Annotated in this window: 60 protein-coding genes, 3 pseudogenes and 1 riboswitch; of the genes and pseudogenes, 40 read left to right on the top strand and 23 right to left on the bottom strand. The window is 73.7% G+C overall.

All coding sequences use genetic code 11. The features are described 5' to 3' along the window. Positions 1-33: 33 nt before the first annotated feature. Positions 34-1,245 (top strand): cysteine desulfurase-like protein, encoded by a 1,212-nt coding sequence (locus BLW04_RS15330; RefSeq protein ID WP_091542966.1) that lies wholly within the window; start codon positions 34-36, stop codon positions 1,243-1,245. Here the strand turns inward: BLW04_RS15330 and BLW04_RS15325 are convergent. From BLW04_RS15325 to BLW04_RS15315, 3 genes are all read right to left on the bottom strand, one after another. Next, positions 1,220-1,684: an SRPBCC family protein gene (locus BLW04_RS15325; protein ID WP_091542964.1), complete on the bottom strand. Its 465-nt coding sequence runs from the start codon at positions 1,682-1,684 to the stop codon at positions 1,220-1,222. The two genes, BLW04_RS15330 and BLW04_RS15325, sit on opposite strands and share 26 nt — an antisense overlap. A gap of 11 nt (positions 1,685-1,695) precedes the next feature. Further along, a complete protein-coding gene (locus BLW04_RS15320; RefSeq protein WP_091542962.1) occupies positions 1,696-2,433 on the bottom strand; it encodes a mycothiol-dependent nitroreductase Rv2466c family protein in 738 nt (245 codons plus the stop codon). Between the two features lie 141 nt (positions 2,434-2,574). After that, on the bottom strand, positions 2,575-4,122 hold the full coding sequence (locus tag BLW04_RS15315) for an HNH endonuclease signature motif containing protein (protein ID WP_091542959.1): 1,548 nt from the start codon (positions 4,120-4,122) through the stop codon (positions 2,575-2,577). A 137-nt stretch (positions 4,123-4,259) separates the two neighbouring features. Here BLW04_RS15315 and BLW04_RS15310 point away from each other — a divergent pair, with 137 nt between their 5' ends. After that, a complete protein-coding gene (locus BLW04_RS15310) occupies positions 4,260-4,517 on the top strand; it encodes a hypothetical protein (RefSeq protein WP_091542957.1) in 258 nt (85 codons plus the stop codon). Here the strand turns inward: BLW04_RS15310 and BLW04_RS28530 are convergent. The 5 genes and pseudogenes from BLW04_RS28530 to BLW04_RS28515 all read right to left on the bottom strand — a co-directional run bounded on the left by BLW04_RS28530 (position 4,501) and on the right by BLW04_RS28515 (position 6,735). Next, positions 4,501-5,289 carry a class I SAM-dependent methyltransferase gene (locus BLW04_RS28530; protein ID WP_254781615.1) on the bottom strand — a complete coding sequence of 263 codons (789 nt, stop codon included), beginning with the start codon at positions 5,287-5,289 and terminating at the stop codon, positions 4,501-4,503. The genes BLW04_RS15310 and BLW04_RS28530 overlap by 17 nt on opposite strands. Before the next feature lie 35 nt (positions 5,290-5,324). After that, a pseudogene (locus BLW04_RS28525) lies at positions 5,325-5,657 on the bottom strand (ATP-dependent Clp protease proteolytic subunit); the annotation flags it as partial. Beyond that, positions 5,656-6,075, bottom strand: a pseudogene (locus tag BLW04_RS29670) (GNAT family N-acetyltransferase); the annotation flags it as partial. The pseudogenes BLW04_RS29670 and BLW04_RS28525, both read right to left, overlap by 2 nt. 37 nt (positions 6,076-6,112) lie before the next feature. Further along, positions 6,113-6,466 (bottom strand): annotated as a pseudogene (locus BLW04_RS28520) (NUDIX domain-containing protein); the annotation flags it as partial. Beyond that, positions 6,352-6,735, bottom strand: coding sequence for an ArsR/SmtB family transcription factor (locus tag BLW04_RS28515; protein ID WP_254781612.1), 384 nt, complete (start codon positions 6,733-6,735; stop codon positions 6,352-6,354). The pseudogene BLW04_RS28520 and the gene BLW04_RS28515, both read right to left, overlap by 115 nt. Positions 6,736-6,873: 138 nt before the next feature. Between BLW04_RS28515 and BLW04_RS15285 the strand changes: the two genes are divergently transcribed. Then, entirely contained in the window at positions 6,874-7,098 is a 225-nt protein-coding gene (locus BLW04_RS15285) for a hypothetical protein (protein WP_091542953.1), read from the top strand. 13 nt (positions 7,099-7,111) lie between these two features. Here BLW04_RS15285 and BLW04_RS15280 read toward each other — a convergent pair whose 3' ends face one another. Then, entirely contained in the window at positions 7,112-7,498 is a 387-nt protein-coding gene (locus BLW04_RS15280; protein WP_091542951.1) for a VOC family protein, read from the bottom strand. A 143-nt stretch (positions 7,499-7,641) separates the two neighbouring features. On the opposite strand from BLW04_RS15280, the gene BLW04_RS15275 reads away from it, so the two are divergent. Beyond that, complete coding sequence (locus BLW04_RS15275) at positions 7,642-8,184, top strand: hypothetical protein (RefSeq protein ID WP_091542948.1); 543 nt, start codon at positions 7,642-7,644, stop codon at positions 8,182-8,184. Positions 8,185-8,207: 23 nt separating this feature from the next. On the opposite strand, the gene mftR is transcribed toward BLW04_RS15275, so the two are convergent. Continuing rightward, positions 8,208-8,822 (bottom strand): mycofactocin system transcriptional regulator, encoded by a 615-nt coding sequence (gene mftR / locus BLW04_RS15270; RefSeq protein ID WP_091542945.1) that lies wholly within the window; start codon positions 8,820-8,822, stop codon positions 8,208-8,210. A 135-nt stretch (positions 8,823-8,957) separates the two neighbouring features. Between mftR and mftA the strand changes: the two genes are divergently transcribed. The 3 genes from mftA to mftC are packed head-to-tail and all read left to right on the top strand — an operon-like array spanning position 8,958 to position 10,644. Next, positions 8,958-9,077, top strand: a complete 120-nt coding sequence (gene mftA / locus BLW04_RS15265; RefSeq protein ID WP_091542943.1) for a mycofactocin precursor MftA — start codon at positions 8,958-8,960, stop codon at positions 9,075-9,077. After that, positions 9,062-9,415, top strand: a complete 354-nt coding sequence (gene mftB / locus BLW04_RS15260) for a mycofactocin biosynthesis chaperone MftB (protein WP_254781610.1) — start codon at positions 9,062-9,064, stop codon at positions 9,413-9,415. Before mftA ends, mftB begins: the two co-directional genes overlap by 16 nt. Further along, on the top strand, positions 9,412-10,644 hold the full coding sequence (mftC, locus tag BLW04_RS15255) for a mycofactocin radical SAM maturase (protein WP_091542940.1): 1,233 nt from the start codon (positions 9,412-9,414) through the stop codon (positions 10,642-10,644). The genes mftB and mftC overlap by 4 nt, the downstream gene beginning before the upstream one ends. 30 nt (positions 10,645-10,674) lie before the next feature. Here the strand turns inward: mftC and BLW04_RS15250 are convergent, their stop codons facing one another. Then, a complete protein-coding gene (locus tag BLW04_RS15250) occupies positions 10,675-11,043 on the bottom strand; it encodes a type II toxin-antitoxin system VapC family toxin (RefSeq protein ID WP_091542937.1) in 369 nt (122 codons plus the stop codon). Then, positions 11,040-11,285 carry an AbrB/MazE/SpoVT family DNA-binding domain-containing protein gene (locus tag BLW04_RS15245; protein WP_091542936.1) on the bottom strand — a complete coding sequence of 82 codons (246 nt, stop codon included), beginning with the start codon at positions 11,283-11,285 and terminating at the stop codon, positions 11,040-11,042. Before BLW04_RS15245 ends, BLW04_RS15250 begins: the two co-directional genes overlap by 4 nt. Positions 11,286-11,847: 562 nt before the next feature. Between BLW04_RS15245 and BLW04_RS28510 the strand changes: the two genes are divergently transcribed. The 15 genes from BLW04_RS28510 to BLW04_RS15170 all read left to right on the top strand — a co-directional run bounded on the left by BLW04_RS28510 (position 11,848) and on the right by BLW04_RS15170 (position 27,169). Further along, positions 11,848-12,333 (top strand): diguanylate cyclase domain-containing protein, encoded by a 486-nt coding sequence (locus tag BLW04_RS28510; protein WP_254781608.1) that lies wholly within the window; start codon positions 11,848-11,850, stop codon positions 12,331-12,333. Then, on the top strand, positions 12,285-12,449 hold the full coding sequence (locus BLW04_RS28505) for a hypothetical protein (protein ID WP_254781606.1): 165 nt from the start codon (positions 12,285-12,287) through the stop codon (positions 12,447-12,449). Before BLW04_RS28510 ends, BLW04_RS28505 begins: the two co-directional genes overlap by 49 nt. Next, a complete protein-coding gene (gene mftE / locus BLW04_RS15235; RefSeq protein ID WP_254781604.1) occupies positions 12,446-13,144 on the top strand; it encodes a mycofactocin biosynthesis peptidyl-dipeptidase MftE in 699 nt (232 codons plus the stop codon). Before BLW04_RS28505 ends, mftE begins: the two co-directional genes overlap by 4 nt. A 150-nt stretch (positions 13,145-13,294) precedes the next feature. Then, positions 13,295-13,555 (top strand): hypothetical protein, encoded by a 261-nt coding sequence (locus BLW04_RS15230; RefSeq protein WP_091542932.1) that lies wholly within the window; start codon positions 13,295-13,297, stop codon positions 13,553-13,555. Positions 13,556-13,968: 413 nt separating this feature from the next. After that, a complete protein-coding gene (locus BLW04_RS15225; RefSeq protein ID WP_091542930.1) occupies positions 13,969-14,220 on the top strand; it encodes a type B 50S ribosomal protein L31 in 252 nt (83 codons plus the stop codon). Positions 14,221-14,327: 107 nt separating this feature from the next. Continuing rightward, entirely contained in the window at positions 14,328-14,657 is a 330-nt protein-coding gene (locus tag BLW04_RS15220; RefSeq protein ID WP_091542927.1) for a putative quinol monooxygenase, read from the top strand. Between the two features lie 26 nt (positions 14,658-14,683). Next, positions 14,684-15,439: an SDR family oxidoreductase gene (locus tag BLW04_RS15215; RefSeq protein ID WP_091542925.1), complete on the top strand. Its 756-nt coding sequence runs from the start codon at positions 14,684-14,686 to the stop codon at positions 15,437-15,439. 424 nt (positions 15,440-15,863) lie between these two features. Beyond that, entirely contained in the window at positions 15,864-17,348 is a 1,485-nt protein-coding gene (locus BLW04_RS15205; protein WP_091542922.1) for a purine-cytosine permease family protein, read from the top strand. Next, complete coding sequence (locus BLW04_RS15200) at positions 17,345-17,881, top strand: cysteine hydrolase family protein (protein WP_091542920.1); 537 nt, start codon at positions 17,345-17,347, stop codon at positions 17,879-17,881. Before BLW04_RS15205 ends, BLW04_RS15200 begins: the two co-directional genes overlap by 4 nt. Beyond that, positions 17,878-19,305 (top strand): mycofactocin biosynthesis glycosyltransferase MftF, encoded by a 1,428-nt coding sequence (gene mftF, locus BLW04_RS15195; protein WP_091542919.1) that lies wholly within the window; start codon positions 17,878-17,880, stop codon positions 19,303-19,305. The genes BLW04_RS15200 and mftF overlap by 4 nt, the downstream gene beginning before the upstream one ends. A 359-nt stretch (positions 19,306-19,664) precedes the next feature. Next, on the top strand, positions 19,665-19,865 hold the full coding sequence (locus BLW04_RS15190; RefSeq protein WP_091542917.1) for a hypothetical protein: 201 nt from the start codon (positions 19,665-19,667) through the stop codon (positions 19,863-19,865). Continuing rightward, positions 19,862-22,963, top strand: a complete 3,102-nt coding sequence (locus tag BLW04_RS15185) for an FAD-binding and (Fe-S)-binding domain-containing protein (protein ID WP_091542915.1) — start codon at positions 19,862-19,864, stop codon at positions 22,961-22,963. Before BLW04_RS15190 ends, BLW04_RS15185 begins: the two co-directional genes overlap by 4 nt. A gap of 119 nt (positions 22,964-23,082) precedes the next feature. Continuing rightward, a complete protein-coding gene (locus tag BLW04_RS15180) occupies positions 23,083-24,363 on the top strand; it encodes a multidrug effflux MFS transporter (RefSeq protein ID WP_254781602.1) in 1,281 nt (426 codons plus the stop codon). Positions 24,364-24,388: 25 nt separating this feature from the next. Further along, positions 24,389-25,792, top strand: coding sequence for a CoA transferase (locus tag BLW04_RS29325; RefSeq protein WP_217631058.1), 1,404 nt, complete (start codon positions 24,389-24,391; stop codon positions 25,790-25,792). 60 nt (positions 25,793-25,852) lie between these two features. Beyond that, positions 25,853-27,169, top strand: coding sequence for a sigma-54-dependent transcriptional regulator family protein (locus BLW04_RS15170; protein WP_091542911.1), 1,317 nt, complete (start codon positions 25,853-25,855; stop codon positions 27,167-27,169). On the opposite strand, the gene BLW04_RS15165 is transcribed toward BLW04_RS15170, so the two are convergent. Further along, complete coding sequence (locus tag BLW04_RS15165; RefSeq protein ID WP_091542908.1) at positions 27,156-27,815, bottom strand: hypothetical protein; 660 nt, start codon at positions 27,813-27,815, stop codon at positions 27,156-27,158. The genes BLW04_RS15170 and BLW04_RS15165 overlap by 14 nt on opposite strands. Before the next feature lie 552 nt (positions 27,816-28,367). Between BLW04_RS15165 and BLW04_RS25965 the strand changes: the two genes are divergently transcribed. Then, positions 28,368-28,754: a GNAT family N-acetyltransferase gene (locus BLW04_RS25965; protein ID WP_139306858.1), complete on the top strand. Its 387-nt coding sequence runs from the start codon at positions 28,368-28,370 to the stop codon at positions 28,752-28,754. A gap of 90 nt (positions 28,755-28,844) precedes the next feature. Here BLW04_RS25965 and BLW04_RS15155 read toward each other — a convergent pair whose 3' ends face one another. Next, on the bottom strand, positions 28,845-29,108 hold the full coding sequence (locus BLW04_RS15155; protein ID WP_091542903.1) for a hypothetical protein: 264 nt from the start codon (positions 29,106-29,108) through the stop codon (positions 28,845-28,847). A 273-nt stretch (positions 29,109-29,381) separates the two neighbouring features. On the opposite strand from BLW04_RS15155, the gene BLW04_RS15150 reads away from it, so the two are divergent. From BLW04_RS15150 to BLW04_RS15135, 4 genes are all read left to right on the top strand, one after another. Further along, positions 29,382-29,891 carry a (2Fe-2S)-binding protein gene (locus BLW04_RS15150; RefSeq protein ID WP_091542901.1) on the top strand — a complete coding sequence of 170 codons (510 nt, stop codon included), beginning with the start codon at positions 29,382-29,384 and terminating at the stop codon, positions 29,889-29,891. Further along, positions 29,888-32,392, top strand: coding sequence for a xanthine dehydrogenase family protein molybdopterin-binding subunit (locus BLW04_RS15145; RefSeq protein WP_091542898.1), 2,505 nt, complete (start codon positions 29,888-29,890; stop codon positions 32,390-32,392). The genes BLW04_RS15150 and BLW04_RS15145 overlap by 4 nt, the downstream gene beginning before the upstream one ends. Before the next feature lie 28 nt (positions 32,393-32,420). Continuing rightward, positions 32,421-33,278, top strand: coding sequence for an FAD binding domain-containing protein (locus tag BLW04_RS15140; RefSeq protein WP_091542895.1), 858 nt, complete (start codon positions 32,421-32,423; stop codon positions 33,276-33,278). A 144-nt stretch (positions 33,279-33,422) separates the two neighbouring features. Further along, positions 33,423-34,622 (top strand): SRPBCC family protein, encoded by a 1,200-nt coding sequence (locus tag BLW04_RS15135; protein ID WP_091542893.1) that lies wholly within the window; start codon positions 33,423-33,425, stop codon positions 34,620-34,622. 7 nt (positions 34,623-34,629) lie between these two features. Here the strand turns inward: BLW04_RS15135 and BLW04_RS15130 are convergent, their stop codons facing one another. Genes BLW04_RS15130 through BLW04_RS15120 form a run of 3 tightly spaced genes read right to left on the bottom strand, consistent with a single transcriptional unit; the run spans position 34,630 to position 36,625 of the window. Continuing rightward, positions 34,630-35,268 (bottom strand): alpha/beta hydrolase family protein, encoded by a 639-nt coding sequence (locus BLW04_RS15130; protein ID WP_091542889.1) that lies wholly within the window; start codon positions 35,266-35,268, stop codon positions 34,630-34,632. Next, positions 35,265-35,945, bottom strand: coding sequence for an HAD-IA family hydrolase (locus tag BLW04_RS15125; protein WP_091542887.1), 681 nt, complete (start codon positions 35,943-35,945; stop codon positions 35,265-35,267). The genes BLW04_RS15130 and BLW04_RS15125 overlap by 4 nt, the downstream gene beginning before the upstream one ends. Next, on the bottom strand, positions 35,942-36,625 hold the full coding sequence (locus BLW04_RS15120; protein WP_091542884.1) for a DedA family protein: 684 nt from the start codon (positions 36,623-36,625) through the stop codon (positions 35,942-35,944). Before BLW04_RS15120 ends, BLW04_RS15125 begins: the two co-directional genes overlap by 4 nt. 72 nt (positions 36,626-36,697) lie before the next feature. Here BLW04_RS15120 and BLW04_RS15115 point away from each other — a divergent pair, with 72 nt between their 5' ends. After that, entirely contained in the window at positions 36,698-37,996 is a 1,299-nt protein-coding gene (locus BLW04_RS15115) for an amidohydrolase family protein (RefSeq protein WP_091542882.1), read from the top strand. Positions 37,997-38,009: 13 nt separating this feature from the next. Here the strand turns inward: BLW04_RS15115 and BLW04_RS15110 are convergent, their stop codons facing one another. Continuing rightward, positions 38,010-38,825, bottom strand: a complete 816-nt coding sequence (locus BLW04_RS15110) for an MBL fold metallo-hydrolase (protein WP_091542879.1) — start codon at positions 38,823-38,825, stop codon at positions 38,010-38,012. Between the two features lie 357 nt (positions 38,826-39,182). Between BLW04_RS15110 and BLW04_RS28495 the strand changes: the two genes are divergently transcribed. The 4 genes from BLW04_RS28495 (at position 39,183) to BLW04_RS15095 (ending at position 43,427) form a co-directional block, all read left to right on the top strand. After that, on the top strand, positions 39,183-39,974 hold the full coding sequence (locus BLW04_RS28495; protein ID WP_254781621.1) for a cation:proton antiporter domain-containing protein: 792 nt from the start codon (positions 39,183-39,185) through the stop codon (positions 39,972-39,974). 146 nt (positions 39,975-40,120) lie between these two features. Then, positions 40,121-40,444 (top strand): UBP-type zinc finger domain-containing protein, encoded by a 324-nt coding sequence (locus BLW04_RS28490; RefSeq protein WP_254781600.1) that lies wholly within the window; start codon positions 40,121-40,123, stop codon positions 40,442-40,444. 83 nt (positions 40,445-40,527) lie between these two features. After that, entirely contained in the window at positions 40,528-42,039 is a 1,512-nt protein-coding gene (locus tag BLW04_RS15100; protein ID WP_091542877.1) for a TldD/PmbA family protein, read from the top strand. Then, complete coding sequence (locus BLW04_RS15095) at positions 42,036-43,427, top strand: metallopeptidase TldD-related protein (RefSeq protein ID WP_091542874.1); 1,392 nt, start codon at positions 42,036-42,038, stop codon at positions 43,425-43,427. The genes BLW04_RS15100 and BLW04_RS15095 overlap by 4 nt, the downstream gene beginning before the upstream one ends. A 241-nt stretch (positions 43,428-43,668) precedes the next feature. Here BLW04_RS15095 and BLW04_RS26800 read toward each other — a convergent pair whose 3' ends face one another. Continuing rightward, positions 43,669-43,833 (bottom strand): hypothetical protein, encoded by a 165-nt coding sequence (locus tag BLW04_RS26800; protein WP_175484069.1) that lies wholly within the window; start codon positions 43,831-43,833, stop codon positions 43,669-43,671. A gap of 277 nt (positions 43,834-44,110) precedes the next feature. Between BLW04_RS26800 and BLW04_RS15090 the strand changes: the two genes are divergently transcribed. The 3 genes from BLW04_RS15090 (at position 44,111) to BLW04_RS15080 (ending at position 46,151) form a co-directional block, all read left to right on the top strand. Further along, a complete protein-coding gene (locus BLW04_RS15090) occupies positions 44,111-44,416 on the top strand; it encodes a hypothetical protein (protein ID WP_091542872.1) in 306 nt (101 codons plus the stop codon). An 82-nt stretch (positions 44,417-44,498) separates the two neighbouring features. Continuing rightward, on the top strand, positions 44,499-45,032 hold the full coding sequence (locus BLW04_RS15085) for a hypothetical protein (protein WP_254781598.1): 534 nt from the start codon (positions 44,499-44,501) through the stop codon (positions 45,030-45,032). A gap of 114 nt (positions 45,033-45,146) precedes the next feature. After that, positions 45,147-46,151 (top strand): C40 family peptidase, encoded by a 1,005-nt coding sequence (locus BLW04_RS15080; protein ID WP_091542870.1) that lies wholly within the window; start codon positions 45,147-45,149, stop codon positions 46,149-46,151. A gap of 9 nt (positions 46,152-46,160) precedes the next feature. Here the strand turns inward: BLW04_RS15080 and BLW04_RS15075 are convergent, their stop codons facing one another. Then, the gene (locus BLW04_RS15075) at positions 46,161-46,532 is read right to left on the bottom strand and encodes a YdeI/OmpD-associated family protein (RefSeq protein WP_254781596.1); all 372 of its coding nucleotides are present in this window, start codon (positions 46,530-46,532) and stop codon (positions 46,161-46,163) included. Positions 46,533-46,857: 325 nt separating this feature from the next. Between BLW04_RS15075 and BLW04_RS15070 the strand changes: the two genes are divergently transcribed. The 5 genes from BLW04_RS15070 (at position 46,858) to BLW04_RS15050 (ending at position 49,781) form a co-directional block, all read left to right on the top strand. Next, entirely contained in the window at positions 46,858-47,604 is a 747-nt protein-coding gene (locus BLW04_RS15070) for a histidine phosphatase family protein (protein ID WP_091542867.1), read from the top strand. Further along, a complete protein-coding gene (locus BLW04_RS15065; protein WP_091542863.1) occupies positions 47,585-48,475 on the top strand; it encodes an NAD(P)H-hydrate dehydratase in 891 nt (296 codons plus the stop codon). Before BLW04_RS15070 ends, BLW04_RS15065 begins: the two co-directional genes overlap by 20 nt. Then, entirely contained in the window at positions 48,472-48,795 is a 324-nt protein-coding gene (locus BLW04_RS15060; protein WP_091542861.1) for a hypothetical protein, read from the top strand. The genes BLW04_RS15065 and BLW04_RS15060 overlap by 4 nt, the downstream gene beginning before the upstream one ends. Positions 48,796-48,850: 55 nt before the next feature. Then, positions 48,851-49,381 (top strand): gamma carbonic anhydrase family protein, encoded by a 531-nt coding sequence (locus BLW04_RS15055; RefSeq protein WP_091542860.1) that lies wholly within the window; start codon positions 48,851-48,853, stop codon positions 49,379-49,381. Between the two features lie 67 nt (positions 49,382-49,448). After that, on the top strand, positions 49,449-49,781 hold the full coding sequence (locus tag BLW04_RS15050) for a hypothetical protein (RefSeq protein WP_091542859.1): 333 nt from the start codon (positions 49,449-49,451) through the stop codon (positions 49,779-49,781). Between the two features lie 150 nt (positions 49,782-49,931). Here BLW04_RS15050 and BLW04_RS15045 read toward each other — a convergent pair whose 3' ends face one another. From BLW04_RS15045 to BLW04_RS15035, 3 genes are all read right to left on the bottom strand, one after another. Further along, a complete protein-coding gene (locus BLW04_RS15045) occupies positions 49,932-51,095 on the bottom strand; it encodes a fatty acid desaturase family protein (RefSeq protein ID WP_254781594.1) in 1,164 nt (387 codons plus the stop codon). Between the two features lie 92 nt (positions 51,096-51,187). Continuing rightward, a complete protein-coding gene (locus BLW04_RS15040; RefSeq protein ID WP_091542997.1) occupies positions 51,188-52,264 on the bottom strand; it encodes a homoserine O-acetyltransferase MetX in 1,077 nt (358 codons plus the stop codon). A gap of 82 nt (positions 52,265-52,346) precedes the next feature. Beyond that, positions 52,347-53,639 (bottom strand): bifunctional o-acetylhomoserine/o-acetylserine sulfhydrylase, encoded by a 1,293-nt coding sequence (locus tag BLW04_RS15035; RefSeq protein WP_091542857.1) that lies wholly within the window; start codon positions 53,637-53,639, stop codon positions 52,347-52,349. A 42-nt stretch (positions 53,640-53,681) separates the two neighbouring features. Beyond that, positions 53,682-53,797: riboswitch (SAM riboswitch) on the bottom strand. Between the last annotated feature and the right edge of the window lie 335 nt (positions 53,798-54,132).

The following is a 54,132-nucleotide window of genomic DNA, read 5'->3' as shown; positions in this document are numbered from 1 at the left end:
AGCAGTACCCCTGACCGAGCCCCCGGGAGAGCCATGAGCTTCGACGTCACTGCTGTCCGCGCCCACTTCCCGGCCCTGGCCGCCGGGGCGGCGCACTTCGACGGACCGGGCGGGTCGCAGGTGCCGGACGTGGTCGCCGCTGCCGTCGCCGCCACGATGACCGCGCCGATGGCCAACCGCGGCCAGGTCACCCAGGCCGAGCGGAACGCCGACGCGGTGGTGCTCGCGGCCCGGGCGGCCGTGGCCGACCTGGTGGACGGCGATGCCGGCGGGGTCGTGTTCGGCCGCAGCGCCACGTCTCTCACCTACGACTTCGCCCGCGTGCTGTCGGCCGGGTGGGGCCCCGGTGACGAGGTGGTGGTGACCCGGCTGGAGCACGACGCCAACATCCGTCCCTGGGTTCAGGCCGCCGCGGCCCGGGGCGCAACCGTCCGGTGGGCGGAGTTCGACCCGGCGACCGGCGAGCTCGACCCGTCGACGGTGGGCGCGCTGCTGTCCGAGCGGACCCGGCTGGTGGCCGTCACCGGCGCCTCGAACCTGATCGGCACCCGACCCGACCTGCCCGCCATCACCGCGCTCGCGCACGCGGCCGGTGCCTGGACCTGGGTGGACGGCGTGCACCTCATCGCGCACGCGATGGTCGACGTCGCCGCGCTGGGGGCGGACTTCTTCGCCTGCTCGCCGTACAAGTTCCTCGGCCCGCACTGCGGCTGCGTCATCGCCTCCCCGGCGCTGCTGGAGACGCTGCACCCGGACAAGCTGCTGCCCTCGACCGACGCCGTCCCGGAGCGGTTCGAGGTGGGCACGCTGCCCTACGAGCTGCTGGCCGGCACGACCGCGGCGATCGACTTCCTCGCCAGCCTCGGCGGCGGCGGGCCGCGCCGGGCCGGGCTGGAGACGGCGATGGACGCGATCGAGGCGCACGAGGACCGGCTGCGCGAGCGGATCGAGGGCGGCGTCCGCAACCTGCCGGGGGTGACCGTGTGGTCGCGCGCGGAGCGGCGGACGCCGACCCTGCTGCTCACCTTCGCCGACCAGGACGCCGCCGACGCCTACCGTTTCCTCGCCGAGCGAGGGGTCAACGCACCCGCGGGGTCGTTCTACGCGCTGGAGGCCTCCCGCTGGCTCGGCCTGGGTGACACCGGCGGGCTGCGCATCGGGCTCGCGCCGTACAACAACGACGCGGACGTCGACCGGCTGCTGGCCGGGCTGGCGGAATTCAGCCGGACTCGGCGATCCGCTTGATCGTCGCGAGGGTCACCGGGATGCCCTCGTGCGCGGCCCTGGTGCGGTCCTCGATCTGCCGCTGGGCGTCCTCGCCGTAGCGCTCGGCGAAGAACTCCTGGCCGGCCGGGAGGAACTCCCAGGACTCGGTCAGCTCGGTGCCGCCCTCGACCGGGGCGAAGGTGAAGCCCCAGCGCACCAGCCGGCCGCCGACCAGCCAGGCGAACTCCCTCCCGCGGTCGGCGGCCACCACCTGGCTGCGGGTCTCCCAGCTCCGCCCGGGTACCTCGTTGCGGCCAGTGAACCAGGCGCCCACCTCGGCGGACTGCCCCTCGTCCCACCAGCAGGTGGTGCAGATCGGGCTCCACTCCCCGGTGCGGGGCACGTCGGACACCAGGTCGTAGAGGGCCTCAGGCGACGAGCGGACGACGATCGAACCGGAATGGGTGAGGTTGTCCATGGGGGGAGTCTCTACTTCTTGAGCCGCCGACTGCCGCCGTGCCAGTCCTCGGTGACCCCGACCTCGTCCACGTCCACGCCGAGCCCGCGCAGTTGCGGGCGCTCGCGCAGGCTCCGCTTGAGCTCGGCGAAACCCGGGAAACCGGCCAGCCCGACGACGTGGTCCCACAGCCGGACGGCGTCCTCCTCGGCGGGCAGCCGGCTGATGACCGGCCCGAAGAAGGCCACGCCGGTGGGTGGCTGGAAGTGGATGATCGGCGTGCCGACGTCCTTGCCGGTCAGCGACAGGGCTTCGTCGGTCTCGGCCTGGACGACCTGGTCCAGGGATGCGTCGTCCAGCGCGTCGACGAGGTCCGCGGGGAGGCCGGCCTCGGCCAGTGCCGGTGAGACGAACTCTGGGGTGCCCCGGCGTTCCCGCGCGCCGGGAGTCTGCTCGGTCTCCACGGGGGCGTCGAAGATGCGCTGTCCCAGGGCGGTGTAAAGGGTGCCCACTGCCTCCCGGCCGTGCTCGGCGCGGGTCCGGGCGGCCACCCGCAGCAGCCGGAGCCCGGACGTGTGGCCGGCCTCGTACTCGGGCGGGAACTGGGCGTCGTAGTCGACGTGTGCGTTGATCAGCCGCAGCGAGATGAAGCGCCAGTCGACCGCGTAGTCGCGCTGCGCCATGACGCGGTGCACCCAGCGACTGGTCAACCAGGCGAACGGGCACACCGGATCGAAGTAAAAGTTGATGTCTGCATCGGCCTCGACCATGGGTCGAGGCTAGCGGCAGGCGCATCTCGCGGATCGGCCGAGCTGTCAGCTGAGTCCTGACGGTGGGATGGCGACATGGGTGACCCGATGTCACCCGTGGGTCGTCTGGCGTCGCGGATGTTCCCGAGGGCAGACCTCGGGTCAGAACGACGGTAGGTCACCGTCGTGGGCAGGTGCTGTCACGGCGGCTGTCACGGGTGGAGCGGTGCCCGGTGGTCGGGTGGTCCTGGTGATCCCGGAGGGGGTGGTCACCGATAGCACGCCATCTGGGGTCATGGCGAAGTGCCAGCCGCGGGCGTGGGTCTTGATCCGATGGTGTCGCCGACACAGGCAGCACAGATTGGTGCAGTCGGTGTTCCCGCCCGCGCCGTGCGGAACGACGTGGTCCGGGTCGGTGCAGGCCGCGGGCCGGCGGCAACCGGGATGCCGGCAGCCCCCGTCGCGGGCCTTCACCCAGCGCCGCTGGGCGGGCGTGGGTTCGTAGCGGTCGGTGCGCGGTGGCCGGTCGACCAGTGAGCAGGTGCAGGCGGTGTCGGGGTGGTCGGTGCATCCCCGGCGGGCCAGCCGTCGCAGCTGTGCGTGGGTGACCGTGGCGCGTAGGGCGCCGGTGGCCGGGTCGACCAGACTGACGCCCACGCTGCCGCCGGCCGGAGCCTGTAGACCGCCCGGGCACAGGGCGTCCAGCTCGTGCAGCAGGTCGCGCAGGTGGGCTGCGGTGATCGGGTGCCCGCTGACCGACCCGCACTCCTCGACGTCACCGGCACCAGGACCACCCAGAGATCCGAGAGGCGCCACCACGGTGATGTGCGCGGTGACCGGCTCCCGGGAGGTGTCCCAGGGTCGGAGGATCAGGTCGGCGGCCACCAGAGTCCGCAGTTGCCCGATGGGTCGGGTGTCTCCGTCGGCCTTCCACGTGCGGGCGTAGGAGTCGACGGCGTCGCGGCAGGCGACGGCAACGTCGACGGGCAGGTCCAGAACGAACTCGGCCATCCCGTCGCGGACGTTGCGGATACGGGTGTCAGCCAGTTTCTCGGCGCGCTTGCGGCGCCGGTCGGCCGCGGCGGCGTCCAGTTCCACGAGGGCTGCGGCGGTGCGCTCCTGCAGCCGTCCAGGGGTCTCACCGTCGAGGGCCCAGCCGAGTGCTCGGGTCTCCACCGCAGCGACGATGTCGGGGTCCACCTCGGGGGCCTGCCACCCAAGCGCTTTGGCGATGGCCCGCGCCCGGGTGACGTCGATCCGCCCGTCGGCCAGGGCTTCCCAGGTGGTGGGCAGCTGTTCGGTGAGGACCAGGGCGGTGTCGGCCAGGGTGTGTGCCCGGGTCGGTGAACAGCCCAACACCACAGCCAGCTCGTCGACGAAGAACTCCGTCACCCCGGCGAATGTCCGCGCCGGCACCCATCCCTCGGCCTTCCCGCCCGGGTCGTCAGGGGTCAGATCCCACAGGTCGGGGCGCTGGTCGGCCAGTTGCTTCACCACGGCCAACTGGTAGGCATCCAACTGGGCCTTCATCTGCTCCACCAACGACAGCTCAGCCGCGCAGCGGGCACCGTCGAAGGTCGAGGGCTGAACCAGCTCGGTCAACCGCACCGGCCGCCGGGTGACACCGGCCGGCCGCGGCGGCCACTCCGGCGCAGCGGGCAGCGACGGCCCGACGCTCAGCGCCAGACTCCACTCGCCCGTGACCTCCATGCCACGAAGCTAGGGCAGGGGTCCGACAGTTTCGGGAGCGCGAACGGCCACCTGGCGGCACATTCGTGCTGTCACCCCTGCCCTGCGGAGTTGGCGTGTCCGTGCGCCGAGGACCGGGTCGCCCCTGCTGTCGCCGGGTGGCTCGCCTGGTGCTCCTCAACGAGGCGGCACGACGCTTCGTGCGCCGTTCGGCGGAGCCGGTGCGCCCCGAGCACCGCGACGCCCAGGAGCTGCTGGACCGCACGGGCGGGATGGCCGAGCTGGCCGGCATGCACGCCCGGCTGGCGGAGGTGGTGGCCGGTCGCCCGCGCACGCACGTCGTCCGGGACGGAGACCCCGAGCAGGCCTACCGCGACCTCCTCACCGTGATCGCCGGGGTCAAGCCGCCTTCGTAGGCCGACGGGCGATCACGGCGGTGGTCGTGACCGCCTCCACCAGCGGTCCGGCATGCTGGTCGAGAGCCGTTCCCACAGCGTCGGCGGGCCCGCCGGGTGTCCGGACCTGCAGTGCCCCGGCCGGCAGAGCGCTGCCCAGGTGCCCGATGACCCAGTCGGCGTCGACGTCGTGCTCGGCGCGCCACGTGGCGACCTGCACGTCCAGCCCGAGCTCCTCCAGTGTCCCGACGCGGAGCTGCAGGGCGGCACTGTCGCTGCCGCACGTGGCGCTGACCGGTCCGAAGAACCGCTCGAGCACCTGGCGGACGCTCTGTTGCCACGCAGCAGGGCCCAGCCACATCGGTGGTCCCTGGGTGATCACCGCGATCCTGCCCCCGGGGCGCAGCAGGTCGGCACAGCCGGCCAGGGCTGCCGGCTCGTCCATCCAGTGCAGGGCGTTGCCGATCAGCACCGCGCCCACGCCGACCCGGTCGGTCAGTCGCCGTCGGAGCTCGGGGAGGTCGCGGTCGGTGCCCAGCACGCACAGGATTCCCGGCACGTCGCCAGCGCGAAGTCCGGCCAGCATGCCTGGCTCAGGGTCTAGGGCGAGGACGCCGGCGCAGTGCTCTCGCACCGGGACGGCGAGCTGTCCGGTGCCGCAGCCCAGGTCCACCACGACGTCGTCCGCCCGCAACCCCAGGTGCTCGACCAGTGCCCGGGTCTGGTCCGCGGGCAGGTCACGCCGGTACCGCGCGTAGAGCAGGGCGGTCTCACCCGCGAAGTCAGCAGCCACCGGACCATCCTGACCGCCTGCCATGGCTGGTCGGCTCATCCGCCGGTCACCGGGTTGTCGTCGGCCCCGGGCAGTGCGGCAGCGTGGGTGATCACGCGGTCGATGAAGCCGTACTCGCGCGCTTCCTCGGCGGTGAAGAAGCGGTCGCGGTCGGAGTCGCGCTCGATCTGCTCGACGGTCTGGCCGCGACCGGACGTCAGTACGCTGAACCGGTGGCCGGGACGGCTCGAGATCCGGCACGACGAGGCAGGGACGCCGCTCGTCAAGCCCGTCATGGCGACGCCGGAGCTGCGCGTCTTCGACGACGCCGAGGCCGCCGCTGCTGCCCGACGGGCGGATCCGCACCGGGATGTCGGTGAACCCACACTTCGCGTACACCCGTTGAGCTCGCGGGTCGAAGTCGAAAACCTCGAGGCTGAGCCGGTGCAGTCCGACGGTCGAGAACGCGTAGTCGACCACCAGCTCGGTGATCTCCGTGCCGTACCCACCACCGAACACCGGTGGGCCGGCCAGGGCGATCCGGTAGCTGGCGGCCTGGTTGTGGGTGTCCAGCTCGTTGAGCACCGCTTCGCCGAGGTAGGCGCCGTCGCTGATCCGGATGGCGGCCCGGTCGGCGCGGTCGCGCTGCTGCGGCTTGTGTGCCAGGTAGCTGACGATCGGTTCCCGGGTGAAGCTGGCGTGGGTCCCGGTCAGCCGGAGGGCCTCGGGATCCTGGAGGGCCAGCCAGTACTCGGCCAGCACAGCCGACGTGAGCGGCTCGAGTCGGACTCGGGCTCCCGACAGCACGGGCTGGTCCCGGAACACGTCGTCGGCGATCGCGCGGTCACTCAACCAAGTCGGTCAGTGCCACGCCATCGGGTTCCGGTGCGGCCCAGGGCGACAGCAGCCCGGCGAGGAGAGCCGCGTAGCTGGGGTGGGCCAGCTCCAGGGCCGGAAGGTCATGCTGGCTCACCCAGCGCAACTCGTCGTGCTCCTCGGCGCACCGGTTCACCGGCGTGCCCGTCCAGCGGCGCACCACCCAGATGCCCAGGTGCAGGTCGGCAGCCGCGTCGCGGATGCGGATCAGTGGCTCCGGGTCAACGGTGACCACCTGCACGCCCAGCTCTTCCTTGATCTCCCGCCGCAGAGCGGCCACCTCGGTCTCGCCGCTCTCGACGTGGCCGCCGGGGAAGTCCCAGACGTTCGGGAACCAGTGCCGGGTGGGTGCAGCGCGCCCAGGCCCTCTGGACTGAGCCGGTAGACCCGGTGGGTACCGGCTGCGCGATCGGTGACCAGACCGGCGTCCTTCAGCACCTTGAGGTGCTGCGAGACCGCTGGACGGCTGATCGGCAGTTCGTCGGCGAGTTCCCCGACGGCTCGCGGTCGCTCGGCCAGGCACGCGACGATGGCGCGCCGGGTGGGATCCCCCAGCGCCTCCCAGCCGTCCCGTGCTTGGTAAGCGGCCACGAACGGAGAGCTACTGCTTACGGTGGAGGCAGGTCAAGACGCAGGGGTTCCACGTCGGTCACGACAGGTGCACCACGGCCCGCAACTCCGCCCGGGCGTCGAGGCGTCGATCCGGGACCGCCGGGTACCGCACGCCCCATGCAGATCGACAAGGACCAGATCCTCCAGCTCCTGCGCTCGCAGGGGGACGACGCCAAGGCGCAGCAGGCCGACAAGGAGCTGCCCGGGAAGGTGGACACCGAGGAGCACGCCGGGCTGCTATCGAAACTCGGCCTCGAGCCGATGGACCTGATCAAGAAGCTCGGTGGCGGCGGTGGCGGGGGCGGCGCGATGGGCAAGCTGGGCGGCCTGCTCGGCGGCTGACCCGTCGGATGCGTCAGGCGCGGGACTCGAGGAACTCCAGCCGGTTCCCGAACGGGTCAGCCGAGTAGAACCGGTCGTGACCGGGGAACTCGTCATCCCAGGTGACCGGTGCACCTGCACTCGCCAGCCGGTCGGCCAGGGCCCGCAGGCCCCGGACCCGGACGCCGGGGTGGGCCTTGGTCGCCGGTGCGAACGGCTCCTCGACCCCGAGGTGCACCTCCAGACCGCCGCCGCGGAACCAGCAACCGCCCCGGGCGGCCAGCACGGGTGGCTTGGTCAGCTCGGTCATCCCGAGCAGCCCGCCCCAGAACGCGCGGCACGCGTCCTCCGCGCCGCGGGGGACGGCCAGCTGCACGTGGTGCAGCGGCTGGAGCTCGAAGGTCGTCGCGGCATCCGGCATCCCTGCTTCCTACCCGATCCGGACAGGTTCGTCTCGGGACGGGTGGGCGTGCCGGACCCCGGGTAGAGCCGGACGACGGCGGCGCTCCGGCGCCGTGGACAGACCTGATCGGCCCGATCCCCACCGCTCTGAGGAGAAACCCGATGGCCCGCAACACCGTGTCCCGTTCCCTGCACGACGTCGGCCTGGCGGCCTGGTTCGGCGGCACGCTCGCCAACGCCGTCGCCCTGAACGCCGCAGCGGCCGAGGCGGGCAGCGACGCCAGGACCGGCGCCGTCGCCAACGCCGGCTGGGACCGGTGGACGCCGGTCAACGCCGCCGCCATCGCCGCCCACCTGGTTGGCAGCGTCGGCCAGCTGCGCGGCAACCGCGGCCGCGTGGCGCAGCAGGAGGGCGTGGCCGGGATGTCGGCACTGAAGACCGTCCTCACCGCCGCCGCGCTGGGCGTCACCGCGTACAGCCGGGTGCTCGGCCAGAAGGTGTCGCAGGGCGGTGCCACGCCGTCGAAGCGGGGCACCAAGCCCTCCAAGCGGGCACGCGCGGACATCGCCGCCGCCCAGAGCCAGCTCGACGCCCTGCAGTGGGTCGTCCCCGCGCTCACCGGCGCGCTCGTCGCTGTCAGCTCCTACGCCGGCGAGCAGCAGCGCCCGTCCGAGGTCGCCCGCGGAATCGCGCAGAAGAGCTGACCCGCTGGTGCGGCCGGCTGAGGTCAGCGCACGGCCGGCCGCGCCGGCCGCAGGGACGGGAACCCGGCGGCGAGCTCGTCGAAGGCATCGTGCAGGGCCCAGGCCAGCGGGAGGCGGCCGTCGGCGAGCCACACCTCGAACGCCGTCGTCGCCGCGGCCCGCGTACTGGTCGCGACCAGGCGGGGCACCAGTGCGCCGGCCGACGCGCCGGTCCGCCGGGCGACGTGGTCGGCTACCGCGCGGTCGACCGCGGCGTACCGGACCTGGGAGTGGGCCTGCAGCGCCGGCTCGGTGAAGATCAGGCGCAGGCGCTGGCGCAGCATCGGCAGGTCGTCGGTGGCGTAGTCGTTGACCTCGACGTAGGCGCGGCAGATCGAGGTGAGCACGGGCTGGTGGTCGCCGGCCGCGGCCAGCAGGACCTCCAGTCGGTTGACGTGCGCGGTGAAGTCGCCCCACACCGCGTCGGCCTTTGTGGCGAAGTAGCGGAAGAACGTCCGCCGGCTGATGCCTGCGGCGTCGGCCACCGCGTCGGTGGTCACCTCGTCGAACCCCTCCGAGGTGAACAGGTCCAGGGCGGCCCGCTCGATCCGCAGCCGGGTCTCCCCGCGCGGATCGGCTACGACCGTCGTCTCGGACACGGGACCATCCTCCCTCGTCCGGGGCGACCGGTGACCGGCGACACGATCGCCGCCGGATCGTCGCTTGCCGGTGGCACTCGGTGTCACTAGCGTCGCCTCCGTCCGATCCGTGACCGAGCTCACCCCGGAGGCACCATGCCCGAGACCGCGCAGGACGTCGCCCAGGCCGATCCCGCCGCCCCCGCCGAGGAGGTGCTCGTCGAGGAGTCCCTCGTGGAGGAGGTCTCCATCGACGGCATGTGCGGGGTGTACTGATCGACGCGGCCCTGGTGTCCGGGACGGTGCCCGGAGGACCGCGGGCGGCCGGCCCCGACGTCGCGTTCGACCCCGAACTGCCCTGGCAGCGCTCGCGGTCGGTAGCGCTGCGGCCGGAGCCGTTCGGCGCGCTCGTCTACCACTTCGGCAACCGGAAGTTGTCGTTCCTGAAGTCGCAGACGCTGGTCCGGGTGGTCGAGACCCTCGCCGATCATCCCAGCGCGACCGCCACGCTCGTCGCCTGTGACGTGCCGGAGGCGCAGCGCCCGGCCTACGTCAAGGCGCTGGCCGACCTCTCCCGCTCCTCGATGATCGAGCTCCGGAAGGCACCCGCATGACCGCCGTCCTGCCGTCCCGCCCCGCCCGCGAGCGTCCCGTGGGTGGCCGCCTCATCGACCAGTTCGAGTTCGGCCTGGACGCCCCCATCTGCCTGACCTGGGAGCTCACCTACGCCTGCAACCTGGCGTGCGTGCACTGCCTGTCCTCATCCGGACGACGTGACCCCCGCGAGCTGTCGACTGCGGAGGCCGAAGCGGTCATCGACGAGCTGCAGCGGATGCAGGTCTTCTACGTCAACGTCGGCGGCGGCGAGCCCACAGTCCGACCCGATTTCTGGCACCTGCTCGATTACGCGATCGGCCACGACGTCGGGGTCAAGTTCTCCACCAACGGCATCAAGCTGGACAAGGCCCGGGCCCAGCAGTTGGCCCGCACCGACTACGTCGACGTGCAGATCTCCCTGGACGGCGCGACCGCCGAGGTCAACGACGCCGTCCGCGGCACCGGGTCCTTCGCCACCGCGACCCGGGCGCTTTCGAACCTGGCCGAGGCCGGGATGCGGGACTTCAAGGTGTCCGTCGTCGTCACCCGGGAGAACGCCGGGCAGCTGGATGAGTTCAGGGCGCTCACCGACTCCTACGGGGCCCAGCTGCGCATCACCCGCTTCCGCCCCTCGGGTCGCGGCGCCGACGTCTGGGACCGGCTGCACCCCACCCAGGCCCAGCAGCGTGACCTCTACCAGTGGCTGCTGGCCAACGGCGACCAGGTGCTCACCGGCGACTCCTTCTTCCACCTGTCGGCCCTCGGTGAAGCGCTGCCCGGGCTGAACCTGTGCGGCGCGGGCCGCGTGGTGTGCCTGATCGACCCGGTGGGCGACGTCTACGCATGCCCGTTCGCCATCCACGAGAACTTCCTGGCCGGCAACGTGCGCAGCGAGGGCGGCTTCCAGCGGGTGTGGCAGCACAGCGAGCTGTTCGCCGACCTGCGCAACCCCCAGACCGGCGGCGCGTGCACCAAGTGCCAGCACTTCGACTCCTGCCGGGGTGGCTGCATGGCGGCCAAGTTCTTCACCGGCCTGCCGCTGGACGGGCCCGACCCCGAGTGCGTGCAGGGCTACGGCGAGACCGCCCTGGCGGCCCGCGACCTGGCGCTGGCTCCGCCGAAGAGCCACCTCGACCACTCCCACTCCGGGCCGGTCCGTGGCCAGCCCACGTTGCTGGGCATGCCGGCGCTTCCGCCGGCAAAGGCCTGCGACGAGTCGCCGCTGGCCGGACTGGACCTCAGGTAGACCACCACGAGCGCCGCCGACTGCTCCGGGTCAGCGGATCTGGCGCACCAGGTCGGATTCGCCCCAGGCCCGATCGGCGGTCCACACGACGGCCGCGAGGCGCCGTCCGGTGGCCAGGCAGATCCGGTCGGCGAGCGACAGCCCGGAGTTCCGGCGCCACAGGGCGGCTGCGGCTTCCGCGTCCTCGCGGGTCACCGGCTCCACGGTCAGCTGATAGCTCAGTAGCAGCGCACGAGAGCTGGGCCAGTCGCCGTCGAGGCGCAGGACCTTCTGAGCCGTCTCCGACCAGTTCGCGGCGCTGCAGACCGCCGGTTCACCGACCAGTACCTCCTCGACCCGGTCGGCCCCGAACCCGCCCTGGAGGAAGCAGAGCAGCGCGGAACTGTCGAACAGGTTCATCCGGCGTCTTCGACGGCGGCCGCTGCGCGGCGTTCGCTGAGAAGTTCATCGACCAGTTCTGCTCCGGCGAGATCCTCGCGGACAAGACGCTTGAGCTCCTCGCGCGTCATCACCAGGAAGCCGCGCGGGGTCTCGACGAGTGCGAGTGGCGCGCCCGCGACCAGGTGCATGTGCTCCCGCAGCTCGGCGGGTATGACCAGCCGGCCGCGGTCTCCGAGCACCACCGGGTACGTCCCACTCATCGAGCCAGCGTACCACCGCGGATGTCCTAGTGGGACGGGCGACGGTCAACGGAGCGGTGCCACCAGCCCGGTGGCGTCCGAGCCGAGCAGTGCGGGCAGCAGGTCGGCCGAGGTGAGGACGGCGAGGAAGACGACGAGGACGGCGACGGTCAGCACGGGGGACCTCCGGGGTGGGCGAGACCCCAGCGTCGCCCGGCCGCCTGCCACCGGGCCAGGAGTCGGCTGTGCGCTCTCCCAGTCCGAGCCTCTCCGAAGGGGAACGCCACCGGGGCCCGGGTGCAGGAGGTGGGCCTCCACGCACGCCGATCTGGACAGGGTGATCCGCTTCCTCTGCGACCAGGCCGTGCGCCTGCGGCCCGACGGGCGCAAGCTGCCCGAGGCGGTCTGGCAGCGCAGACCACGGCATCGTGCGGACCTGCCTGGCCGCGCCCGCCGCCCTCGTGCTGCTGTGCTGGTGGTGGGGCGGCGGACAGTTCGCCGCCGTCCCCACCTTCTCCCGCCCGGGGCGCTCCGGAGCGACCACGCTGAGCCTGATGGCCGCTTCGGTAGCGCTCGTGCACCCGTGGACGGCATCACCGAAGCGCACTTCATCTTCTTCGTGATGGTCGGGATCGTCTCGCTCTACCAGCACTGGGCGCCCTTCGGCATCGCACTGCTGGTGGTCACCGTGCACCATGGCGTCATCGGCGCGCTGTACCCGCAGGCGGTCTTCGGGCACACCGGTATGCACGACCCCTGGCTGTGGACCGGGGTGCACGCGGCGTTCGTGCTGGCCGCGGGCCCGACGCACCTGGCCTCCTGGCGGCTCAACGAGGTCCAGGGGCTCAGCGACGCGCTGACCGGCCTGCCCAACCGGACCCTGCTGGAGGAGACCACTGCCCGCGGTCTCCGCACGGGTGCCCCGGTCAGCCTGTTGTTCGTCGACCTCGATGACTTCAAGGAGGTCAACGACAGCCGCGGGCAGGGTGCCGGGACCGGCGGAGGGACGGAGAGGCGCGGATGGACCAGCACCGCCACCTGTCCACCCCGCTGCGCCTGGGCCCGGTGACCGTCGCCAACCGCATCGTCTTCGCCGCGCAGGTGCACCGGATCGGCGACTCCGTGACGTCGCGCCGGGCGTCGGCGGCCACCGTCGAGGGCGAGCGCCTGGAGACGGCGCTGTGAGCGACCGGCTGGCCGACGCGACCTGGCCGGAGCTGACCGGGCGGCCGCTGCTCGTCGTCCCGCTGGGAGCGGTGGAGCAGCACGGCCCCCACCTGCCGCTGGCCACCGACGCGGTGCTGGCGACGGTCGTGGCGGAGTCCGCCGTCCCAGCGCTGGACGGGGCGCTGCTCGCCCCGACGCTGGCCTACGGCGCGAGCGGCGAGCACGAGGACTTCCCGGGCACGGTGTCGATCGGCACCGGGGCGCTCACCGGGCTGCTGGTCGAGTACGGCCGCTCCGCCTGCCGGTGGGCGGGCCGGTTGGTGGTGGTCAACGGCCACGGCGGCAACCTCGACGCGCTGCGGACGGCGGTGCCACTGCTACGCACCGAGGGGCGGGACGTCGCCTGGTTCCCGTGCGGGACGCCCAGTGGTGACGCCCACGCCGGCCGCACCGAGACGTCACTGATGTTGCACGTGGAACCGGACGGGGTGCGCGAGGCGCTGGCGGCGGCGGGCGAGACCACGCCGATCGGCGCGTTGCTGCCCAGACTGCGGGCCGAGGGGGTGCGCGGCGTGACTCCGAACGGGGTGCTCGGCGACCCGGCCGGGGCCTCGGCGGAGGAGGGCGCCGCGCTGCTGGCGGCGATGGTGGCACGGCTGGTCGCCGCCGTTCCGACGTGGCAGATCGACCCGGCCGGGCGCCTGCTGGGCTGATCCACCCCCTCCAGGGCACTGTGCACCGACGGTCGCTCCGGCGACCGCGACGAGGAGAGCAGATGACTGCGCCCGGGCTGTCCGACGATCCCGCCCCCCAGTCGGCCCCTTGCGGATGGACGTCTTCGACGAGGGGACAGTGGGGCCGTCGTGCCGACCGGTGTCGGCGATCTGGCTCTGCTGGTCTCCGGCTGGATGGAGAGCCACTCGCCCGAGGGTGGGCGGGGAGCTCACCTGGCGCTCCGGCAGGCACGGCGGGCGGACGCGGAGCCGCTCGTTGTGCACGTCAGTCAGATCTCCGCTCTCGTCGCCGCCCTCACCGAGGCGTCGCTGCAGCTGACCCAGGACTGGGAGCACAACGGTCGGGAGTACTGGGCAGGGCAACCCGCGCCGGGTGGGACCGGCCCGTAGGACCCCGGGTCCCGAACGCTCGAGGCCGAGCGCGCCGAGGTCGAGCCCGACCGGGACGAGCCTCGGTGGGCGCGCCGCCGGGCCGAGGCGGAGGTGCTCGACGGGGTCCACGACCGCGCTCCGGACGTGCTGGCCGCGGTGCTCGAGGCCGAGGACGACGACGCTGCCGCAGTCTCCCTGGCGCAGGTGCTCGAGACTCCCCGTGGAGCGGGCGGCCGACCTGATCAGGCACCTGCAGTTCCGGGAGCTGACCCGGTCCGCTCGTCGGCGCCAGCACCCCGAGCCGTAGCGCACGGCGCAGGTCGTGCGCCGACGGCGCGGGAACAGAGTGCGGGGCGGGGCGGTTCCGCCAGGTGCCGCGATCAGCCCGCCCCAGTGGGGGCGGACGTCCCGCGAGACCGAGAGGAACCACCATGAGGAACGGCATCCACCCCGACTACCGCACCGTCGTCTTCCGGGACAGCGCCACCGGCGCGACCTACCGGACCCGGTCCACGGTCGCGACGAGCCAAACCATCGAGCTGGACGGCGAGACCCTGCCGATGGTGTCGGTGGAGACCAGCGCCTCCTCGCACCCCTTCTGGACCGGTGACCAGCGCGTGATCGACACCGCGGGCCGGGTCGAGAAGTTCCGCCAGCGCTACGGGACGCGCACGCGCGGCTGACCCCCCGCCGCCAGCTCCGACGCCGCCCGCAGGTCCACCCGGACCTGCGGGCGGCGCCGTGCGTTCCTGGGTCCTACGGTGAGGGCCCGACCCAGGAGGAACCCACCGTGATCTTCATCGTCGTGAAGTGGACGATCCGCCCCGACCGCGCCGACGAGTGGCTGACCCTCGTCGACGACTTCACCCGGGCCACCCGCGCCGAGGAGGGCAACCTCTTCTTCGAGTGGAGCCGCAGCGTGGACGAGGACAACGTGTTCACGCTGGTGGAGGCGTTCCGCGACGCCGATGCCGGCGCCGCGCACGTGCAGACCGACCACTTCCGGACGGCGATCGGCTGGATGGGTGACCTGGTCACCAAGAAGCCGGACATCGTGAACGTCGAGGTGCCGCAGGACGGCTGGGGCGAGATGGGTGAGGTCAGCCCGCCCCAGGGCTGACCCTGCCCGCCGGGCACGATCGGCGCATGACCCCTCCCCGCCCGGTCACGATCGTCACCGGCGGCAGCCGTGGCATCGGCGCCGCCACCGTCGTGCGCCTGGCTCTCGATGGGCACGACGTGGTGGTCGGCTACCGCGTCGACGAGCAAGCCGCGGCCCGGGTCGTCGCGGCGGCGCACGCCGCCGGGGCGCGGGCGGTCGCCGTCCAGGCCGACGTGACCGATGCCGTGGACGTCGACGCGCTCTTCGCCGCGGCGGCCGCCGAGCTCGGCCCGGTCACCGGGCTGGTCGCCAACGCCGGGCTGACCGCGCACCTGGGCGACCTGGCCGACACCCCGGTGGACGTCGTGCGGAGCGTGCTCGACGTCAACCTGCTCGGCGTCGTCCTGTGCGCCCGGCGGGCCGCCCAGGTGATGTCCCGGCGGCGTGGCGGACCCGGCGGGGCCATCGTGACCGTCTCCTCGGCGGCCGCGACGCTGGGCTCGGCGCACGAGTACGTGCACTACGCCGCCGCCAAGGCCGGGGTCGACGCGCTCACGGTCGGGCTGGCGAAGGAACTCGCGGCCGACGGCGTCCGGGTCAACGCCGTCGCGCCGGGGCTCGTGCGCACCGGCATCCACGCCGGCGCCGGCGACCCCGGCCGGCTGGACCGGGCCACCGCCCGGGTGCCGATGGGCCGTCCCGGCGACCCGGCGGAGATCGCCCCGGCGATCGCCTGGCTGCTGTCCCCGCAGGCCGGCTACTGCACCGGCGCGGTGCTGCGGGTCGCCGGTGGGCTGTAGCCCGCAAGTCGCTGGACCCCGTGCCTCGAGGGCCGAGCGCCCAGCGCCGGTGAGCCGGTAGTAGCGGCGCACGCGGCCGGCGTGCACCTCCTCGCGGTCGGGCTCGACGCTGCCTCGGCGACCAGTCGGTCGAGCACGCCGTAGAGGGTGCCGACGCGCAGGGTCACGCGGCCGTCGGACAGCTCCTCCACCTCTCCGACACGCCGTACCCGTGCCGCGACTGGTCGGCCACGGCGCGAGCACGAAGAACGCCGGTTCGGTGAGCGGGCGGGACGCCATGCGCCGGACGCGGCCCCTCGATACCTCGGCTGTCGATGCATCGGCGCACGGAGGTCGGCGACGGCGGCCGTCGTCGTCCCCGGTCGCCGTTAAGGTCCCGCTGCAGCGGGGAGGTACCCGGACCGCGCGAGGAGGACACGGCCAGATGGCGCACACCTACATCGGGGACGCCGGTCCTCCGGCGTCGACCAGCACGTCCCGGGGGTCCGTCGAGACCAACGGCATCAACGTCATTGCCGAGAGCGAGCGCAAGGGCACGCCGCGGTCGCTGTTCTGGCCGTGGTTCGGCGCCAACGTCAGCGTGCTGGGCCTGGGGTACGGCTCGTTCACCCTCGGCTTCGGCATCTCCCTCTGGCAGGCCACGATCGCCGGCGCTGTCGGGATCGTCGTCAGCTTCCTGTTCTGCGGGTTCATCGCCATCGCCGGCAAGCGCGGCTCGGCCCCCACCCTGGTGCTCAGCCGGGCCGCGTTCGGGGTGAACGGCGGCCGGGTGCCCGCCGTCCTGTCGTGGGTGCTGACCGTCGGCTGGGAGACGGTGCTGACCTCGCTGGCGACGCTGGCCACGGCCACCGTCTTCACGCGGCTGGGCTGGGGCGGCGGGACGGCGACGCAGGTGGTCGCGTTGCTGGTGGTCGCGGCGCTGGTGGTCGTCGGCGGCGTCCTCGGCTTCGACCTGATCATGCGCATGCAGGCGGTCATCACCGTGGTCACCGGCGTGCTGACCGTCGCCTACCTGGCCCTGGTGGCCGACGAGATCGACTGGTCGGCGGTCAGCGCGATCCCGGCCGGCTCGACCGCGGTGTTCGTCGGGGCGCTGGTGTTCGTGATGACCGGCTACGGGTTCGGCTGGGTCAACGCCGCCGCCGACTACTCCCGCTACCTGCCGCGCACGGCCTCCACCCGTGGCGTCGTCGGCTGGACGACGTTCGGCTCGGCGCTGGCCCCGGTCGTGCTGCTGGTCGTCGGTCTGCTGCTGGCCGGGTCGTCGCCGGAGCTGTCCGCGGCCATCGGGCTGGACCCGATCGGTGCCCTGGGCAGCCTGCTGCCGACCTGGTTCCTGGTCCCGTTCGCGCTCGTCGCCGTCCTCGGGCTGGTCGGCGGCGCGCTGCTGGACATCTACTCCTCCGGCCTGGCGCTGCTGTCGGCCGGCGTGCGGATCACCAGGCCGGTCGCCGCCGGCGTCGACGGCGTGCTGATGGTGCTGGGCACCATCTGGGTCGTCTTCGTCGCCGAGGGCGACTTCTTCTTCCAGTTCCAGGGCTTCCTCATCACCCTCGGCGTCCCGGTCGCCGCCTGGTGCGGCGTCATGCTCGCCGACCTGCTGCTGCGCCGCCGCGACTACGCCGAGGCGGAGCTCTACGACCCCCGCGGCCGGTACGGCTCGGTGCCGCCGGTGCCGCTGCTGCTCCTGCTCGCCGGCACGGTGCTCGGCTGGGGCCTGGTCACCAACGGCTACGCCGGCTGGCTGGGCTGGCAGGGCTACCTGCTCGGCCCCTTCGGGCTGGGCGGCACGGAAGGCAGCTGGGCCTTCGCGAACCTCGGCGTCCTGGTCGCGCTGCTGGTCGGCTTCGCCGGGACGCTGCTGCTGCGCCGGGGTGCGGTGCGGGCCCAGGAGTCGGGCGCGTCGTGACCGACGGCGTCCTGGTCGTCATCGACGTCCAGCGGGTGTTCGCCGAACCCGGCCAGCCGTGGGCGGCGCCCCGCTTCGCCGAGGTCCACCCGCGGATCCGCCGGCTGGTCGCTGCCTTCGCCGGCCGGGTGGTGCACACCCGGTTCGTCGCCTCGGCGCAGCCGACCGGCGCCTGGGTCGGGTACTACGCGCAGTGGCCGTTCGCCCTGCAGCCGCCTGACGCGCCGCTCTACGAGCTGGTCGACGACCCTGGCGACGACCCGGTGGTCACCACCACCACGTTCGGCAAGTGGGGGGCGGAGCTCGCCGCGCTCGTCGGCACCGGCCCGGTGCTGCTCGCCGGCGCCTCCACCGACTGCTGCGTGCTGTCCACCGCGCTGCCGGCCGCCGACGCCGGGGTCGCCATCCGGGTGGTCACCGACGCCTGCGCCGGCGCCAGCGACGCCGACTCCGACCGGGCGCTGGCGGCGATGGCGCTGTACGCCCCGCTGATCACCCTCACCACGACCAATGCGGTGCTCGCCGGAGGATGACCGTCCCTCTCCCACCGGCGGACCGGCTGCCCGACGGGTTCGCCGTCCGGCTCGACCCGGGCACCCGGCGGCGGGACGGCGGGACGGCGCTGCTCGGCGGCTCGCCGCAGCGGCTGATGCGGCTCGCTCCGGCGGCCCGGCCGCTGCTGACCGGCGACCGGTTGGTGGTCACCGACGCGCGCACCGCCGCACTGGCCGCCCGGCTGCTCGACGCCGGGCTGGCGCATCCGGATCTCCCCCCGGCCGCACCCGCCGACGTCACGGTGGTCATCCCGGTCAAGGACCGGACCGCCGGCCTCGCCCGCCTGCTCGCCGCCCTGCGCGCCGATCCGGGGACGGCGGGCTGCCCGGTCGTGGTCGTCGACGACGGTTCCGCGGAACCGTCCGCGGTGGCCGAGGTGGCCCATGCCTGTGGTGCCGGACTGGTCCGTTACGACTCCGCCCGCGGCCCGGCAGCCGCCCGCAACGCCGGGCTGCGGCGGGTGCGGACCGCCGCGGTCGCCTTCGTCGACTCCGACTGTGTGCCCGTTCCCGGCTGGCTGGACCGGCTGTCCGGGCACCTGGCCGATCCGCGGCTGGCGGTGGTCGCCCCCCGGATCACCGCGCTGGCCGCCGGGGCGCCGGGCTGGGTGGGCCGGTACGAGCAGGTCGCCAGCGCGCTGGACATGGGAGCACAGCCCGCGGCGGTCGCACCGCGCAGCGCCGTCTCCTACCTGCCGAGCGCTGCCCTGCTGGCCCGCCGCAGCGCGCTGGGCGACGGTTTCGACGACGGGATGCCGGTCGCCGAGGACGTCGACCTGGTCTGGCGGCTGGTCGCGGCGGGCTGGCGGGTGCGCTACGAGCCGGCGGCCGAGGTGGCGCACGACCACCGGACGCGGCCGGGGGAGTGGTTGTGCCGACGCGCCTTCTACGGCACCGGCGCCGCGCGGCTCGCCCAGCGCCACGGCGCGGCGGTGGCGCCGATCGTCATCTCGTCGTGGTCCGCGGTCGCCTGGGGACTGGTGCTGGCGCCGTCCCGGCTGGGCCCGCCGGCCGCCGCCGCGGTGCTCGCCGGAGCGACCGCCCGGCTCGCCCGGCGACTCACCCCGGCCGGTGGGCGCCCACCGGCCGGGCTGGCCGCAGGCCTCGTGCTGCGCGGGACGGCGGCCTCCGGCCGGACGCTGGCCCGTGCGGCGACCCGGCACCACTGGCCTCTCACGCTGGCGCTCGCACTGGTCTCCCGGCGCGCGCGGCGGCTGACCGCGGCGGTCGCGGTCGCCGACGCGGCCCTCGCCTGGTGGCCGCGGCGCCGGGCGATCGGGCCGGTCTCGTTCACCGCGGGCCGGCGGCTGGAGGACCTCGGCTACGGCGCCGGGCTGTGGTGGGGAGCGCTGCGGGCCCGCGACGTCCGGGCGCTGCTGCCCGCGGGGCCGGGCAAGGTCTGAACCTGTCGGCGATCACCGACGACAGGCGACGGCGTCCTCGGGCTGCTGCGGCGGCCGCAGGGCGTCGGTGCCCCGGACCGCACCCCTGGGTTCCCGAGCTGGATGAGCGGCCTGGCCTTGCGCGCCTGTGCGAGGGCCGCTGCGGCGCAGGCGGTCGAGGTGCCGAGTGCCATCGCCTGTGTTCCGGTGCGGCGCGGAGCGGAGGAGGCGAGCGGTATGGCATCCGATCCGGCGGGCGGCCGTCGGATTTGCCAGCTCGCCGGAGCCTGGCCGGTTGACGCGACGGGCAGCGGGTAGGCGCCCGGCAGGTTGGCGTCGGTGCCCCGTCCTCGGCGTCCCTGTCGTGGTGAAGGAGTCCTGTGAAGGCGACCGTCGGCGAATCGCTGGTCAAGCGCCGGATCGCGTGGGGGGTGGACACAGGGCCCCCGCATGTCCGGGACGGGGTCGTGGCGCTCGCCGACGCGCTCGCCGCGCCGATCGTCACGTCACTGCCCGGCACCACGTCCTCGAAGGGGTCGGTGCCGATGCCCGCGAAGACCACGTACCAGTTCACCTCATGACCACGGTCGACCTGCCCGGGCCGGTCGTCCGGCCGGCCGACCCGGCCGGCGGCGTCGACGTGAGCGCGCTGGAGCGAGACCTCGCCGCCCGGGTGGACGGCGAGGTCCGGTTCGACGCCGGTTCCCGCGGCGCCTACTCCACCGACGCCTCCAACTACCGCCAGGTGCCGATCGGCGTCGTCGTCCCACGCACGGTCGAGGCAGCGGCCGAGGCGGTCGCAGTGTGCCGGGAACACGGCGCGCCGGTGCTCTCCCGCGGAGGCGGCACCAGCCTGGCGGGGGAATGCACCAACACCGCCGTCGTGCTGGACTTCTCCAAGTACTGCACCAGGCTGGTCTCGGTCGATCCGCAGACGCGGACCTGCGTGGTGGAGCCGGGCATCGTGCTCGACCTGCTCAACGGACAACTGGCCGAGCACGGGCTGGAGTTCGGCCCCAAGCCGGCCACGCACAACCACTGCACCGTCGGAGGGATGATCGGCAACAACTCCTGCGGAGCGACTGCCCAGCGCACCGGCAAGGTCGTGGACAACGTCGTCTCCCTCGACGTGCTGCTCTACGACGGCACCCGGATGACGGTGAGCGCCACCTCCGACGAGGAGTACGCGCGGATCGTGCAGGACGGCGGCCGACGCGGGGAGGTGTACCGGCAGTTGCGGGCACTGCGCGACCGGTACGCCGAGGACGTCCGGCGCGGCTACCCGCGGATCCCCCGACGGGTATCGGGCTACAACCTCGACTCGCTGCTGCCGGAGAAGCAGTTCGACCTCGCCCAGGCCCTGGTCGGCTCGGAGAGCACCTGCGTGGTGGTTCTGCGGGCAACGCTGCGGCTGGTGCCGGTGGTGCCCGCGTACTCGTCGGTGCTGTTGGGGTACCCCGACCTCGGCGCCAGCGGCGATGACGTGCCGGCCGTCGTCGCACACCAGCCCATCGCGCTGGAGGGCTTCGACGACAAGGCGATCCGCTACCAGCGGGTCAAGCACCTCAACCCCGATGCGCTGCGTCTGCTGCCGGAGGGCCCCACGGCATGGCTGCTGGTGCAGTTCGGTGGCGACACCCCAGAGCAGGCGACGGACGCGGCGCAGGCGTTCGGGGAGTCAGCGAAGGCGTTCGACTCTGCCCCGACGGTGACGCTGATCGACGACCCGCAGCACCAGCAGCAGATCTGGGCACTGCGCGAAGCGGCGCTGGGTGCGACCGCGCAGGTGCCGGGTCTGCCCAGCATGTGGTCGGGCTGGGAGGACGCAGCCGTCCCGCCGGACCGGATGGGCGACTACCTGCGCGCCCTGGAGGAGCTCTACGACGAGTTCGGGTACTCGGCGGCGTCGGTCTACGGCCATTTCGGTCAGGGCTGCGTGCACACCCGGATTCCGTTCGACCTGGTGACGGCGGCCGGCATCGCGCGGTTCCGCGAGTTCGTGCAGCGCGCTGCCCGGCTCGTGGTGTCACTCGGCGGATCGCTGTCCGGCGAGCACGGTGACGGTCAATCCCGGGCCGAGTTGCTGCCGATCATGTACGACGACGCGGTGATCCAGGCGTTCGGCCAGTTCAAGGCGATCTTCGATCCGGACGACCGGATGAACCCGGGCAAGGTCACGGCGCCCTACCGGGTCGACGAGAACCTGCGGTTGGGTGCGGACTACTCGCCGCGGAACGTCGAGACCCATTTCGGCTACCCGCACGATGACGGGTCGTTCGACCAGGCGGTCGGGCGTTGTGTGGGTGTGGGCAAGTGCCGGCGGCACGAGAGCGAGGGCAGCGTCATGTGCCCCAGCTACATGGTCACCCACGAGGAGGAGCACTCCACCCGCGGCCGGGCCCGGCTGCTGTTCGAGATGATGCAGGGACACGAGGACTCCCCGATTCCCGACGGCTGGCGCTCCACCGCCGTCCTCGATTCCCTCGACCTGTGCCTGGCCTGCAAGGGCTGCAAGACCGACTGCCCGGTCAACGTGGACATGGCCACCTACAAGGCCGAGTTCCTCTCCCATCACTACGCCGGCCGGCTGCGGCCGGTGGCGCACTACTCGATGGGCTGGCTGCCCCTGTGGGCCAAAATGGCCACAATGGCGCCGAAGGTCGTCAACGCGCTCACCCAGGCGCCGATGCTCTCCCGGCTGGCGACGAGATTGGCCGGCGTGGCACCGGAGCGGGACATCCCGCAGTTCGCCGACCAGACCTTCCAGGCCTGGTATGCCGACCGAGGTCCGCGTGGCACGGGGGCGCGCGGCGAGGTCGTGCTCTGGCCGGACACCTTCAGCAACTCCTTGTCCCCGCACCTGGCCCAGGCCGCCGTGGACGTGCTCGAGGACGCCGGGTGGCGGGTCATCGTCCCGTCCGACGCGTTGTGCTGCGGGCTGACCTGGATCTCCACCGGCCAGCTCGACATCGCCAAGCGGGTGCTGCAGCGCACGGTCGACGTGCTGCGGCCACATCTGCAGGCCGGCACGCTGGTGCTCGGCCTCGAGCCCTCCTGCACCGCCGTCTTCCGTGCCGACGCCGCCGAACTCTTTCCGAACGACCACGATGTGCAGCGGCTGCGGGACCAGACGGTCACCCTGGCCGAGCTGCTGACCGAGCACACCCCGGGCTGGTCTCCGCCGCAGCTGGACCGGCGTGCGCTGGTGCAGACGCACTGCCATCAGCACGCGGTGATGGGCTTCGATCGCGATGTCGAGCTGATGGAACGGATGGGCGTCGACGTCCAGGTGCTCGACTCCGGATGCTGCGGGCTGGCCGGCAACTTCGGCTTCGAGGCAGGCCACTACGACGTCTCCATCGCCTGCGCCGAGCGGGCGCTGCTGCCCGCACTGCGCGACGCGGACGACGACGATGTCGTGCTGGCCGACGGGTTCAGCTGCCGCATTCAGATCGAGCAGGGCGACTCCGGTGGACGGCAGGCGGTGCACCTGGCCGAGATGCTGGCCGCGGCGCTCCACGGTGACCCCGCTGCGCCGGGGGAACACCCGGAGGCCGCCTACTCGGTACGCCCCGCCACGCCCCGCGCGGCGTCGCTGACTGCGCTGGGTGGGGTGGTGGCCGGGGTCGGCGCGCTCGCGTGGGCCGGGCTGCGCGTACTCCGGACGACCAAGCTCTGAGGCCTGCCGAGGGCAAGAACCATCGGCAGGTGGGAATGGGCCGGCTGCACTGCGAGCTTGGGAGCGGTACAGCCGATGGCCAGCGTGGGCCCCGAACCGATGTACGCCCGAGGGGACCCGTGACCACCACCGACGAGCACCGCACCGTCCTGTCCGCCACCGCCGACCGGGTCGCCGAGCCGATCCCGGCCGCAGCCCCGCCCAGCCGACTGCGAACGGCGCTCACCCTGGGCGCGTTCGTCGCGCTCGGGCCGCTGACCATCGACATGTACCTGCCGGCGCTGCCGACGATCACCGACGAGCTGGCCACCACGTCCTCGACGGTCCAGCTCACCCTCACCGGCACGCTGATCGGCCTGGCGCTGGGCCAGTTGGTGCTCGGGCCGCTGTCGGATGCGGTGGGCCGGCGCCGTCCGCTGCTCGCCGGCACGGCGCTGCACGTGCTCGCCTCGCTGCTGGTGCTCCTCGCGCCGAACGTCACGGTCCTCGGGCTGCTGCGACTGGTGCAGGGCGCCGGCGCCGCGGCCGGGGCGGTCATCGCGATCGCCGTCGTCCGCGACCTCTACGACGGCCGTGCCGCGGCGACGATGCTGTCCCGGCTGTTCCTGGTCATCGGTGCGGCCCCCGTGCTCGCCCCCACGCTGGGCGGGGCGGTGCTGGGCTTCACCTCCTGGCGCGGCGTCTTCGCCGTCCTGGCGTTGTACGGGGTGCTGCTGCTCGTCGGCGGTGCGCTCACCCTGCGCGAGACGCTGCCCCCGGAGCGGCGCCGCAGCACCGGCGTGCGCGGCACCCTGCGCAGCTACGGCGAGCTGCTGCACGACCGCACCTTCGTCGGCCTGGTGGCCGTCGCCGGCCTGACCATGGCCGGGCTGTTCAGCTACGTGTCCGGCTCCTCGTTCGTCTACCAGGAGGAGTTCGGGCTCGACGAGCAGCAGTTCGCCCTGTTCTTCGGCGCCGGCGCGGTGTTCCTCATCGGCGCCACCCAGCTCAATCCGGTGCTGCTGCGCCGCTGGCAGCCTCAGCAGCTGCTGCTCTGGGCCACCGTCGCCGGCGCGCTCTCCGGAGGGGTCCTGCTGGTGCTGGCCGCCACCGGCACCGGTGGCCTGTTCGGAGTGGCCGGCCCGCTCTGGGCGGTGCTCGCCGCCTCCGGCGTGGCGCTGCCGAACGCCCCGGCGCTGGCGCTGTCCCGGCACGGGGACGCCGCCGGCACCGCCGCCGCCCTGCTCGGCGCGATCCAGTTCGGGGTCGGCGCCCTGGTCGCGCCGGTCGTCGGGCTGCTGGGCAACGACGCGGTCGCCATGGGCGCGGTGATCGTCTCCGCCCTGGCGCTGGCCATCCTCGCCCTCGTGCTGGTGGTCCGCCCCGGACAGCTGCCCGACGTCGACCCCGAGACAGTCTGACCGCCGGAGGGCCTACGGTCCGGGCGTGACCGGAGCGCCCGCCGAGCCCACTCGCGCCCTGCTGGACCTTGCCTGGGCCTCGCTCGGTGGCGCGCCCGAGCTGCCCCACCACGTCCGGACGACGGGGGACCCAGCCGGGCTGCTGCCCTCCACCCAGCCGGCGCTGCCGGCGATGGTCGCCGCCGTCGGCGCCTCGACCCTGGCCGCCGCCGTGCTGGACGCGGCTCGCTGCGGCTCGGCCGTCCCGCCGGTGGACCTCGACGTCGAGCACGTGGCGATGGCCGCGCGCAGCGAGCGGTACGCGCGCCGCGGCGGCACGGCCGCGACGGACCTCTTCGCGCCGCTGTCCCGGTTCTGGGCCACCGGCGACGGCTGGCTGCGGCTGCACGCCAACTACGCCTGGCACCAGGAACGGGCGCTGCAGGTGCTCGGCTGCGCGGACGACCCGGACGCCGTGGCCGCGGCGGTGCGCACCTGGCGCGGCGCCGACCTCGAGGACGCGCTGGCCGACGCAGGTGGTCTGGGTGCCGCCGTTCGCACCCGGGCCGAATGGCTCGCGCACCCGCAGAGCCGGGCGGTGGCGGCCCGGCCGCTGGCCAGGGCCTGCCCGGGAACCGGGGCGGCGCGCCCGCTCGGGCCGGGCCGGGCGGCCGAGGGCGTTCGGGTGCTCGACCTCACCCGGGTGATCGCCGGACCGGTGGCCACGCGGACGCTGGCCGCCTGGGGCGCGCAGGTGCTCCGGCTGGACAGCCCGCGACTGCCCGAGCTGCCCGCCCATGCCGTGGACACCCTGCCCGGCAAGGCCAGCGCCACCCTCGACCTCGCCGACACCGTCCGGCTGGAGCGGCTCCTCGCCGCCGCCGACGTCGTCGTACAGGGCTACCGGCCCGGTGCGCTGGCCCGCTTCGGGCTGGACGCCGGCTCCCTCGCCGTCCGGCACCCGCACCTCATCGTGGCGACGCTGTCCGCGTGGGGGCCCACCGGGCCGTGGGCCGGGCGGCGAGGGTTCGACTCGCTGGTGCAGTGCGCCACCGGGATCGCCGACGCCGAGGGCTCCGCCGGTGCGCCGGGCGTGCTGCCGGCCCAGGTGCTCGACCACGCCACCGGGTACCTGGCCGCGGCCGCGATCCTGCTCGCCCTGGCCGGGTCGGTGCGTGGCGAGCCGGCCCGGTCGGTGGAGCTGTCGCTGGCCTCGACCGCGCACTGGCTGACCGGCACACCGGGCGGCGGAAGCACCGGTGCCGAACGGCCGCTGGCCCCCGACCAGCACCTCATCTCGCTGTCCGGCGCGGCGCAGGAGGTCCAGGTGATTGCCCCTCCCGGGCACGTCGGGGACCTCCGACCCGTCTGGACGGGAACCACCGACCTGGGCGCCGATCCCGCCGAGTTCCCGGTCGGCTGCGCCCGATTTGCTGGCGCGATCCCGTGACAGCCGTCACGATGGGGCCACGATGACCCTCAGCCCCGGGGAGCCTGCGCCGTGTCGACGATGAACCCGTGGCTCGCGCTGCCCGACGGCGGCCCGAGCCCGGTGCTCACCCGGCGCCTGCGGGCAGCGCACGAAGCGCTCGTCACCCGGGTCGACGCCCCCTCGGGGAGCCGCGTGCGGTCGGTCGTGTGGGACTCCTGGCGGCGCTCGCTGGGCAGCGGCGTCGACCCGGACGGCGCCCCGCCCCCGGTCGACCTGCTCGACGACGACCTCGCCGCCTATCGGGCGGCCCACCCGCTCGCCGCGGTCATGCCGGTGATCCGCGGGCTGCTGGTGGCCGACGCCGAGGTCGACCAGATGATCGTCGCGGTCACCGACGCCGCGGGTCGGATGCTCTGGGTGGAGGGGGACGCCCGGCTGCGGGACCGGGCCGCCGGGATGCACTTCGTGGAGGGCGCCTCCTGGGGTGAGGACGTCGCGGGGACCAACGCGCCGGGCACCGCGCTGGCGCTCGACCACGCCGTCCAGATCTACGGTAGCGAGCACTACCGCCGTCCGGTCCAGCCGTGGAGCTGCTCGGCCGCTCCGGTGCACGATCCGCTCACCGGCGCCCTGCTCGGCGCCATCGACGTCACCGGCGGCGACCACGTGGCCAGCCCGTACGTGCTCACCCTGGTGCGGGCCACCGCCGCCGCCGCGGAGTCCGAGCTCCGCTGGCTGCACCGCGACCAGGGGTCGCGCCGCGGCCGGCCGCCGGTCGCCGAGCGCCGCGCCGTTCCGGTGCTGGAGGTGCTGGGCCGCGACCGGGCCCGGCTGACCACGGCCGCCGGCGCGCAGGAGCTGTCGCTGCGGCACTCGGAGCTGCTCGTGCTGCTGGCCGAGGCGGCGGCCACGGGGGAGGGGCGGACGGCGGAGCAGCTGGCAGTCGAGTGCCACGCCGGGGACGCCGCGGCGGTGACGGTGCGCGCCGAGCTGTCCCGGCTGCGCCGGCTGGTGGGCGACGAGCTGGTCGGCTCGCGGCCCTACCGGCTGCTCGGGCCCGTGCAGACCGACGCGGAGGAGGTGCGCCGGCTGGTCGCCCGCGGTGCGCTGAGCTCGGCGCTGGACCGGTACCGGGGTGCGCTGCTGCCCGGCTCGACGGCCCCCGGCGTCCGGGCGGCCCGGGCGCGGCTGGCCGGCCTGGTCCGGTCGGCGGTGCTGGTCAGCGGGCGTCCCGACCTGCTGGTCCGTTACAGCGAGCTGCCCGAGGCGGCCGACGATCTGGCCGTCTGGCAGGCCTGCCTGGCCCTGCTGCCGGCCGGCGCGTCCCGGCGGACGGTCGCCGCGGCGCAGGCGCAGCGGCTGCGGTGCGCTCGCCGGGGCGTCAGCCGCCGATGACCACGGCCTCGGAGGTGCCCACCTGCACGAAGCGGACGGCGCCGGTCCGGGAGTCCAGCACCTGCTCCTCCATCCAGAACACGTAGGGCGTCCCGTCCGTCAGGCCGGTCATGGTGAGGGTGATCGGCACGCAGCCCCCGGGCTGGGCGACCGTCTGCTGCAGCGGCGCGGGCTGCACGCCGGTCACGAGCACCTGGCTCACCGCCGACACCCGGTAGCCCTGTACCGCAGGGGAGCTGTCGGCCATCCAGGTGACGGTGGCCGACCCGGCGCCCGGAACGGTCCCCGGGACGATCCGGCGAGGTGAGCTGTAGCCGCCGCAGCTCGCGGTCGGCGGGGTGTAGCTGGGCGCGGTGCCGACGGCGGCCATCGGCATGGGGACGCGGTTGACCCGGGTGGGCCGCGGCGGCTGCGGGACCTGTAGCCCACCGGTCGCAACGGGCGCGACCGGCAGGTCGGGGTAGACGGTGGCCGGGCGGGGGGCGGCATCGGTCCAGGGCGTGGCGGGCGTGGCGGGCATGGCGGCCGTGGCCGCGGTGACCTGGACCGGCGGGGTGGCGGGCGTGCACGCCGACAGCAGCGCGATGGCGGACATGGCAAGGGCGAGCCCGCCCCGGCGTCCGTGCAGTGCACCGGTGCTGGCCATGCACTCTCCTCCGCTCGATCGCCGGTCCCCTCACAACGTCGGCATCCGGAGCGCCGGACTTGACCCGGACGCCGCACTCCCGGTGCCGACCGCCCTCGACCGAGACCACCGCCGCGGTCGGCGGGTGCCCCGGCGGGACGCGGCCATGATGAAGGCGTGGACCTCGCCGATGCTGAACGGAGCGTGCACGGACGTGCGCGGCTCGCCTGCGCAGCCGCTTCCGCATCGGATCTACCGGGCGACTTCCGAGCATGGCAGGTCGACGGGCTCCGCGTGGTGGCGACGACGTCGCCGCAGCTGAGCTTCCTCAACGCGGTGACCGGGTTCGGCGCGGCCTCTGCATCGGGACTCCCCGCTGTGCTCGACGGGCTCCACGCCGCTGGCCTGCCGTCGCCCAGTGTGGTGACGGGTCCGCTGACGCCGCGGCTGGCAGAACGGCTACGTGCGTTGGGCTTCTCGGACGGGGGACGACGGCCGATCGCCTGGGTGGATCTGACTTCGATCGCCGACCGTCCGAGCGAGCCGAGCCCGGGCCGTCCCACCGTGATCGAGATGCGCTCCGCCGACGAGCGGATGGCGTTCCTCGATGTGTTGATCGCCGGGTATGCGACACCGGTCGAGGTCCAACGGTTCCTGCGGGCGGAGCACTCTGCCGGCGCCGTCCGCTGCTTCACGGCATGGGCCGACGGGAAGCCGGTCGGAGCGGCGGCCATGTCCGTGCACGGGCGGACGGCGGTCCTCGGCGGAGCCGCGACCCTGCCGCACCACCGTGGCTGCGGCGTCCAGGCAGCTCTTCTGGGGCACCGGCTGCGGGCCGCCCGCTGTGCCGGTGCGGTGGCGGCCACGGCGACCGCCGCACCGGGATCGCCCAGTGCACGCAACCTCGTGCGGAGCGGCTTCCACCTCGAGCCAAGGACCGGATGGAACCGGCCGGCGTAGGACGGTCGGTGACCAGCGCTGCCGTGCCGTGCTGGACGCTCGTGCGCTGAGTCCGCTACGGACGTAGAGCACGAGTGTCGGCAGACCTGCTCAGTCCGGTGCGGCGATCTCGAACGTCAAGGTCGCGTACCCACGGCGGCGGCGCGACTCGACGCCCCCGTAGCCGACCCCGCCGACCACCCCGATCCGGGTCAGCAACCCGGCGATCTCGACATCGCCGGGCGCCGGGAAGCCGGCTGCCCAGCCGGGCGGCCGCCGCCCCTCGACGACGGCGGCGACGTCCGCATGGGTGATCAACCGCAGGACGAGACGCACCCTCAGCAGCTCGGCGGGCGGACCGGGGGGCGTGTGCACGGCAGGGACTGTGGCCGCTCTCGGGCCGGACGGCCGAGGCACTTCTGCCCCTCGCTGCAACGGGGTGCAACGTTGACATCCCCATAAGCTGCGGGCGGAAAGCGGTCGGTTCTCCGCGCGAGCGGAAACCGGCCCGCTCGGACTCCGCCCAAGCGGAGCGCGATCCCACGACCATCAGGTAAGCGTGGCCTAACACTTGTGTCCGTTGTCACACTGCGTGCAGACCTGCGGGAGAACCGCAGTGCGCAGCCGAAGCAACGAAGCGGAGGACACGTGACCCAGATCAACGTGCGGGTCGACGGGACGTCCTACTCGGACGACGTCGAGCCGCGGACCCTGTTGGTCCACTACCTACGGGAAGGCCTGGGGAAGGTCGGCACGGTCGTGGGGTGCGACACCAGCAACTGCGGCGCCTGCACCGTCCACCTGGACGGCGAGGCCGTGAAGTCGTGCACCGTGCTGGCCGTCCAGGCCGACGGCGGGACGGTCACCACCATCGAGGGGATCGCCGACGGCGGCACCCTGCACCCGATGCAGAAGGCCTTCCACGAGATGCACGGCCTGCAGTGCGGCTTCTGCACCCCCGGGATGATCATGGCCTCGATCGACCTGGTCGGTGACAACCCGGACCCCAGCGACGACGAGGTCCGCGAGGGCATCGAGGGCAACCTCTGCCGCTGTACCGGCTATCAGAACATCGTGCGGGCCGTGCAGCAGGCGGCCGCCGAGATGCGCGGCACCGGCACCGCTTCCGCCCCCGCCGAGGCGGTGGCCCGGGCATGACCGCCGTCGAGGACCCGACCAGCACCACCGCCCCCGAGGCTCCGGCCAACCAGGTCGGCCAGGCGCGCCTGCGCAAGGAGGATGCCCGGCTGATCACCGGGGCGACCACCTGGACCGACAACATGGTCCTGCCCGGGATGCTGCACCTGTCGGTGCTGCGCAGCCCCGTGGCGCACGCCCGCATCTCCCACCTCGACGTGAGCGCCGCACAGCAGCGCCCGAACGTGGTGGCCGTCTACACCGGTCAGGACTTCGCCGAGGAGCAGGGCTCCATCCCCTGTGCCTGGCCGGTCACTGCCGACATGGTCAACCCCGGGCACCCGAGCGTCGCCGTCGACCAGGTCAACCACGTCGGCGAGGCCGTCGCGGTCGTCGTCGCCCGCAGCCGCAGCGCGGCAGCCGACGCCCTCGAGGCGATCGACATCGACTACGAGTCGCTGCCGGTGGTGCTGGACATGGAGGAGGCCGTTCAGGAGGGCGCCGACCTGGTCCACTCGCACACCTCGTCCAACACCAGCTACCACTTCGTCTTCGACGCCGGCGAGGCCGGCACCGGGGCCGACACCGACCAGGCGTTCGCCGACGCCGAGGTCACCGTGAGCCGCCGGTTCGTCCAGCAGCGACTCATCCCGGCGTTCATGGAACCCCGCTCGGTCGTCGTCCAGCCGCAGGGCGACAACTTCACGATGTGGTCGGCCACCCAGATCCCGCACGTCCTGCGCGTCATGCTCGCGATGGTCACCGGCATTCCGGAGCACAAGCTGCGGGTCATCGCCCCCGACGTGGGCGGCGGCTTCGGCGGCAAGCTGCAGGTCTGCCCGGAGGAGGTGCTCGCCCTCCTGATCGCCCGCCGGCTGGGCAAGCCGGTCAAGTGGACCGAGACCCGCAGCGAGTCGCTGATGGCCGCCCACCACGGCCGCGACCAGGTCCAGTTCATCGACGTCGCCGCGGACCGCGAGGGCAACCTCAAGGGGCTGCGGGTCCGGCTGCTGGCCGGCATGGGCGCCTACCTGCGGCTGATCACGCCCGGGGTGCCCGCGCTGGGCGCGTTCATGTTCCCGGGCATCTACAAGTTCCCGGCCTACCGGTTCGAGTGCGACGGCGTCTTCACCAACAAGGTGCCTACCGACGCCTACCGCGGGGCGGGCCGGCCGGAGGCCACGTTCGCCATCGAGCGGATCATGGACGAACTCGCCGTCGAGCTCGGTATGGACCCCCTCGAGCTGCGCCGGAAGAACTGGATCAACGCCGAGGAGTTCCCGTTCACCACCGTGGCGGGCCTCGAGTACGACAGCGGTGACTACGGCGCGGCGACGGACCAGGCGCTGGAGCTGGTCGGCTACGACGAGCTGCGGGCCGAGCAGCAGCGGCGCCGCGAGTCGAACGACCCGGTCCAGCTGGGCATCGGCTTCTCCACCTTCACTGAGATGTGCGGGCTGGCCCCCTCCCGGGTGCTCGGCTCGCTGTCCTACGGCGCCGGTGGCTGGGAGTCCGCCTCGATCCGGATGCTGCCCACCGGCAAGGTCGAGGTCGTCACCGGGTCCACCCCGCACGGGCAGGGCCACGAGACGGCGTGGAGCCAGATCGTCGCCGATCAGCTCGGCGTGCCCTTCGAGGACGTCGAGGTGCTGCACGGCGACACCGCGATCTCCCCCCGGGGCATGGACACCTACGGCTCCCGGTCGCTGGTGGTCGGCGGCACCGCCGTCGTGAAGGCCGCGGAGAAGGTCGTCGCCAAGGCCCGGAGGATCGCCGCCCACCTGCTCGAGGCCAGCGAGGACGACCTCGAGTTCACCGGCGGCACGTTCTCCGTCAAGGGGACGCCGGGCACCGGGGTCGGCATTCAGGAGGTCGCGCTCGCGGTCTTCGCCGCGCACAACTACCCGGAGGGCATCGAGCCCTCGATCGACGCCGAGGCGACGTTCGACCCGGTGAACTTCTCCTTCCCCCACGGCACGCACATCTGCGCCATGGAGGTCGACACCGACACCGGGTTCGTGAAGATCCGCAAGTACGCCTGCGTGGACGACGTCGGCACGATCGTCAACCCGATGATCGTCGAGGGCCAGATGCACGGCGGCCTGGCGCAGGGCATCTCCCAGGCGCTCTACGAGGAGGCGATCTACGACGCCGAGGGCAACCTGACCACCGGCACCTTCGTGGACTACCTGCTGCCCTCGGCCGCGGACCTGCCGCACTTCGACACCGGCAACACCGTGCACCCAGCGCCGGGCAACCCGCTGGGCGCCAAGGGCGTCGGGGAGGCCGGCTGCATCGCGAGCACCCCGGCGGTGGTCAACGCCGCGCTGGACGCCGTCCGGCACCTCGGCGTGACCGACATCCGGATGCCGCTGACCCCCGAACGGGTCTGGCGGGCCATCCACACCGGCGGGGACGGCGGCGACCGCGCGACCGCCGGCACCAACGCCTACGGCGGGGCCTCCACCGAGTCCACCGCCGGCGTGTCCACCGACGCTTCCTCCCTGGGGGGAGACCGATGATCCGCGATCTCGACGAAGGAGAGAAGCCATGATCCCGGCTGCGTTCGCGTACGCCCGACCGACCACCGTCGACGAGGCGCTGCAGGCCATCGCCGACGGTGGTGAGGACGTGAAGGTGCTCGCCGGCGGGCAGTCGCTCATCCCGGTCATGCGCCTGCGGCTGGCCGCTCCGGAGACCGTGGTCGACCTGACCCGCGTCGCTGAACTGCGCGGGGTTCGCGAGGAGGGGGACGTGCTGGTCGTCGGGGCGATGACCACGCACTCCGACGTCCTCGCCGACCCGCTGCTCGCCCAGTACGGGCAGCTGCTGGTCCAGGCCACCGAGACGGTGGCCGATCGGCAGGTGCGCCACCGCGGCACCTTCGGCGGCGCGCTCGCGCACGCTGACCCGGCCGGCGACCTGCCGGCGGTAGCGCTGGCGCTGGACGCCGAGTTCGTCCTCGTCGGCCCGTCCGGACGGCGGACGGTCCCGGCGTCGGAGTTCTTCGTCGACTACCTGACGACGGCGCTGGAGGAGGGGGAGCTGCTCGTGGAGATCCGCCTCCCCAAGCTCGGCTCCGAGTGGGGCGTCCGGTACGAGAAGTTCAACCGGGTGGCGCAGGCCTGGTCGATCGTGGCGGTGGCCGCCGCGGTCCGCCGGGAGGGCGGCCGGATCGCCGAGGCGCGGATCGGGCTCACCAACATGGGCTCGACCCCGCTGCGGGCCACGGCCACCGAGGCCGCCCTGCTGGGTGCCGACGTCAGCCTCGAGGCGGTCACCGCAGCCGCCGCGCTGGCCGCCGACGGCACCAGCCCCAGCAGCGACCTCAACGCCCAGGCCGATTACCGCCAGCACCTGGCCCGGGTGCTGACCCGCCGCGCCCTGTCGGCCGCGACCGGGCTCTGAGCCCTCCGACTGCCGTCCCGCGCGCGCCGGACGCGCGCGGTAGCGTCGGCCTCTCGCCCCGATCACCGCACGTCCCGGCCTGACCAGCTGCCCCCGGCTCCCCGCCCGGAGGCGCTCGTGCCGCACATCCTCGGAGGTCCTGCAGTGCAGCTGGAGAACTCGTTCACCGTCCCCCTGCCCATCGACGAGGCCTGGCGGGTGCTGATGGACATCGAGCGGATCGCCCCGTGCATGCCGGGCGCGATCCTCGACTCGGTCGACGGCGACGACTTCACCGGCCGGGTCAAGGTCAAGCTGGGCCCGATCAACCTGACCTACCAGGGCAAGGGCTCGTTCACCGAGCGCGACGAGACCACCCACCGCGCGGTCATCGACGCCCGCGGCAAGGACCAGCGGGGCAACGGGACGGCCGCGGCCACCATCACCGCGAAGCTCGCCTCCGAGGGGAGCGTCACCCGCGTCGACGTCATGACCGACCTCAACATCACCGGCCGGCCGGCCCAGTTCGGCCGGGGCGTGATGACCGACGTCGGCAACAAGCTGCTCGGCCAGTTCGCCGACAAGCTGTCCGCCCAACTGGCGAGCGGCGACCTCGGCGTCGACCCGGCTGCGGTGGACACCGCTGCCGCCACCCAGGAGCCGACCGTGGCGGGCACCGCGAAGGCCGCGGCAGCCAAGGCTGCCGCCACCACCGCCGGCGCCGTCGAGGAGGTGGCGGCAGCCGTCGAGGGCTCCGCCGGCGACGGGACCCCGGCGAAGAAGGCCGCCGCCGCGGCCAAGAAGACCGCTGCCGCCGCGGCCGACACGACCGCCGGCGCGGAGGCAGCCGCACAGCCGGCCAAGGCCACCACCCCGGCCAAGGCCACCACCCCCACCAAGGCCACCCCGGCGAAGGCCACCCCGGCCAAGGCGACCGCACCGGCCAAGGCCACCTCGACCGCGCCGACCGCGCCGACCTCGTCCTCGGTGCCCGACCCGACGGTCCCCCCGGCTCTCTCCGCGGCTCCGGTCGCCGCGGACACCGCCCCGGCGTCCGACGCCGCGCCCTTCAATGGCACCGGCACGGTCGAGGACGAGTCCCCGGTGACCGAGCCGACGCCGATCACGGCAGCCAGGAAGGCGCCGAGCAAGCCGCCGACCGGCACCACCGCGCCGCCGAACAAGCCGGCCACCGGCTCGCCGGCTCGCACCACTCCGCGCCCGGCTGCGGCCGAGCCCGAGCCGATCGACCTGCTCGAGGTCGCCGGCGGGGCGGCGATGACTCGTTACGCCGCCCCCGCGGCCGGTGGTATCGCGGCCCTGCTGGTGCTGCTGCTGGTCGTCCTGCGGCGCCGCCGGACCTAACTCCGGCTCAGCCCGGCGGGAACTGCCCCAGCCAGCCGAGGGTCGCCGCGATCACCGCGGCGACGTCCGTGGCCAGGGCGTGGTCACCCGGCACGGCGGACACCCGCCCCGGGTCTCCGCCGAGTGCCGCGATCACCTCGGGCGGCCGCCCGAAGGCGTCCCGTTCTCCCTGCACGACCAGCAGCCGCACCGTCACGCCCCGCAGCTCGGCGGCCCGGCTCTTTTCCGGCCGGCCCGGCGGGTGCAGTGGAAACGCCAGCGCGAGCACCCCGGCCGCGTGCTGCGCGGCGGCCGTCCGGCAGGCCACCCGCGCCCCGGCGCTGCGCCCGCCGAGCACCAGCGACCCGGCGAGGTCGCCGTCCGCGCGCAACTGCGTGAGCACCGCGGTCCAGCCCTCGTCCAGCCGCGTCGGCGCCGGCGCGACCCGTCGGCCGGCCACCCGCCACGGCTGCTCGACGCGCAACGTCCGCCAGCCGGCCGAGGCGGCCGCCAGCGCCAGGCCGGTCAGGTCGGCCGAGCCGACCCCGCCGCCGGCGCCGTGCCCGAGCACCAGCGTGCCGCACGGGTCGCTGTCCGGTTCGTCGCGGTGCACCCGGGCCGGCCCCAGCGGGGTGTCGACCTCGCGCGGCCAGCTCGAGCCCGTCACCCGGCCGGGGGCAGGACCAGCAGAGCGTCCACCACCTCCACGAGGGAGCCCTGCACGTGCGGCGGATCGAACACCGCGGCGTACACCCGCTCCGCCCGGTTGGAGGTGAAGCCAGCGGTGAGGCCGGCGCGCTGCGCACCGAGCACGTCCCAGGAGTGTGCCGCGACCAGCGCCATCCGGTCCGGGGCCACGTCGCAGACGCCGGCGGCCCACAGGTACGCCTCGCGGTTGGGCTTCCAGGCCTGGATCGACTCCGAGGTCAGCGTCCGCTCCACCAGCGTGGCGACCCCGCCGCGGGACAGGGCCGCCTCGGCGACGCCGGGCGACCCGTGGCTCAGGGTCACCGCCCGGACGCCGGCCTCGGCCAGCCGGCGCAGAGCCGGCTCGACGTCCGGGTGCGGGGACAGCTCCATGAACGCGTCGGCCACCTGCGTGCACGCCGCGGTGGGCAGCTCGGTCAGCTGGGCCACGGACGCCTCGAACGCGGCGCGGAACGGGCACCAGCTCCCGACGGTGGCGGCGACGAAGCCGGTCAGCAGGGTGCGGGCGAACACCGCGGGCAGCAGGTCGCCGGGCTGGCCCAGCTCGATCAACGCCGCCCGCACCGGGGCCACGTCCAGCAGGGTCTCGTCGACGTCGAAGGCGACGACCTCCGGGCGGGCACGCGGCTCGGTCATGACGCCGGCTGGTCGCGCTCGTCCGCAGGCAGGTCGGTACCGGCGTCCGCGGGGCGGCGGTGACGACCGGTCACCTTGCGGTAGACGAACCAGCCCACCGCGGCGACGACCACGGCGACCACCACGTAGTCCAGGTAGTGCAGGTTCGCCTGCACGAAGTCACCGGCCGCCACGCCCAGCCCGATCAGCAGACTGTTCCAGATCAGGCTGCCGCCGGCGGTGAAGAGCAGGAACTTCGGCAACGGCATCTTCACCACGCCCGCGGGCACGGAGACGAAGCTGCGCACGATCGGCACCATGCGGCCGAAGAACACCGCGGACCGGCCGTGCCGCTCGAACCAGTCGAACGTCCGGTCGACATCGCCGGTCTCCACCAGCGGGAGCCGGTCGAGGAAGGCATGAGAGCGGCGGGGGCCCAACGCGCGGCCGATCCAGTACAGGATGAGCGCGCCGACCAGGGAGCCGACGGTGGCCCACAGGATGACCGGCACCACCGACATCCGGCCGTCGTTGATGAGCACCCCGGCGGCCCCCAGGACCGCTTCGCTGGGGATCGGCGGGATGACCGTCTCGATGAGGATGGTCAGGCCGACGCCCACCGGTCCCAGCTTGTCGACGAGGTCGAGCAGGAAGCCGGTGATGCCCCCCGAGTTGGACGCCGCTGCGGCGAGAAGGGGCATGGGCCCACGGTATCCGGGCGTCGCCGGGCGTCGCCGGGCCCGCCGGGCCGGTCGGCAGTAGGTTCTGCGTCCATGCTGCAGCGCTTCACCGCCCGGGCCGTCGTCGTCGGGGACCGGGCCGGCACCGTCGTCCCCGATGCGGTGGTCGACGTCGAGGACGGGCTGATCGCCTGGGTCGGGCCGGCCGCCGAGGCGCCGGGCGCCGCAGACGCGCGGATCACCGCGCTGCGCGGCGTGCTCACCCCCGGGCTGGTCAACACCCACTCGCACGCGCCGATGGTGCTGTTCCGCGGTCAGGGCGAGGGCCTGCCGCTGGACCGCTGGCTGCGCGAGGTGATGTGGCCGCGTGAGGCGCGCCTCACCCCTGAGGACGTCGAGGTCGCCATGACCGCGGCGTCGGCGGAGATGCTGCGGCACGGAGTCACCGCCAGCGTGGAGATGTACTTCCACCCCGAGCGGATCGCCGCGGCGGTGACGGCGACCGGCGCCCGCGCGGTGATCGCCAACCCGCTGATCGGGCTGCCCGGGTTCGGCAGCTTCGACGAGCAGCTGGACACGGCGCTGCGCCTGGCGGCCGGGGCGGCCGGTGACGGGCAGGTCGAGTACGGCATCGGTCCCCACTCGGCCTACACCGTCCCGCTGCCGGTGCTGACCCAGGCGGCCGAGGCCGCCCGCGCACACGACCTGCTGCTCACCGTGCACGTGGCCGAGACCGCCACCGAGGGCGACGAGCTGCTCGCCACCTCCGGCGCGAGCGTGCCCTCGCTGCTGGCGGCGCACGACGTCCTCGGCGGGCGGGTGCTCGGTGCGCACTGCGTGCACATGGACGACGGCGACCTGGAGCTGTGGCGGGAGTACGACGCCGCCGTGGCGCACTGCCCGGGCAGCAACACCAAGCTGGCCAGCGGCACCGCCCGGCTGCGAGACATGCTCGACCTGGGCATCCGGGTGGGCCTGGGCACCGACGGCCCGGCGTCCAACGACAACCTCGACCTCTTCGAGGACCTGCGGCTGGCCGCCCAGCTGGCCCGGCTGCGCGAGCGGGACGCCACCGCGCTCACCGCGCCCGAGGCGTTCTGGCTGGCCACCGGCGCCGCGGCCGCCGCGATCGGCCGCGAGGACCTCGGTCAGCTGACCGCCGGGCGTCGCGCGGACCTGGTGCACGTCGACAGCGACGACATCGCCTTCGTGCCGGTCGGGGACGCCGACGACCTGGTCACCCACCTGGTCTGGTCGGTGGGCTCCCGGCACGTGCGGGACACGTGGGTCGCCGGTCGGCAGGTGGTGCGGGACGGCGTGTCCACCACGGTGGACGAGGCCGCCCTGCGCGCCGACGTCCAGACCCGGGCGATGCGCCTGGCCGGCCGCTGACCCCCCTGGCGGGTCAGGCGCGCAGCGAGACCGTCCGGCCGCGGCCCACGGCGCGGATCTCCCCGGGGAGGCGGCGGTCGGCGACCTCGGCCACGAAGTCGCCCAGCGGAGACTTGAACAGGCCGTAGTCGTCGTAGTGCACGGGCACGGTGACCGGCGGCTTCAGCAGCTCCACCAGGTCGGCCCCCTGCCGCGCGTCCATGGTCACCGTGATCCCGGCGATCTTCGTGCCGCCCAGGTGGGGGACCAGGACGTCGAGCGGTCCGCAGCGCTGCAGCACCTCGCCGAGCACGGGCCGGAAGAGGCTGTCGCCGGTGACGTAGCCGCGCCAGCGCACCTCCCCGTTGCTGACCAGCTCCAGCACGCTGCCCATCACCTGCGGCAGCACCCGGGCCAGCGGGCCGGGGCCGTGCACGCCGGGCACGCTCGTGATGCGGAGCGTGTCGGTGCCGCGGGTCAGCTCATGGGTCTGCCACGGCTGCAGGTCCGCGGTCGCGGTGAAGCCCCGCTTGCCCAGGCAGGCCGCCGCCTCCGGGGTGGACACCACCGGGGTGTCCTTGGGCAGGGACCGGGTGGCGATCCGGTCCCAGTGGTCGCCGTGCATGTGCGACAGCAGGACGGCGTCCAGGTCGGGCAGCTGCGTGGGCTGCAGCGCCGGCTCGGTCAGCCGCCGGCTGCGCAGCCCGTAGCCCAGGTGCGCCCACTGCCCGCGGTGCAGGAAGTTCGGGTCGGTCAGCAGGGTGAAGGACCCCAGCCGCAGCAGCGCCGTCGCGGTGCCACCGAAGGTGAGCGTGACGTCGTCGGCAGGACCAGCGGGGAATTCGGCCATGCCGGCGGGTACCCCCCTGCCGCCGTTGCCCAACCCCGCCAGCCGGTCGCCGGCCCTGACACGAGCACCACCGGCGCAGCCGCGCCGCGCAGGAGGTGACCGTGGAACTGACGCTGGGGCTGGTCGCCCTGGTCATCCCCGTCTGGGTGGTCGCCAGGGCGTGCGACCGCTTCGGCTGGCCCACCCCGCTGGTGCTCGTCCTGATGGGCGCCGCGGCGTCCTTCCTGCCCGTCGTCCCCGAGGTGCGGCTGGACCCCGAGCTGGTCTTCAACGCCCTGCTGCCCCCGCCGCTGTACGCGACCACCGCCCGGACGTCGCTGTTCGACTTCCGGCACAGCAAGGGGCAGCACGGTGCTGATGTCGGCGGTGCTGATCGTGTTCGGCACCGTGGTCGTCGGCTGGGCCACCTGGCTGCTGCTACCCGGCGTCGCCCTCGCCGCGGCGCTCGCCCTCCTCCGTGCCCGGCTGCGCGACCCGGTGCTGGACACGCTGGTGTCCTTCGTCGCCCCGTATCTGGCCTTCCTGCCGGCCGAGGCGCTGCACGCCTCCGGTGTGCTGGCCACCGTGGTCGCCGGCCTGGCGTTGGCCCAGCTCTCGCCCCGGGTGCAGACCGCCTCGGCCCGGGTCACCGAGGCGATCACCTGGCGCGCGGTGGCCTTCGTGCTGGAGAACGGCGTCTTCCTGCTCATCGGCCTGCAGCTACCGGTGGTGCTCTCCGGCGCAGCCGACAGCGGCATCGGCGCCGGCCGCATCGCCGTCGTGTGCGTCGGTGTGCTGGTGGCCACCATCGTCGCGCGCGCCGTCTTCGTGTTCGGGATGGCCGGCCTGCTGCGCCTGGGCACGGCGTCCATGCGTCGGACGGCGTGGAGCCCGCAGGTGGCCGGGCTGGTGTCGTGGGCCGGCATGCGCGGAGTGGTCACCCTGGCGGCGGCGCAGTTGCTGCCCGAGGACCGGGCCGACCGGAACGTGTTGCTGTTGGCGGCGTTCACCGTCGTGGTCGGCAGCGTGCTGGTACAGGGCGCCTCGCTGCCCTGGCTCGTCCGCCGGATCGGCCTGCCGCCCCCGGACCCGGCCGAGGACGCCCTGCAGGCCGCCGAGATCGGGGACGCCACCAACGCCGCCGGAGGGCCTGGTGGACCGGCTGCGTGACCGGTCCATCGCACGCCCGCACGCGGCCTGGGAGCGGCTGGGCCGGCCGCTGGCCGACCAGCAGACCCCGTCGAGCCGCTACGCCCAGCTGCGGATGGAAATGCTCGCGGCCGAACGGGCGGTGGTGGTGCGGGCCCGCGACGACGGTGCCGCGGAATCCGAGGTGCTGTCCGCGGCCCTCGCGGCGATCGACCTGGAAGGACTCCCTGCTCGACCGGCACGAGGAGCTGGCGGCGCTGGACCGGGACCGGGCGCTGGTGCCCCGGCCACGGGGCGAACGCTGCGTCCGCGAGGGGACGACGTGGGTGCACCTGCGCACCTGCCTGACCTGCGGGCACAACGGCTGCTGCGACTCCTCCCCGCGGCGGCACGCGCGGGCGCACTTCGGGGCGGACGGTCACCCGGTCGTCGTCAGCGCCGAACCGGGCGAGGCGTGGCGTTGGTGCTGGGTGGACGACGAGCTGGGCTGAGGAGGACCCGCCTGCCCTCCACCGCTCGCAGGCTCGGGGCGGGCCCCGGGAGGCGGCCGGACCCGCCTGGTAGACACAACCCCGTGGCACAGACCCGTTCCGTCGACGAGTCCTTCCTTGCGCTGCCCCTGTCCGCGCTCACCGAGGCGGCGCTGACCCGGGCGGTCGACCTCGGGTGCGAGCACGCCGACCTGCGGGTCGAGCGGGTCCGCACCCAGACCGTCCGGCTGCGCGACGCCCGCCTCGAGGCACTGGCCGACGGGGAGGATCTGGGCCTCGCCGTCCGCGTCGTCCACGAAGGCACCTGGGGCTTCGCCGCCGGCGTCGTCCTCACCGCGGGGGAGGCCGTCCGGCTGGCCGAGGAGGCGGTGGCCGTCGCGAAGGTGTCCGCCGCGATGAACACCGACCGGGTGGAGCTGGCCCCCGAGCCCAGCTACGACGGTGAGTGGGTCTCCGCGTACGAGATCGACCCCTTCCAGGTGCCGGACGCCGAGAAGACCGGCCTGCTGGTCTCGCTGTCCGAGCAGCTCCTCGCCGCCGACGGCGTCGAGCACGTGCAGTCCTCGTGCATGCACGTGAAGGAGCAGAAGTACTACGCCGACACCGCCGGCACCCGCACCCGCCAGCAGCGGGTGCGCATCCACCCCGAGTTCACCGCGCTCGCCGTCGACCGGTCCACCGGCGCCTTCGAGTCCATGCGCACGCTGGCCCCACCGGTCGGCCGCGGCTGGGAGTACCTGGCCGGTGATACGTGGGACTGGCGCGGTGAGCTCGCCGAGATCCCCGAGCTGCTGCGCGAGAAGACGAAGGCGCCCTCGGTCTCCCCGGGCCGCTACGACCTCGTCGTCGACCCCTCGAACCTCTTCCTGACCATCCACGAGTCCATCGGTCACGCCACCGAGCTGGACCGGGCGTTGGGCTACGAGGCCGCCTACGCCGGCACCTCGTTCGCCACCGTCGACAAGCTGGGCACCCTGCAGTACGGCTCGCCGCTCATGAACGTCACCGGTGACCGGATCGTCGAGCACGGCCTGTCGACCGTCGGCTGGGACGACGAAGGCGTCGCCGGCCAGCAGTGGGACCTGGTCCGCGACGGTGTGCTGGTCGGTTACCAGGTCGACCGGAACATGGCGCGGCTGCGCGGCATGGCGCGTTCCAACGGCTGCGCGTTCGCCGACTCGCCGTCCCACGTACCGGTGCAGCGGATGGCCAACGTGTCCCTGCAGCCGGCCCCCGACGGCCCGTCGACCGAGGAGATCATCGCCGGGGTCGAGCGGGGCATCTACGTGGTCGGCGACAAGAGCTGGTCGATCGACATGCAACGGTACAACTTCCAGTTCACCGGCCAGCGGTTCTACAAGATCGAGAGCGGCCGGCTCGCCGGCCAGCTGCGAGACGTGGCCTACCAGGCGACGACGACGGACTTCTGGGGCTCGATGTCGGTGGTCGGTGGCCCGCAGACCTACGTGCTGAACGGGGCGTTCAACTGCGGCAAGGCGCAGCCGGGCCAGGTCGCCGCAGTGAGCCACGGCTGCCCGACCGCGCTGTTCGAGAACACGACCATCCTCAACACCGTGCAGGAGGGTGGGCGATGAGCCTCCACGTCCGACCGCAGGAGCTCGTCGAGCAGGCGCTGGCGGCCTCCACCGCCGACGGGCAGGTGGCCTACGTCGTCGAAAGTTCCGAGGCCAACCTCCGCTGGGCCAGCAACAGCCTCACCACCAACGGCGCGATGCGCTCCCGCCAGGTCGTCGTCATCTCCTTCGTCGACGGCGGCGCGGGGATGGCTGCGGGCACCATTGCCCGCACCGGCACCCCGGACGTCGCAGCGCTGGTGGCCGCCAGCGAGCAGGCCGCCCGCGATGCGGGTCCGGCCGAGGACGCGATGCCGCTGGTCAGCGACGTGCCAGCCGGGTCCGGCGACTGGGACGCCGACGCGGCGGAGACCTCGATCAGCGTCTTCGCCGACTTCGCCCCCGCGCTGGGCCAGGCCTTCGGCGAGGCGCGGAGCCGCGACGAGCTGCTCTTCGGGTTCGCCGAGCACCAGATGGCCACCACCTACCTGGGCACCTCGACCGGACTGCGCCTGCGGCACGACCAGCCCACCGGCCGGGTCGAGCTCAACGGCAAGTCCCCCGACTTCGGGCGCTCGGTGTGGGCCGGAGTCGGCACCCGCGACTTCACCGACGTCTCGGTGGCCGACCTGGCCGCCGAGGTGCAGCAGAAGATGGCCTGGTCTCAGCGGCGGGTCGACCTGCCGGCCGGGCGCTACGAGACACTGATGCCGCCGTCCACGGTCAGCGACATGATGATCTACGCCTACTGGACGATGGAAGCCCGCGACGCCGACGAGGGCCGCAGCGTCTACGCCAAGCCCGGCGGCGGCAACCGGATCGGTGACCGGTTGGCCGCGCTGCCGCTGACCCTGCGCAGCGACCCGTACGCGCCGGGGCTGGAGTGCAGCCCGTTCCAGGTGGTCGGCGGGTCGTCCGGAGCGTCGTCGGTGTTCGACAACGGCATGGCCACCCCGGCGGTCGACTGGATCTCGGGCGGGGTGCTGACCAACCTGATCCGCCCGCGCGCGTGGGCGCTGAAGACGACCGCCCCGGCGACGGCCGCCCTGGACAACCTCGTCCTCGAGGACCCGAACGCCACCGCCACTCAGGCGGAGATGATCGCCGCCACCGAGCGCGGTCTGCTGCTCACCACGCTCTGGTACATCCGCGAGGTCGACCCCCAGACGCTGCTGCTCACCGGACTGACCCGCGACGGCGTCTTCCTGGTTGAGGACGGCGAGGTCACCGGGGCGGTGAACAACTTCCGGTTCAACGAGTCGCCGGTCGACCTGCTGGGGCGGGCCACCCAGGCCAGCCGTACCGAGCGGACGCTGCCGCGGGAGTGGAACGACTGGTTCTCCCGCGCGGCCATGCCGATGCTGCGGATCCCGGACTTCAACATGAGCTCGGTGTCGCCCGCCAGCTGACGGTCTCGGAGCTGGTCAAGGCCGGCTACCCGACCGGCACCGCCGCCGAGCGCGGCACCGGATCACCCCCGCCCGGCAGGCGGAGGAGTCCTAGCGCCGGCGCGAGGCCGCCGCCAAGCGGGCCGCCCGGCACCGCAACCGCGCCGGCCGCTGGCCGCGGCAGAGCGCCTTCCACTCTCGGCGCCGAGAGTGGTCCCGATGTCGGCGCGTGAGGCGGCGGTGGTGGCGCGGCGGTGACCCGTCAGTCGTGCCGGCGGTCCCGGCCGGTCTGCTCGGGGTCGGGGGACGACGTGGCCAGCGCCGGGTCGACCGGGGTGCCGGAGGCCACGGCGCCCTGCGCCGTCGCGTCCTCCGTGGTGGGCTCGGTTGCCGGGTCGTGGTCGTCGGGGGTCTGCTGGTTGGTCATGCCCGCGCCGTACCCGCTCTAGGCGCCGCTGAACGGCTCCGGTCGGCCGGCGGCGGGCACGCCGCCAGGCGGGCCTTGGCGCTTCCTGTCCGGCCTGACTGCCCGGCTGGTTGATCTTGCGCCTCGCGAGTGGCCCATGGTGCGGGCGAGGCAGAGAAGTTGACAATCCCGCGTGTCATTCCGCCGCGGCACGGGCAGGAATCGTGCTTCCGCTCTACTGCTCCTGAGCCGAAGACGACCCCCTGCCTCCGTGGCAGGACGGCGAGGGGAGCACCAGATGACGTACCAGCAGAAGCCGTCGATCTTCCAGGTGGGCAAAGTTCACGAGAACGGCGCGTCGATCATCGTGTCCGGCTGGGGGGTGGGCATGTGCACTCCGTCGTGCCGGTGCCACCGCAACCCCCACGACGGACAGCTCGCCCTCGCCGAGGACCAGACCGGCGGCAGCCTCGGCCTGAAGAGCTTCAGCGAGGACGGCTCATGCGACTGCTGCGAGCCATGGACCGCCGTCGAGCTCGCCGCGATCCTGCGCGACGTGGCCATCCTGGACTCGCTCGAGTCCTCGGAGCCCGCTGCCGGCTGACCGGCTTCCCCGGCCGGCCGGCCGGCCGGCTGGCCGCGCCGCGGCCGGTTGCCGGGGGCGGCGCGGTGGGTAGCCATCGCGCATGTGGGGACGAGCAGCACTGCGCGGGGCGGCGGCCGGACTGGCCGGGGTCGCCGTCATGACCGCCGGCGAGAAGCTGGAACAGCGCATCACGCACCGGCCGAACAGTTACGTGCCCGCGCGCACGCTCACTGCCCTGGCCACCGGACGACGCCTGTCCGAGTCGGCGCGACCGCCGGTGCGCAACCACGTCATGCACTGGGGCACCGGCGCGGCTGTCGGTGCCCTGCGCGGCGTCTGGTCCGCGGCCGGGCTGCGCGGCTGGCGCGCATCGGCCTGGCACTCCGTCGTCCGGCTGGCCACCGACCAGACCCTCGAGAACGCCACCGGCGTGGGTTCACCGCCGTGGACGTGGTCCCGTCAGGACCAGGTGGTCGATCTGCTGCACAAGGTCGTCTACTCGTTCGCGACCGGGCTGGTCGCGGACCGCCTCATCCCGCCCCTCCGCGGACCGCGCATTGTGCGCGACGACGGCCCGTCTCGGGTGACTCGTGGGGTCTCCGGGACCCGTGGGGCGGGTGGGCTCTGGGACTGAGCCTCCCCACGCGCGCCGAACACGCAGTGTGGTGACTGGCCCTTACGTTCGGCTCTGACGCGCTCGCTCCCTGACACCCCTTCCCCGGGTGCAGCGTGCGCCTACGGAGGCCCGGTGAACCGTTCGACCGTCCGCGGCTGGAGCCGCGGTGCCGCGCTGGCGCTGACCGCCGGGGTGCTCATCGTCCTGGCGCCGGCGACCGGGTCCGCCGCCCCCACCACGACCGACCAGGCCCGGCAGGCCGTCGTCGACGCCGGCAACAAGCTGCGGGAGCTCGACGAGCAGGTCCACCAGGCCACCGCGACCGCCGAGGAGCAGCAGGCCGCTGCGGATGCCGCCGGTGCCGCCGCCGCCCAGGCGCAGGTCGCCGTGGACGCCCTCGCGCCCCAGCTGCGCGCGATCGCCCTGTCCGGCTACACCGGCTCCACCCGCTTCCGCATCGCGGCCTTCCTGACCAGCGACTCGGCCGAGGACCTCGTCGACACGATGAGCACCCTGGCCCAGCTCGCCAACCACGCCGACGGCGTCGTGGCGCAGGTCGCCGTCGCCCGTGACACCGCCCAGCAGGCCCAGGCCACCGCGGCTGCGGCCCAGACCGCTGCGGAGGCCTCCGTCGCCGACCTCGAGGCGCAGCAGGACGCGCTGGGGGAGCAGCTGGCCGGCTACGAGGCCGATCTCGCCCGGCTCTCGGCCGCCGACCAGGTGACGGTGCAGAACGTGCTCTCCGGGCCGGTGCTGACCACCGCCAAGCCGGCGCCGGCGCCCACCGCGGCCGCCGGCGACGCCGTGCAGACCGCGCTGGCCCAGCTCGGTGACGCCTACGTCCCAGGCGCGTCCGGGCCCGACGCCTTCGACTGCTCCGGGCTGACGATGTACGCCTACGCCGCCGCAGGCATCACGCTGCCGCACTCCAGCCGCGCGCAGTCGACCATGGGCACCGCGGTCGCCCGGGCCGACCTGCAGCCCGGTGATCTGGTGTTCTTCTACACGCCGGTCAGTCACGTGGGCCTCTACATCGGCAACGGCCAGATGGTGCACGCCAGCGTGCCCGGCCGCCCCGTCGCGGTGACCAGCGTGGACAAGGCCGGCTACGTCGGCGCCCGCCGCGTCACCGGCTGACCCCTTCCGTCAGATCACGGTCGATGCGGCGCCCGGTGGGTCAGTGGAACCGGCGGCCCCCGGCCAGCATCTGCACGCAGACGGCGATCCGCCTCGCCCGGGTCTGCGGCGTGCCCGCCGTCTGCACCCGCACAGGACGGCGTACCGGCTGGTCCTGTCCAGCCCGGCGAAGAACGCCTCAGCCGCGGGGTCAGCGGCCAGCGCCGCGGCCAGGTCGCCGGGAACGGTGCTGGTCGCGGACCCGGCATAGGCCCGCTCCCACCGGCCGTCGGCCTGGGCGGCCTCCACCGCGGACAGCCCGGCCGGGCACATCCGGCCCTCGGTGACCAGGCGATTGACGGTCGCCACGTTCTTCTGCGACCACACGCTCTTCGCCCGCATCCCCCTTCGGGGTCCGTCCACAGCCGGAGCACAGCGCCACCTCGACCGCCTCCGCCGCGGTGATCCAGCCGATGCCGGCGGACTTCTTGGCGATCTGCACGTACAGGCCGGGGGCGCGCTCGTGCGCGGCGTCCAGCCACGCATCGAACTCGGCGGCCGAGGCGAACGGCCGTGCCGCGAACTCCTCCGGGCTCGCCATGGCCTCATCCTGGCGAGCCGGCGGGAGGGCGTACACCCCGTCGCGCCGTTTCGCCGTCGGCATGATCGGCTACGGCAGACCGGACGGCGCCGGTAGCGTCGCCCACCGAGCGAGACGGGGAGCGCGATGGCGCAGGAACCGGGGCCGAGTGCGCTGTGGCTGGTCCGCCACGGGGAGAGCCAGGGCAACGTGGCCGACGCCCAGGCGCACTCCGACGGCGCCGCACGGCTGGAACTCGACGTCCGGGACCCCGACGTTCCGCTGTCGGCGACGGGGGAGGAGCAGGCCGACGCGTTCGGCCGGTGGCTGGCCGGGCTGCCCGCCGACCAGCAGCCGACGACGGTGCTCAGCTCCCCGTTCGCCCGCGCCGCGGCGACTGCCGACCGGGCGGTGGCGGCCAGCGGGCTCGACCTGACCATCCGCTACGACGAACGGCTGCGGGAGCGCGACTTCGGCGCCTTCGACGGGATGACCCGCGAGGGCATCCGGGACGAGTACCCCGACGAGGCCCGCCGGCGCGACCTGCTCGGCAAGTTCTACTACCGACCCCCGGGCGGCGAGAGCTGGGCCGACGTCGCGCTGCGGGTGCGCAGCCTGCTGGCCACCGAGGCGCTCCGCCACGACGGCGAGCGGCTGATGTGCGTCTCCCACCAAGCCGTGGTCATGGTCTTCCGGTACGTCGTCGAGGAGCTGGCCGAGTCCCAGCTGCTGGAGATCGACCGGACCGAGCAGGTCGCCAACGCCTCGCTCACCCGCTACGAGCGCTGGGACGACGGGCGGTGGCAGCTCGCCGACTTCAACGGCGTGGCGCACCTCGGCTCCGCCGGTCAGGCCCCCGTCACCGAGGAGAACGATGTCCCGTCCCCAGCCTGACTCGACGCTGATCACCCCGCAGGTGCTGCGCGGCTGGCGGCTGCCCGAGCCCACCGGCGGCAAGGAGGCCCGCGGGTCGATCCTCGTGGTCGGCGGCAGCGCCGAGACCCTGGGTGCGGTGCTGCTGGCCGCGGAAGCGACCCTGCGGTCCGGGGCGGGCAAGTTGCAGGTCGCCGTCCCGCGCAGCCTGGTCGGCTTCGCCGCCCAGGCGCTGCCAGAGGCGCTGGTGCGCGGGCTGCACGAGACCGAGGACGGCGCGATCGCGGGGAGCGCCGCCGGACAGCTGGCCGACCTCGCCGGGCGGGCCTCGGCGATGCTCATCGGCCCCGGCATGAGCGACGAGGAGCAGACCCGGCACCTGGTCGAGGCGCTGCTGCCCGGGTTCCAGGGGCCGGTGGCACTGGACGCGCTGGGGCTGGCTGCGGTGACCGCGGACCCCACCTGCCTGCACCAGCTCACCGGCCGAGCGGTGCTCACCCCCAACCCCACCGAGCTGGCCATCGCGTTGCACGTGGAACCGGAGGAGATCGACGCCGACCCGTCCGGCGCAGCCCTCCGGCTGGCCGACCAGGCTCAGGCCGTGGTGGGCCTCGGCGGGGCGACCAGCTGGATCGCCACCCCCGACGGCCGGCTCTGGGAGGACCAGAGCGGCGGCGCGGGGCTGGGGGTGTCCGGCTCCGGCGACGTCCGGGCCGGGGTGGTGGCCGGCCTGCTGGCCCGCGGCGCCGAGCCGGCGCAGGCCGCGGTCTGGGCGGCGCACCTGCACGGCCGGGCGGGCGAGCGACTGGCCGCCCGGGTGGGCCGGCTGGGCTTCCTGGCCCGCGAGCTGCCGCCGGAGATCCCCCGGGTGCTGGCCGAGGTCGACCTGTGACGAGCCGGCCGGACGACGGGTCGGCCGTCCTGGCCCGGGACGCCTTCGCCGCCACCCTGGTGCGCCGGCCCGGCGGACGGCTGGTGCGCAGCGGGCGCTTCCTCGCCGCCTTCGCCGCCGAGCTCGCCTGGGGGCTGCTGCCCGCCCCCTCGCTGAGCGACGTGCTGGTCACCCGGCGCCGGGACGGCGTGGAGCGCGTGCGAGTCTCCGCCGGCGACGCCAACGTGCCCGGCGAGATGCTCGCCGTCGTCCAGCGGCAGCTCGAGGAGCTCGACCCGGCGGCCTTCCTGGCCGAGTGGGGCGAGTCCGAGCCAGCCTGAGGTGTGCACCAGCCATGCCGCGGGATCGACCCGCGGCCGACGAGAGGACGACAGCGTGGCGGACAGCTACATCGGCGAGCTCGACTTCGGAGCACCGGAGATCGATCCGGAGGCCTTCGTGGCCCCGACGGCGGTCATCGTCGGCAAGGTGACGCTGGGGCCGCGCGCGAGTGTCTGGTACGGCGCGATCGTCCGTGCGGACGCCGAGGTGATCGAGATCGGCGCGGACTCCAACGTGCAGGACGGGTCCACGCTGCACAGCGACCCGGGGTTCCCGCTGGTGCTGGGCCGCGGCGTGACCGTCGGCCACAACGTCGTGCTGCACGGCGCCCGGGTGGACGACGACGTCCTGGTCGGGATGGGCAGCACCGTGCTCAACGGCGCGCACATCGGGTCCGGCTCGATCATCGCCGCGGGCGCCGTCGTCATGCAGGGCCAGGAGATCCCGCCGAACTCCCTGGTCGCCGGCGTCCCGGCCAAGGTACGGCGGCAGACGATCGAGGACGACGTGGCCGCGATCCGCGCCAACGCCGCCAGCTACACCGGCCGGCTCGACCAGCACCGCGCCGTCCGCCGGGTGCAGTAGCCGCCGGCCGGGCAGGCTGTCGGGATGACGCTGGGGGCTCGGCGGGCTCCTCCACCTGGTTTCGACGGTGCTGACCCTCGGCGCAGATGCCACCAGCGGTGCCCGGCGTCCGACCTGGGACGTTCCCGCCGACCCGGATGCCTACCTCGACCTCGGACCGGTCAAGCTCCGACTGCCGGCGACGGCCCGGGGTGAGCGGGTGCAGGCGACCCGGCGGGACGTCTGGACCACGCGGCCGGGCGGACCGCCGGCCCGGGTGCCAGTCGAGATCTGGCGGATCGTCGACGCGGTTCGGCGAAACCGCCCGGAGGGCCGGCACGCGGACGCGCCGTGGACCCTGTCCGTCACCGACGGCAGCGGGACCGGCTCGCTGACCGGCGCCTGGCTCGCGCTGGCCTGAATCGGCCACCTGGCCGGCTGGCCGGACCCGGCCGTCGGCTGAGCTGGTCCCGACGGGTTCGGTCACGATCGGGTAACGCAGTCACCCCGGCACGCCCGCCAGATGCTGGTGACCACGCGCGCGAGCTGGCGCCGCCGGCTGGAGCAGGCGTCAGTTTCGAATCGTCTGCACCAGCGGGCAGGTGAACGGGTCGCGCTCGCCGATGCCCACCCGGTTCAGGTAGCGCACCACCATCGTGTAGGAGCCGACCAGCGAGGTCTCGGTGTAGCCGATCCCGTGCTTGGCGCAGTGCTCACGCACCATCGGCTGAACCTTCTTCAGGTTCGGCCGGGGCATGCTCGGGAAGAGGTGGTGCTCGATCTGGTAGTTCAGGCCGCCCATCATGAAGTCGGTCATCAGCCCGCCGCGGATGTTGCGCGACATGAGCACCTGGCGGCGCAGGAAGTCGACCTTGGCGTTCTTCGGGACGACCGGCATGCCCTTGTGGTTGGGCGCGAACGACCCGCCCAGCAGGACGCCGAACACGGCCTGCTGCACGAGGATGAAGCCAACCGCGATCAGCGGCGGCATCAGCAGGAACACGGCGGCCACGAACGCCACCAGCCGGACGGCGATGATCGCCAGTTCCAGCTTGCGGTGCGGCATCGTCTTGACCTGGAGCAGCGTCTGGATGCTCTGCACGTGCAGTGCCGCCCCCTCGAAGGTGAGCAGCGGGAAGAACGCCCAGCCCTGGTGCCGGGTGAACCAGCCGCGCAGGCCGGTGGTGCGCTCGGCGGCGTCGTCGGGGGTGAAGGCCAGGACGGTCGACTCGATGTCGGGGTCCTTGCCCTGCTGGTTGGGCGCGTTGTGGTGCTTGTTGTGCTTGCCCATCCACCAGCCGTAGCTCAGCCCGGCGAACCCGCAGGACAGCACCCGCGACCACCAGGCGTTGCCGGCGTGCGAGGCGAAGACCTGCCGGTGGGCGGTGTCGTGGCCGAGGAAGCCGAACTGGGTGCACACCAGCGACAAGACGGCGGCCAGGCCCAGCTGCCACCAGGAGTCGCCGACGACCGCGATGGCGACCCAGACGCCGATGAACGCCGCGATGGTCAGCGCGATCGAGACGACGTAGTAGCCGCGCCGCCGGTTCAGCAGCCCGGCGTCGCGCACGCGCGCGGAGAGGTCGGCGTAGACGCTGACCTGCCGCTCGCGCTCACGGCGGTGGGGCGCGGGAGCCATGCTGTCGGGTGCTGCAGCGGGACGATCGGACTCGTCGAGGAGATGGGCGGTCATCGCCAGCTCTCTGTCGGGGGTGGCCGGGTGTGTGCTCGGCATCGCCGGCGGGGAGGGTGGATTCGCGCTGTCACCGCGCTCCCGACAGTAGGCGACGCGACGCGAGTGTGCCCGACGATCACCGGAAGGCCAGGTCAGGGCGCCAGCAGTTCCCGGACGAGCCCGCCGACCGCCACGGTCTCGAGCAGGAAGCCGTCGTGCCCGGAGAGCGAGGGGATCATCCGCAGTGGAACGCCGAGCCCGTCGGCCACCCGCTGCTGCAGGGCCGGCGGGTACAGCCGGTCGGTGTCCACCCCGGCCACCACGACCCGCGCGGTCACCCGGCCCAGTGCCGCCTCCACCCCACCCCGGCCGCGGCCGACGTCCCAGCTGTTCATCGCCTCGGTGAGCACGACGTAACTGCCGGCGTCGAAGCGGGCGGCGAGCTTGGCGGCGTGGTGGTCGAGGTAGGAGGCGACGGCGAAGCGGCCGTCGGACTGCACTCCGGCGCCGAACCGGGCGTCCAGCTCGAGCGGGCTGCGGTAGGTGAGGTGGGCGATCCGGCGGGCGGTGCCCAGGCCGGCGACCGGTCCTTCGCCGCGGGCGTAGTCGCCGCCGGCCCAGCGCGGGTCGGTGCGGATCGCGGTCTGCTGGGTGGTCTGGGTGCCGATCTGGTCGGCGGTGGCGATCGCAGCGGAGGCGAGGAAGAACAGTCCACCCACCCGGTCCGGGTACGCGACGGCCCATTCCAGCGCGCGCATGCCGCCCATCGAGCCGCCGAGCACCGCCGTCCACCGGTCGACGCCCAGCGCGTCGGCCAGCGCGGCTTCGACGGCGACCTGGTCGCCGATGGTCACCTCGGGGAACCGGGAGCCCCAGGGAGCGCCGTCCGGTGCGGCCGAGGACGGCCCGGTGGTGCCCTGGCAGCCGCCCAGCACGTTCGCGCAGACGACGAACCAGCGGTCGCTGTCCAGGGGCGCACCCGGGCCGATCAGGGTCGGCCACCAGCCCGGCGTCGGCTGGCCCGGGCCGGCCGGCCCGACGACGTGGCTGTCGCCGGTCAGGGCGTGCTCGACCAGAACGGCGTTGCCGCCGTCGGGGGCGAGCGTGCCCCACGTCTCGTAGGCGACCCGGACGGCGGGCAGCGTGCCACCCCGTTCGAGCCGGACCGGTCCGTCCAGGTCTCCGCCGATGTCCAGGAAGCGGCGGTCGCCGGACGGGTCCCCCTCCATCCAGCCGCCCGACCGGGCCGGGGCCGCAGGGGCCCGGGGCACCGGTCCGGCGTTCCGGACCTCCGTCCCGGACCCCGTCACCTCAGGCGCCCTTGGCGGCGCGAAAGCCAGACTCAAGGTCGGCCAGGATGTCGCCGATCCCCTCCAAGCCGACGGCCAGCCGCACCAGGCCCGGAGTCACCCCGGCGGTGAGCTGCTCCTCGGCGGTCAGTTGCGAGTGCGTCGTCGACGCCGGGTGGATCACCAGGCTGCGGACGTCGCCGATGTTCGCCACGTGGCTGTGCAGCGTGAGCGCCTCCACGAACGCCTTGCCGGCCTCCACACCGCCGGCGATCTCGAAGGCCAGCACGGCGCCGGCGCCCTTCGGCGCGTACTTCTGCTGGGCTGCGTGCCACGGCGAGGACGGCAGGCCGGCGTAGTGCACCGATTCGACCTCGTCGCGGGCATCGAGCCACTCGGCCACCCGCTGGGCGTTGGCCACGTGCCGCTCCAAGCGCAGCGACAGCGTCTCGATGCCCTGCACGATCAGCCAGGCGTTGAACGGCGAGATCGCCGGGCCCAGATCGCGCAGCAGCTGCACCCGGGCCTTGAGCGCGTAGGCCGGCGCGCCCAGGTCGGCGTAGACCACGCCGTGGTACGTCGGGTCGGGCGTGGTGAAACCGGGGAACTTCCCGGCGGTCCAGGCGAAGTTGCCGGAGTCGACGATGAGGCCGGCGATCGCGGTGCCGTGCCCGCCGAGGTACTTGGTCGCGGAGTGGACGACGATGTCAGCGCCGTGCTCGAAGGGCCGGATCAGAAACGGCGTGGCGATGGTGTTGTCGACGATGAGCGGTACCCCGTTGCGGTGCGCCACCGCCGACACCGCGGCGATGTCCAGGACGTCGCCCTTGGGGTTGCCGATGCTCTCTGCGTAGAAGGCCTTGGTGTTCTCCCGGACCAGCGACTGCCAGTTCTGCGGGTCGTCCGGCTCCTCCACGAAGGTGACCGTGATGCCCATCTTGGGCAGCGAGTGGTGCAGCAGGTTGTAGGTGCCGCCGTAGAGCGAGGCCGACGCCACGATGTGGTCCCCGGCCTCGGCGATGTTCAGGATGGCCAGCGTCTCGGCGGCCATCCCCGACGCGACCGCCAGCGCCGCGACCCCACCCTCCAGCGAGGCCACCCGCTGCTCCAGCGCGTCCTGCGTCGGGTTCATGATCCGGGTGTAGATGTTGCCCATCTCGGCCAGCGCGAACAGGTCCGCGGCGTGCTGGCTGTCGCGGAACTGATAGGCGGTCGTGGCGTAGATCGGCAGGGCGCGGGCCCCGGTGGTGGGGTCGGGAGCCGCGCCGGCGTGGATCTGCCGGGTCTCGAAGCTCCAGCCGCTGGGTTCGCTCATGCGTCAGTTCCTCCTCGGATCGCGGAGACCCACGGCGCGAGGGCTCCGTCCTTGCCGGGCGGCGGGCGCCGTCCGGCCAGCTCTTCCCCTGGAGCACCTCAGACGGAGTTGAGGTTGCCGGGCAGCCAGCCAGGTGCTTGTCGCTGCCTCTCGTGAGCTGGGGAGATCCTAGCCTCGATCTTCCGTGATCTTGATGCGGAGCATGATCATCGGCTTCTGGTCCCGTGTGGGCGTCAGGATGGCATTGGGGTGTGACGGATCGGCCGATGTCGCTCGGGTGGGCGCCGGTTCCACAGGCCGGTGGGTGTCCTTCGGGTCGTCGGGTCAGGTCGCCGGGGGTCAGCCGGAGGCGGCTGCCGGGGCGGCGAGCACCGCGGTGGCGTCGCGGAGTCGTGCAAGCCCGTCGCGGACCAGCGCGGCCCAGGGGTGGTGTTCGGCCAGGTGCAGGATCCGTCGGCGTCCGGTGCGGGCCAGCGTCGCCGGGGTGGTGAAC

The sequence above is a fragment of the Modestobacter sp. DSM 44400 genome (assembly GCF_900107175.1).
Taxonomy (GTDB): Bacteria; Actinomycetota; Actinomycetes; order Mycobacteriales; family Geodermatophilaceae; genus Modestobacter.
The sequence above is the reverse complement of the archived record's forward strand: the minus strand, read 5'-3'. Positions and strand labels throughout refer to the sequence as shown.

Excerpts from the sequence above, each read along its gene's own strand:
- BLW04_RS15330 (WP_091542966.1), top strand. The coding sequence starts at position 34 with ATGAGCTTCGACGTCACTGCTGTCCGCGCCCACTTCCCGGCCCTGGCC.
- BLW04_RS15325 (WP_091542964.1), bottom strand. The coding sequence starts at position 1,684 with ATGGACAACCTCACCCATTCCGGTTCGATCGTCGTCCGCTCGTCGCCT.
- BLW04_RS15320 (WP_091542962.1), bottom strand. The coding sequence starts at position 2,433 with ATGGTCGAGGCCGATGCAGACATCAACTTTTACTTCGATCCGGTGTGC.
- BLW04_RS15315 (WP_091542959.1), bottom strand. The coding sequence starts at position 4,122 with ATGGAGGTCACGGGCGAGTGGAGTCTGGCGCTGAGCGTCGGGCCGTCG.
- BLW04_RS15285 (WP_091542953.1), top strand. The coding sequence starts at position 6,874 with ATGCAGATCGACAAGGACCAGATCCTCCAGCTCCTGCGCTCGCAGGGG.
- BLW04_RS15280 (WP_091542951.1), bottom strand. The coding sequence starts at position 7,498 with ATGCCGGATGCCGCGACGACCTTCGAGCTCCAGCCGCTGCACCACGTG.
- BLW04_RS15275 (WP_091542948.1), top strand. The coding sequence starts at position 7,642 with ATGGCCCGCAACACCGTGTCCCGTTCCCTGCACGACGTCGGCCTGGCG.
- mftA (WP_091542943.1), top strand. The coding sequence starts at position 8,958 with ATGCCCGAGACCGCGCAGGACGTCGCCCAGGCCGATCCCGCCGCCCCC.
- mftC (WP_091542940.1), top strand. The coding sequence starts at position 9,412 with ATGACCGCCGTCCTGCCGTCCCGCCCCGCCCGCGAGCGTCCCGTGGGT.
- BLW04_RS15250 (WP_091542937.1), bottom strand. The coding sequence starts at position 11,043 with ATGAACCTGTTCGACAGTTCCGCGCTGCTCTGCTTCCTCCAGGGCGGG.
- BLW04_RS15245 (WP_091542936.1), bottom strand. The coding sequence starts at position 11,285 with ATGAGTGGGACGTACCCGGTGGTGCTCGGAGACCGCGGCCGGCTGGTC.
- BLW04_RS28505 (WP_254781606.1), top strand. The coding sequence starts at position 12,285 with ATGGACCAGCACCGCCACCTGTCCACCCCGCTGCGCCTGGGCCCGGTG.
- BLW04_RS15225 (WP_091542930.1), top strand. The coding sequence starts at position 13,969 with ATGAGGAACGGCATCCACCCCGACTACCGCACCGTCGTCTTCCGGGAC.
- BLW04_RS15215 (WP_091542925.1), top strand. The coding sequence starts at position 14,684 with ATGACCCCTCCCCGCCCGGTCACGATCGTCACCGGCGGCAGCCGTGGC.
- BLW04_RS15205 (WP_091542922.1), top strand. The coding sequence starts at position 15,864 with ATGGCGCACACCTACATCGGGGACGCCGGTCCTCCGGCGTCGACCAGC.
- mftF (WP_091542919.1), top strand. The coding sequence starts at position 17,878 with ATGACCGTCCCTCTCCCACCGGCGGACCGGCTGCCCGACGGGTTCGCC.
- BLW04_RS15185 (WP_091542915.1), top strand. The coding sequence starts at position 19,862 with ATGACCACGGTCGACCTGCCCGGGCCGGTCGTCCGGCCGGCCGACCCG.
- BLW04_RS15170 (WP_091542911.1), top strand. The coding sequence starts at position 25,853 with ATGAACCCGTGGCTCGCGCTGCCCGACGGCGGCCCGAGCCCGGTGCTC.
- BLW04_RS15165 (WP_091542908.1), bottom strand. The coding sequence starts at position 27,815 with ATGGCCAGCACCGGTGCACTGCACGGACGCCGGGGCGGGCTCGCCCTT.
- BLW04_RS25965 (WP_139306858.1), top strand. The coding sequence starts at position 28,368 with ATGCGCTCCGCCGACGAGCGGATGGCGTTCCTCGATGTGTTGATCGCC.
- BLW04_RS15145 (WP_091542898.1), top strand. The coding sequence starts at position 29,888 with ATGACCGCCGTCGAGGACCCGACCAGCACCACCGCCCCCGAGGCTCCG.
- BLW04_RS15140 (WP_091542895.1), top strand. The coding sequence starts at position 32,421 with ATGATCCCGGCTGCGTTCGCGTACGCCCGACCGACCACCGTCGACGAG.
- BLW04_RS15125 (WP_091542887.1), bottom strand. The coding sequence starts at position 35,945 with ATGACCGAGCCGCGTGCCCGCCCGGAGGTCGTCGCCTTCGACGTCGAC.
- BLW04_RS15120 (WP_091542884.1), bottom strand. The coding sequence starts at position 36,625 with ATGCCCCTTCTCGCCGCAGCGGCGTCCAACTCGGGGGGCATCACCGGC.
- BLW04_RS15115 (WP_091542882.1), top strand. The coding sequence starts at position 36,698 with ATGCTGCAGCGCTTCACCGCCCGGGCCGTCGTCGTCGGGGACCGGGCC.
- BLW04_RS15110 (WP_091542879.1), bottom strand. The coding sequence starts at position 38,825 with ATGGCCGAATTCCCCGCTGGTCCTGCCGACGACGTCACGCTCACCTTC.
- BLW04_RS28495 (WP_254781621.1), top strand. The coding sequence starts at position 39,183 with ATGTCGGCGGTGCTGATCGTGTTCGGCACCGTGGTCGTCGGCTGGGCC.
- BLW04_RS15095 (WP_091542874.1), top strand. The coding sequence starts at position 42,036 with ATGAGCCTCCACGTCCGACCGCAGGAGCTCGTCGAGCAGGCGCTGGCG.
- BLW04_RS26800 (WP_175484069.1), bottom strand. The coding sequence starts at position 43,833 with ATGACCAACCAGCAGACCCCCGACGACCACGACCCGGCAACCGAGCCC.
- BLW04_RS15090 (WP_091542872.1), top strand. The coding sequence starts at position 44,111 with ATGACGTACCAGCAGAAGCCGTCGATCTTCCAGGTGGGCAAAGTTCAC.
- BLW04_RS15085 (WP_254781598.1), top strand. The coding sequence starts at position 44,499 with ATGTGGGGACGAGCAGCACTGCGCGGGGCGGCGGCCGGACTGGCCGGG.
- BLW04_RS15075 (WP_254781596.1), bottom strand. The coding sequence starts at position 46,532 with ATGCGGGCGAAGAGCGTGTGGTCGCAGAAGAACGTGGCGACCGTCAAT.
- BLW04_RS15070 (WP_091542867.1), top strand. The coding sequence starts at position 46,858 with ATGGCGCAGGAACCGGGGCCGAGTGCGCTGTGGCTGGTCCGCCACGGG.
- BLW04_RS15065 (WP_091542863.1), top strand. The coding sequence starts at position 47,585 with ATGTCCCGTCCCCAGCCTGACTCGACGCTGATCACCCCGCAGGTGCTG.
- BLW04_RS15045 (WP_254781594.1), bottom strand. The coding sequence starts at position 51,095 with ATGCCGAGCACACACCCGGCCACCCCCGACAGAGAGCTGGCGATGACC.
- BLW04_RS15040 (WP_091542997.1), bottom strand. The coding sequence starts at position 52,264 with ATGGAGGGGGACCCGTCCGGCGACCGCCGCTTCCTGGACATCGGCGGA.
- BLW04_RS15035 (WP_091542857.1), bottom strand. The coding sequence starts at position 53,639 with ATGAGCGAACCCAGCGGCTGGAGCTTCGAGACCCGGCAGATCCACGCC.